The organism is uncultured Leifsonia sp., from assembly GCF_945957465.1.
Classification (GTDB): domain Bacteria; phylum Actinomycetota; class Actinomycetes; order Actinomycetales; family Microbacteriaceae; genus Leifsonia.
In genome coordinates, this window is record NZ_CAMFLC010000023.1 from 1 (window position 1) to 52,966 (window position 52,966).

60 protein-coding genes and 1 pseudogene (1 of these 61 cut by a window edge) are annotated in these 52,966 nt (G+C 70.4%); 32 read left to right on the forward strand and 29 right to left on the reverse strand.

Features of this window, described 5'->3' with window-relative positions:
* The first annotated feature begins 175 nt into the window (after nucleotides 1-175).
* Together Q0Q23_RS11475 and Q0Q23_RS11480 are read left to right on the forward strand one after the other, a co-directional pair.
* Nucleotides 176-760 carry a hypothetical protein gene (locus Q0Q23_RS11475; protein ID WP_295123519.1) on the forward strand — a complete coding sequence of 195 codons (585 nt, stop codon included), beginning with the start codon at nucleotides 176-178 and terminating at the stop codon, nucleotides 758-760.
* Nucleotides 761-881: 121 nt separating this feature from the next.
* The gene (locus tag Q0Q23_RS11480) at nucleotides 882-1,577 is read left to right on the forward strand and encodes a bifunctional 2-polyprenyl-6-hydroxyphenol methylase/3-demethylubiquinol 3-O-methyltransferase UbiG (protein WP_295123522.1); all 696 of its coding nucleotides are present in this window, start codon (nucleotides 882-884) and stop codon (nucleotides 1,575-1,577) included.
* Between the two features lie 56 nt (nucleotides 1,578-1,633).
* Here the strand turns inward: Q0Q23_RS11480 and Q0Q23_RS11485 are convergent, their stop codons facing one another.
* Nucleotides 1,634-2,809 (reverse strand): protein kinase family protein, encoded by a 1,176-nt coding sequence (locus Q0Q23_RS11485; RefSeq protein ID WP_295123525.1) that lies wholly within the window; start codon nucleotides 2,807-2,809, stop codon nucleotides 1,634-1,636.
* Between the two features lie 283 nt (nucleotides 2,810-3,092).
* Nucleotides 3,093-4,217, reverse strand: coding sequence for a hypothetical protein (locus Q0Q23_RS11490; protein WP_295123528.1), 1,125 nt, complete (start codon nucleotides 4,215-4,217; stop codon nucleotides 3,093-3,095).
* A 671-nt stretch (nucleotides 4,218-4,888) separates the two neighbouring features.
* Here Q0Q23_RS11490 and Q0Q23_RS11495 point away from each other — a divergent pair.
* Together Q0Q23_RS11495 and Q0Q23_RS11500 are read left to right on the forward strand one after the other, a co-directional pair.
* Nucleotides 4,889-5,038 (forward strand): hypothetical protein, encoded by a 150-nt coding sequence (locus tag Q0Q23_RS11495; RefSeq protein WP_295123531.1) that lies wholly within the window; start codon nucleotides 4,889-4,891, stop codon nucleotides 5,036-5,038.
* Entirely contained in the window at nucleotides 5,035-5,733 is a 699-nt protein-coding gene (locus tag Q0Q23_RS11500; protein ID WP_295123534.1) for a cytochrome b N-terminal domain-containing protein, read from the forward strand. Before Q0Q23_RS11495 ends, Q0Q23_RS11500 begins: the two co-directional genes overlap by 4 nt.
* Before the next feature lie 928 nt (nucleotides 5,734-6,661).
* Here the strand turns inward: Q0Q23_RS11500 and Q0Q23_RS11505 are convergent.
* The 3 genes from Q0Q23_RS11505 to Q0Q23_RS11515 are packed head-to-tail and all read right to left on the reverse strand — an operon-like array spanning nucleotide 6,662 to nucleotide 8,711.
* The gene (locus tag Q0Q23_RS11505) at nucleotides 6,662-7,000 is read right to left on the reverse strand and encodes a ferredoxin (RefSeq protein ID WP_363316252.1); all 339 of its coding nucleotides are present in this window, start codon (nucleotides 6,998-7,000) and stop codon (nucleotides 6,662-6,664) included.
* Complete coding sequence (locus Q0Q23_RS11510) at nucleotides 6,892-8,136, reverse strand: NADH-ubiquinone oxidoreductase-F iron-sulfur binding region domain-containing protein (RefSeq protein ID WP_295123541.1); 1,245 nt, start codon at nucleotides 8,134-8,136, stop codon at nucleotides 6,892-6,894. The genes Q0Q23_RS11505 and Q0Q23_RS11510 overlap by 109 nt, the downstream gene beginning before the upstream one ends.
* Complete coding sequence (locus Q0Q23_RS11515; RefSeq protein ID WP_295123544.1) at nucleotides 8,133-8,711, reverse strand: ferric reductase-like transmembrane domain-containing protein; 579 nt, start codon at nucleotides 8,709-8,711, stop codon at nucleotides 8,133-8,135. Before Q0Q23_RS11515 ends, Q0Q23_RS11510 begins: the two co-directional genes overlap by 4 nt.
* On the opposite strand from Q0Q23_RS11515, the gene Q0Q23_RS11520 reads away from it, so the two are divergent.
* Nucleotides 8,710-9,180, forward strand: a complete 471-nt coding sequence (locus Q0Q23_RS11520; RefSeq protein WP_295123547.1) for a hypothetical protein — start codon at nucleotides 8,710-8,712, stop codon at nucleotides 9,178-9,180. The two genes, Q0Q23_RS11515 and Q0Q23_RS11520, sit on opposite strands and share 2 nt — an antisense overlap.
* Nucleotides 9,181-9,255: 75 nt before the next feature.
* Here Q0Q23_RS11520 and Q0Q23_RS11525 read toward each other — a convergent pair whose 3' ends face one another.
* Nucleotides 9,256-10,428, reverse strand: coding sequence for a cation:proton antiporter (locus tag Q0Q23_RS11525; RefSeq protein WP_295123550.1), 1,173 nt, complete (start codon nucleotides 10,426-10,428; stop codon nucleotides 9,256-9,258).
* A 139-nt stretch (nucleotides 10,429-10,567) separates the two neighbouring features.
* On the opposite strand from Q0Q23_RS11525, the gene Q0Q23_RS11530 reads away from it, so the two are divergent.
* The 6 genes from Q0Q23_RS11530 (at nucleotide 10,568) to Q0Q23_RS11555 (ending at nucleotide 16,125) form a co-directional block, all read left to right on the forward strand.
* Nucleotides 10,568-11,947: a ferredoxin reductase family protein gene (locus Q0Q23_RS11530; RefSeq protein ID WP_295123555.1), complete on the forward strand. Its 1,380-nt coding sequence runs from the start codon at nucleotides 10,568-10,570 to the stop codon at nucleotides 11,945-11,947.
* Nucleotides 11,944-12,453, forward strand: a complete 510-nt coding sequence (locus Q0Q23_RS11535) for an FMN-binding protein (protein WP_295123558.1) — start codon at nucleotides 11,944-11,946, stop codon at nucleotides 12,451-12,453. Before Q0Q23_RS11530 ends, Q0Q23_RS11535 begins: the two co-directional genes overlap by 4 nt.
* On the forward strand, nucleotides 12,450-13,202 hold the full coding sequence (locus Q0Q23_RS11540) for an FAD:protein FMN transferase (RefSeq protein ID WP_295123561.1): 753 nt from the start codon (nucleotides 12,450-12,452) through the stop codon (nucleotides 13,200-13,202). The genes Q0Q23_RS11535 and Q0Q23_RS11540 overlap by 4 nt, the downstream gene beginning before the upstream one ends.
* A gap of 124 nt (nucleotides 13,203-13,326) precedes the next feature.
* On the forward strand, nucleotides 13,327-14,007 hold the full coding sequence (locus Q0Q23_RS11545; protein WP_295123564.1) for a response regulator transcription factor: 681 nt from the start codon (nucleotides 13,327-13,329) through the stop codon (nucleotides 14,005-14,007).
* A complete protein-coding gene (locus Q0Q23_RS11550) occupies nucleotides 14,004-15,218 on the forward strand; it encodes a HAMP domain-containing sensor histidine kinase (protein WP_295123567.1) in 1,215 nt (404 codons plus the stop codon). The genes Q0Q23_RS11545 and Q0Q23_RS11550 overlap by 4 nt, the downstream gene beginning before the upstream one ends.
* Nucleotides 15,219-15,222: 4 nt before the next feature.
* Nucleotides 15,223-16,125, forward strand: a complete 903-nt coding sequence (locus tag Q0Q23_RS11555) for a LysR family transcriptional regulator (RefSeq protein WP_295123570.1) — start codon at nucleotides 15,223-15,225, stop codon at nucleotides 16,123-16,125.
* Nucleotides 16,126-16,135: 10 nt separating this feature from the next.
* Here the strand turns inward: Q0Q23_RS11555 and Q0Q23_RS11560 are convergent, their stop codons facing one another.
* Complete coding sequence (locus Q0Q23_RS11560) at nucleotides 16,136-17,173, reverse strand: YeiH family protein (protein WP_295123574.1); 1,038 nt, start codon at nucleotides 17,171-17,173, stop codon at nucleotides 16,136-16,138.
* Nucleotides 17,174-17,274: 101 nt separating this feature from the next.
* Nucleotides 17,275-18,090, reverse strand: coding sequence for a metalloregulator ArsR/SmtB family transcription factor (locus Q0Q23_RS11565; RefSeq protein ID WP_295123577.1), 816 nt, complete (start codon nucleotides 18,088-18,090; stop codon nucleotides 17,275-17,277).
* A gap of 96 nt (nucleotides 18,091-18,186) precedes the next feature.
* Here Q0Q23_RS11565 and Q0Q23_RS11570 point away from each other — a divergent pair, with 96 nt between their 5' ends.
* Nucleotides 18,187-18,645, forward strand: coding sequence for an SRPBCC domain-containing protein (locus Q0Q23_RS11570; protein ID WP_295123582.1), 459 nt, complete (start codon nucleotides 18,187-18,189; stop codon nucleotides 18,643-18,645).
* 17 nt (nucleotides 18,646-18,662) lie between these two features.
* Here Q0Q23_RS11570 and Q0Q23_RS11575 read toward each other — a convergent pair whose 3' ends face one another.
* Nucleotides 18,663-19,586 carry a S1C family serine protease gene (locus tag Q0Q23_RS11575; RefSeq protein WP_295123586.1) on the reverse strand — a complete coding sequence of 308 codons (924 nt, stop codon included), beginning with the start codon at nucleotides 19,584-19,586 and terminating at the stop codon, nucleotides 18,663-18,665.
* A 126-nt stretch (nucleotides 19,587-19,712) separates the two neighbouring features.
* Nucleotides 19,713-20,366, reverse strand: coding sequence for an alpha/beta fold hydrolase (locus Q0Q23_RS11580; RefSeq protein ID WP_295123589.1), 654 nt, complete (start codon nucleotides 20,364-20,366; stop codon nucleotides 19,713-19,715).
* Between the two features lie 331 nt (nucleotides 20,367-20,697).
* Here Q0Q23_RS11580 and Q0Q23_RS11585 point away from each other — a divergent pair, with 331 nt between their 5' ends.
* Nucleotides 20,698-21,165: a MarR family winged helix-turn-helix transcriptional regulator gene (locus Q0Q23_RS11585; RefSeq protein ID WP_295123592.1), complete on the forward strand. Its 468-nt coding sequence runs from the start codon at nucleotides 20,698-20,700 to the stop codon at nucleotides 21,163-21,165.
* Between the two features lie 240 nt (nucleotides 21,166-21,405).
* Here Q0Q23_RS11585 and Q0Q23_RS11590 read toward each other — a convergent pair whose 3' ends face one another.
* The 5 genes from Q0Q23_RS11590 to Q0Q23_RS11610 form a co-directional block, all read right to left on the reverse strand.
* Entirely contained in the window at nucleotides 21,406-21,801 is a 396-nt protein-coding gene (locus tag Q0Q23_RS11590; protein ID WP_295123595.1) for a hypothetical protein, read from the reverse strand.
* 1,328 nt (nucleotides 21,802-23,129) lie between these two features.
* Nucleotides 23,130-24,134 (reverse strand): patatin-like phospholipase family protein, encoded by a 1,005-nt coding sequence (locus Q0Q23_RS11595; protein WP_295123598.1) that lies wholly within the window; start codon nucleotides 24,132-24,134, stop codon nucleotides 23,130-23,132.
* A gap of 242 nt (nucleotides 24,135-24,376) precedes the next feature.
* Nucleotides 24,377-24,970: an N-acetyltransferase gene (locus Q0Q23_RS11600; RefSeq protein ID WP_295123601.1), complete on the reverse strand. Its 594-nt coding sequence runs from the start codon at nucleotides 24,968-24,970 to the stop codon at nucleotides 24,377-24,379.
* A gap of 7 nt (nucleotides 24,971-24,977) precedes the next feature.
* Complete coding sequence (locus tag Q0Q23_RS11605; RefSeq protein WP_295123604.1) at nucleotides 24,978-25,790, reverse strand: MBL fold metallo-hydrolase; 813 nt, start codon at nucleotides 25,788-25,790, stop codon at nucleotides 24,978-24,980.
* Between the two features lie 129 nt (nucleotides 25,791-25,919).
* Nucleotides 25,920-26,594 carry a hypothetical protein gene (locus Q0Q23_RS11610; protein WP_295123607.1) on the reverse strand — a complete coding sequence of 225 codons (675 nt, stop codon included), beginning with the start codon at nucleotides 26,592-26,594 and terminating at the stop codon, nucleotides 25,920-25,922.
* Between the two features lie 95 nt (nucleotides 26,595-26,689).
* Here Q0Q23_RS11610 and Q0Q23_RS11615 point away from each other — a divergent pair, with 95 nt between their 5' ends.
* From Q0Q23_RS11615 to Q0Q23_RS11625, 3 genes are read left to right on the forward strand one after another with little or no spacing between them, the layout of a single operon-like run.
* Complete coding sequence (locus Q0Q23_RS11615; protein ID WP_295123610.1) at nucleotides 26,690-27,178, forward strand: hypothetical protein; 489 nt, start codon at nucleotides 26,690-26,692, stop codon at nucleotides 27,176-27,178.
* Nucleotides 27,175-27,537, forward strand: a complete 363-nt coding sequence (locus tag Q0Q23_RS11620) for a hypothetical protein (RefSeq protein ID WP_295123613.1) — start codon at nucleotides 27,175-27,177, stop codon at nucleotides 27,535-27,537. Before Q0Q23_RS11615 ends, Q0Q23_RS11620 begins: the two co-directional genes overlap by 4 nt.
* A gap of 14 nt (nucleotides 27,538-27,551) precedes the next feature.
* Nucleotides 27,552-27,989: a VOC family protein gene (locus Q0Q23_RS11625; protein ID WP_295123616.1), complete on the forward strand. Its 438-nt coding sequence runs from the start codon at nucleotides 27,552-27,554 to the stop codon at nucleotides 27,987-27,989.
* A 53-nt stretch (nucleotides 27,990-28,042) separates the two neighbouring features.
* Here the strand turns inward: Q0Q23_RS11625 and Q0Q23_RS11630 are convergent, their stop codons facing one another.
* A complete protein-coding gene (locus tag Q0Q23_RS11630; RefSeq protein WP_295123619.1) occupies nucleotides 28,043-28,459 on the reverse strand; it encodes a hypothetical protein in 417 nt (138 codons plus the stop codon).
* A 246-nt stretch (nucleotides 28,460-28,705) separates the two neighbouring features.
* On the opposite strand from Q0Q23_RS11630, the gene Q0Q23_RS11635 reads away from it, so the two are divergent.
* A complete protein-coding gene (locus Q0Q23_RS11635) occupies nucleotides 28,706-28,933 on the forward strand; it encodes a hypothetical protein (RefSeq protein ID WP_295123714.1) in 228 nt (75 codons plus the stop codon).
* Between the two features lie 83 nt (nucleotides 28,934-29,016).
* Here the strand turns inward: Q0Q23_RS11635 and Q0Q23_RS11640 are convergent, their stop codons facing one another.
* Together Q0Q23_RS11640 and Q0Q23_RS11645 are read right to left on the reverse strand one after the other, a co-directional pair.
* A complete protein-coding gene (locus tag Q0Q23_RS11640; protein WP_295123622.1) occupies nucleotides 29,017-30,561 on the reverse strand; it encodes a carboxylesterase/lipase family protein in 1,545 nt (514 codons plus the stop codon).
* A gap of 200 nt (nucleotides 30,562-30,761) precedes the next feature.
* Nucleotides 30,762-32,123 carry an APC family permease gene (locus Q0Q23_RS11645; RefSeq protein WP_295123625.1) on the reverse strand — a complete coding sequence of 454 codons (1,362 nt, stop codon included), beginning with the start codon at nucleotides 32,121-32,123 and terminating at the stop codon, nucleotides 30,762-30,764.
* 277 nt (nucleotides 32,124-32,400) lie between these two features.
* Here Q0Q23_RS11645 and Q0Q23_RS11650 point away from each other — a divergent pair, with 277 nt between their 5' ends.
* Complete coding sequence (locus Q0Q23_RS11650) at nucleotides 32,401-32,967, forward strand: TetR/AcrR family transcriptional regulator (protein ID WP_295123628.1); 567 nt, start codon at nucleotides 32,401-32,403, stop codon at nucleotides 32,965-32,967.
* Nucleotides 32,968-33,058: 91 nt separating this feature from the next.
* Here Q0Q23_RS11650 and Q0Q23_RS11655 read toward each other — a convergent pair whose 3' ends face one another.
* The 6 genes and pseudogenes from Q0Q23_RS11655 to Q0Q23_RS11680 form a co-directional block, all read right to left on the reverse strand.
* Nucleotides 33,059-34,372 carry an AMP-binding protein gene (locus tag Q0Q23_RS11655; RefSeq protein ID WP_295123632.1) on the reverse strand — a complete coding sequence of 438 codons (1,314 nt, stop codon included), beginning with the start codon at nucleotides 34,370-34,372 and terminating at the stop codon, nucleotides 33,059-33,061.
* A gap of 14 nt (nucleotides 34,373-34,386) precedes the next feature.
* A complete protein-coding gene (paaI, locus tag Q0Q23_RS11660) occupies nucleotides 34,387-34,785 on the reverse strand; it encodes a hydroxyphenylacetyl-CoA thioesterase PaaI (protein WP_295123635.1) in 399 nt (132 codons plus the stop codon).
* Between the two features lie 326 nt (nucleotides 34,786-35,111).
* Nucleotides 35,112-35,252, reverse strand: a pseudogene (locus tag Q0Q23_RS11665) (family 1 glycosylhydrolase); the annotation flags it as partial.
* Between the two features lie 232 nt (nucleotides 35,253-35,484).
* The gene (locus tag Q0Q23_RS11670; protein WP_295123638.1) at nucleotides 35,485-36,351 is read right to left on the reverse strand and encodes a DUF1206 domain-containing protein; all 867 of its coding nucleotides are present in this window, start codon (nucleotides 36,349-36,351) and stop codon (nucleotides 35,485-35,487) included.
* A gap of 6 nt (nucleotides 36,352-36,357) precedes the next feature.
* Complete coding sequence (locus tag Q0Q23_RS11675; RefSeq protein WP_295123641.1) at nucleotides 36,358-36,585, reverse strand: hypothetical protein; 228 nt, start codon at nucleotides 36,583-36,585, stop codon at nucleotides 36,358-36,360.
* The gene (locus tag Q0Q23_RS11680) at nucleotides 36,582-36,923 is read right to left on the reverse strand and encodes a hypothetical protein (protein WP_295123644.1); all 342 of its coding nucleotides are present in this window, start codon (nucleotides 36,921-36,923) and stop codon (nucleotides 36,582-36,584) included. The genes Q0Q23_RS11675 and Q0Q23_RS11680 overlap by 4 nt, the downstream gene beginning before the upstream one ends.
* Nucleotides 36,924-37,130: 207 nt before the next feature.
* On the opposite strand from Q0Q23_RS11680, the gene Q0Q23_RS11685 reads away from it, so the two are divergent.
* The 6 genes from Q0Q23_RS11685 (at nucleotide 37,131) to Q0Q23_RS11710 (ending at nucleotide 40,854) form a co-directional block, all read left to right on the forward strand.
* Entirely contained in the window at nucleotides 37,131-37,490 is a 360-nt protein-coding gene (locus Q0Q23_RS11685) for a hypothetical protein (RefSeq protein ID WP_295123647.1), read from the forward strand.
* A gap of 35 nt (nucleotides 37,491-37,525) precedes the next feature.
* Nucleotides 37,526-38,068 carry a MarR family winged helix-turn-helix transcriptional regulator gene (locus Q0Q23_RS11690; protein WP_295123652.1) on the forward strand — a complete coding sequence of 181 codons (543 nt, stop codon included), beginning with the start codon at nucleotides 37,526-37,528 and terminating at the stop codon, nucleotides 38,066-38,068.
* A gap of 27 nt (nucleotides 38,069-38,095) precedes the next feature.
* Nucleotides 38,096-38,563: a MarR family winged helix-turn-helix transcriptional regulator gene (locus Q0Q23_RS11695; protein WP_295123655.1), complete on the forward strand. Its 468-nt coding sequence runs from the start codon at nucleotides 38,096-38,098 to the stop codon at nucleotides 38,561-38,563.
* 65 nt (nucleotides 38,564-38,628) lie between these two features.
* Nucleotides 38,629-39,588 carry a diacylglycerol kinase family protein gene (locus tag Q0Q23_RS11700; protein ID WP_295123658.1) on the forward strand — a complete coding sequence of 320 codons (960 nt, stop codon included), beginning with the start codon at nucleotides 38,629-38,631 and terminating at the stop codon, nucleotides 39,586-39,588.
* Nucleotides 39,589-39,673: 85 nt separating this feature from the next.
* Nucleotides 39,674-40,186 carry an SRPBCC family protein gene (locus Q0Q23_RS11705; RefSeq protein ID WP_295123661.1) on the forward strand — a complete coding sequence of 171 codons (513 nt, stop codon included), beginning with the start codon at nucleotides 39,674-39,676 and terminating at the stop codon, nucleotides 40,184-40,186.
* Nucleotides 40,183-40,854, forward strand: a complete 672-nt coding sequence (locus tag Q0Q23_RS11710) for a class I SAM-dependent methyltransferase (protein ID WP_295123664.1) — start codon at nucleotides 40,183-40,185, stop codon at nucleotides 40,852-40,854. Before Q0Q23_RS11705 ends, Q0Q23_RS11710 begins: the two co-directional genes overlap by 4 nt.
* Nucleotides 40,855-40,899: 45 nt before the next feature.
* Here the strand turns inward: Q0Q23_RS11710 and Q0Q23_RS11715 are convergent, their stop codons facing one another.
* From Q0Q23_RS11715 to Q0Q23_RS11730, 4 genes are all read right to left on the reverse strand, one after another.
* On the reverse strand, nucleotides 40,900-41,541 hold the full coding sequence (locus Q0Q23_RS11715) for an NADPH-dependent F420 reductase (RefSeq protein WP_295123667.1): 642 nt from the start codon (nucleotides 41,539-41,541) through the stop codon (nucleotides 40,900-40,902).
* 60 nt (nucleotides 41,542-41,601) lie between these two features.
* Nucleotides 41,602-42,561 carry a nucleoside hydrolase gene (locus Q0Q23_RS11720; RefSeq protein WP_295123670.1) on the reverse strand — a complete coding sequence of 320 codons (960 nt, stop codon included), beginning with the start codon at nucleotides 42,559-42,561 and terminating at the stop codon, nucleotides 41,602-41,604.
* Nucleotides 42,558-43,382, reverse strand: coding sequence for a ribokinase (locus tag Q0Q23_RS11725; protein ID WP_295123673.1), 825 nt, complete (start codon nucleotides 43,380-43,382; stop codon nucleotides 42,558-42,560). Before Q0Q23_RS11725 ends, Q0Q23_RS11720 begins: the two co-directional genes overlap by 4 nt.
* A 91-nt stretch (nucleotides 43,383-43,473) precedes the next feature.
* On the reverse strand, nucleotides 43,474-44,217 hold the full coding sequence (locus Q0Q23_RS11730; RefSeq protein WP_295123676.1) for a DeoR/GlpR family DNA-binding transcription regulator: 744 nt from the start codon (nucleotides 44,215-44,217) through the stop codon (nucleotides 43,474-43,476).
* A gap of 208 nt (nucleotides 44,218-44,425) precedes the next feature.
* Here Q0Q23_RS11730 and Q0Q23_RS11735 point away from each other — a divergent pair, with 208 nt between their 5' ends.
* The 7 genes from Q0Q23_RS11735 (at nucleotide 44,426) to Q0Q23_RS11765 (ending at nucleotide 51,297) form a co-directional block, all read left to right on the forward strand.
* Nucleotides 44,426-45,577 (forward strand): extracellular solute-binding protein, encoded by a 1,152-nt coding sequence (locus Q0Q23_RS11735; RefSeq protein WP_295123679.1) that lies wholly within the window; start codon nucleotides 44,426-44,428, stop codon nucleotides 45,575-45,577.
* A complete protein-coding gene (locus Q0Q23_RS11740) occupies nucleotides 45,577-46,476 on the forward strand; it encodes an ABC transporter permease (protein ID WP_295123682.1) in 900 nt (299 codons plus the stop codon). Before Q0Q23_RS11735 ends, Q0Q23_RS11740 begins: the two co-directional genes overlap by 1 nt.
* On the forward strand, nucleotides 46,476-47,297 hold the full coding sequence (locus Q0Q23_RS11745) for an ABC transporter permease (protein WP_295123685.1): 822 nt from the start codon (nucleotides 46,476-46,478) through the stop codon (nucleotides 47,295-47,297). The genes Q0Q23_RS11740 and Q0Q23_RS11745 overlap by 1 nt, the downstream gene beginning before the upstream one ends.
* Before the next feature lie 11 nt (nucleotides 47,298-47,308).
* Entirely contained in the window at nucleotides 47,309-48,352 is a 1,044-nt protein-coding gene (locus tag Q0Q23_RS11750) for an ABC transporter ATP-binding protein (protein WP_295123688.1), read from the forward strand.
* Nucleotides 48,349-49,047, forward strand: coding sequence for a glycerophosphodiester phosphodiesterase (locus Q0Q23_RS11755; protein ID WP_295123690.1), 699 nt, complete (start codon nucleotides 48,349-48,351; stop codon nucleotides 49,045-49,047). The genes Q0Q23_RS11750 and Q0Q23_RS11755 overlap by 4 nt, the downstream gene beginning before the upstream one ends.
* Nucleotides 49,044-49,865, forward strand: a complete 822-nt coding sequence (locus Q0Q23_RS11760) for an inositol monophosphatase (protein ID WP_295123693.1) — start codon at nucleotides 49,044-49,046, stop codon at nucleotides 49,863-49,865. The genes Q0Q23_RS11755 and Q0Q23_RS11760 overlap by 4 nt, the downstream gene beginning before the upstream one ends.
* Nucleotides 49,866-49,980: 115 nt before the next feature.
* Nucleotides 49,981-51,297, forward strand: a complete 1,317-nt coding sequence (locus Q0Q23_RS11765) for a YibE/F family protein (RefSeq protein WP_295123696.1) — start codon at nucleotides 49,981-49,983, stop codon at nucleotides 51,295-51,297.
* A gap of 45 nt (nucleotides 51,298-51,342) precedes the next feature.
* Here the strand turns inward: Q0Q23_RS11765 and Q0Q23_RS11770 are convergent, their stop codons facing one another.
* A complete protein-coding gene (locus tag Q0Q23_RS11770) occupies nucleotides 51,343-52,044 on the reverse strand; it encodes a hypothetical protein (protein WP_295123699.1) in 702 nt (233 codons plus the stop codon).
* Between the two features lie 126 nt (nucleotides 52,045-52,170).
* On the opposite strand from Q0Q23_RS11770, the gene Q0Q23_RS11775 reads away from it, so the two are divergent.
* A protein-coding gene (locus tag Q0Q23_RS11775; protein WP_295123702.1) for a glycoside hydrolase family 6 protein crosses the window boundary here: on the forward strand, nucleotides 52,171-52,966 show its 5' portion. 185 nt of this gene lie beyond the right edge of the window; only the first 796 of its 981 coding nucleotides appear in the window; the start codon lies at nucleotides 52,171-52,173; its stop codon lies off the right edge, out of view.

Below are 52,966 nucleotides of genomic sequence, written 5' to 3' on the forward strand. Positions count from 1 at the left end.
AGGGGCGTTGCCTCAGCAACTAACAACCCCTGCCACTAAGTCTGACGCGCGACAGCCCGCTACCCGATCCTCACTCGGACACCCCGATAGGGGATCCCTCTGTGGACACGGAAGGTGCGGGAGCCGCCGAACCGTTGTCCTCGCTCATCGCGCTCGGCTGTGTAAGACTCCCCTCGTGAATGAACATCCCGGTTCTGCAAGCCTCGAAGGCGTGGGCGTACTGACCGCACGGGCGACGGTTCAGCACACCGGCGGGTGGACTTGGGAGAGTCGCTGGCTGCTAGTGACGAAGTACTTGGCCCGTCTCCAAGAGATCTATAGCGGCGCTCCAATCGAGTCGAACACCGACCTATGGGCGATTACAAATAGCTTCATGATCGACGGTTATCACCTCGGCGAAGCCTTCACCCACCAACTTTCATTGCGGGAGCAGGTTGCGATGACGGTGGCGAACAGCCCCGAACTCCAACTCTGCCGCGACTACGCCAACACTTGGAAGCATTTCAATCGGAATAGCAACGCGCGAGTCGCCTACATCTGGGCGGACGGTGATTCGGAAAGCGGTGGACACTTCGTGACGATTGCCTACCGCCTTCGTGACGATCCTCAGTCGAGCCAGACGGTTGTCGATGCTCTCGCAGTGGCTCGTGCCGCGTGGGAGGCTTGGCGTGCTTTTATGAGTTCCAACGGCTTAGCCGAACCGACTGGTCTAACCCAGCCATACTTAGACACGATCATGGGCAAGACCCCTCCTGGATGAACTAGACGGCTCAACCAACGGCTCGCTTTCGTCCAGATCGCCCCCGCGCGCACAAGCAAGTCGGCGGATTAGAGCGCCCGATAGCCGATCCGCTTGCGGACGCGGGACGGGAGCGAGCGTCGTGGATACGCTGGGCGATGTGGGCAGCGTGATACTGGGGGTTCTTTCGGCACTGGGGCGCTTCAGCGACCGGCATCCTTGGTCCCACAACGATGCGTACGCACCCTGGGTCCTGTGGCATGCGCACCGGATCCGTCGCCGCGGAGGCTCCGCCGCTCTCGATGTCGGTTGCGGAACGGGCAACCTTCTACGCATCCTCGCCGCGGTTCTAGACGAGGTTACGGGCATCGAACCAGACGGCGCGACGGCCGCAAAAGCGAGAGCCAACACCGCCAGAATTCGGAACGCCGAAATGCGCGAAGAGCTATACGATTTGGAGCCTCTCGGCCAGCCGCAGTACGACCTCGTGACGTTCGTCGCTGTGCTCCACCACTTGCCTCTTGAACAGGCGCTTCATGCGGCTCGGTCGGTGTTGCGACCGGGTGGCCGGCTCGTCATCGTTGGCCTGGCCAAAGAAACCGCCGCAGATCAGCCGTGGTCACTGACATCGGCATTCCTCAACGCCGTAGTCGGGGTATTTCGTCATCCGCGTCGCGTACGGGCAACCCCGGAGAACATGACTGCCCCCACCGCAGAGCCGCTCGAGACATTCGAGCAGATCCGCGAGGCCGCACAGGCGGTACTCCCGGGTGTGAAGATTCGACGTTCATTGTTCTGGCGCTACACGGCTGTCTGGGAAAGCCCGGCAGCACGTTGAGCGATCCCTTTGCGGCGACGCGCGCGAGGTCGCCGGTCGCCGGTGCGCAGATGCCGCTATGCAGGAGGCTGTGACGCAGTCGGCGTCGCTTCGAGGCGCTCAACGTCGGCAATCAGTTCCAGGACGTTCGGGTAGCGCGTCGACAAATCGTGGGCGGCGCACTTCTGGACGATCCGGCTCACTTCGTCGCCGACCGAGCTCAACGACTCCTTCCCGGTGAAGATGTAGGAGAGAACCCAGCCGATCGAGTACATCTCGTTGGCGACGTCGTAGTTCTTGAAATTGTCGAGGAGCGGGTCGCGGATGGTTCCTCGCATCTCGGTCTGAGTGCGGGTGAACTCTGACGTCTTGTCCTTCACGAGCCCGAAGTCGCTGAGCTTGACCAAAACGGCCCCGTCATCGAAAACCTTCAGCAGCACGTTCTGCAGGCTGATGTCGCGGTGCAAGTAGCCCTTCGTGTGGAGGTAGTTGAGCCCGTAGAGGAACTGCAATGCGATCCGCTTCCGAGACGCGAACAGCAGCTTGCCGTTGCGCTTCGAGATGAACGAGCGCAGCGTCTCGTCGCAGAACTCCATGCGATACTCGTTCTGCTCGTCGTCGTACTTGTATACCTGCACGACGTACGGGAAGCTCAGAGCTTTCATCACCTCGAACTCTTGCTTGAAGCGAATGAGGTCGCGCTCGTCGATTCCGCGCCTTGCGCGCTTGACTGCGAACTTGATTCCGTAGTCGGGATCGACATAGGAGTGCACGGTGGCGTAGGAGCCTTCGCCGATCATCTTCAATTCGACCGGTGTCTGTTGCTTCTTCAGCTTCGCAGAGGCGGCCGGCCGCGTGAACACCGGCTCGTACTTGATCACGTCGATTAGCTCGAAGTCGTTGGGCACCGCGCTACCGCCGCTCGGGGCAAGCCACGGTTCGCACCGCTCGATCGCCGCCTGGTAGGAATCAACTAGCTGCGCCTGGACCCCGGCTCGCCCTAGGTCGTGGAGGTCCTGGTTGATCTCTTCGATCAGTCCGAGCATCTCGCGGCTGTTCTCAGCCCAGTAGTGCTTCGTTGTCTTCGCACGGCCGTTGATCTCGTCGAAGTGCCGGTTCAGGCGCTGGTGGAGCACGGCGAACATGTGGCCGAACTCGGGATCGTCATAGATCCGAGCGAACGCTGGCGATGCCGCCTGGCTCGCATACTTCTCCTTTAGATCAGCCAGCGCGAACGCTGAGGGGCTTGCCACGCGCGAACCGCCTTCCGCAGGGGGTGGGATGTCCTCAGGCTACGACGAGCCGCCGGACACTCGACGCCCAAACACGCGCGGTGCGACGCGAATGCTGGGTCATGTATGGGCTTTCGTCGCCGGCGCCACGACGCCCATCGTCGTGATGCCGAGAGTGGGGTTCCGAGAAACAGGGGCCTGCGGCCGCGAATCCGAGGAATCCGCCGATGCTTCCGGCAATCCCGCTGCGCGTTGGTCCCTCCTCATTCGAACGCCAATCGGACGTTGTAGAGAACGCCGGGTTTCAACTCTCGTCAACAGGCTCCGCCAGCCCGTCCGAGGTCGACACGGGTGTTCCTGCTTCGACGGCGGTCAATTTCGCCGCCTCCTCCGCGCGCGACTCTGCGGAGAACATTTTGTGGACGCCCGGCTGGGCGATGTCAGTCCAGTCGATAACGTCCTTGTAATCGTCAACAGCGCGCTGCAGCGAGAACATAAGCGTGGACGTCGCGATTAGGTCCTGGTCGTAGACAACGAAGTGCACGTTCGAGTCCTTCTGGAAGTGGCGAAGGCGTTCGTGGTTTGACTTCCAGTCGTCAGACCACTTGCCTTCAAGTGCCGCCTCAAGCGAGCGCGAGAGGAAGTAGATATCCCCGAGTGATTTGCTCTTGGAGTACAAGAGCGATAGCCCGATGGACTTTGTGATGACGGCTCGCAGGGGAATCTTCTTGCTCTTGCCGACCGAGGTGACGGCATCGTCCGGGATGCGCCATCGCGACTTTCGGGGGGACAGCTTGAGTCGGTGCCGCCCGGCAACTCGCACGGCCGCGCGGAGTTCGATGCGCCCCTTTGGGTTCGGTCGCTGCGAGCGGACGAGGTCCCAGTAGTTCGCTAGAACAGATACAACATCGCTGGGCTCCAACCGAAACTGGTCGCCATCGGCGTAGAACGGTCCCTCTTGATTCGGTGGACGGATTGGGGTCGGGACGCTTGAATGGTGGACTCGCCGCCGCCACCATTGGCCCTTCCTCTTCTTGCCCAGCCACCGGAACCCAACCTCGTAGACGGTCGCCGGGTTTCGACCAGTATTTTCGATGAGGATTTCCGCGAGCTCGATCACCTCGCCCGGATCGGGCTTCTTCAGCGACCCTCCCTCGCTCGCGGTGGGAATCGGCCACTGTCCGCCGTGATAGGTGACCGTATGGCCGGGCCCGACATTGAACAGGACAGGTCGAACGCGCACCCGCACGCGTGGGCCATCGAGGTACCGGAGAACGACCGTCACCAAGATGCCGATAATCGACAGAATGAGCGCGATCCATGCGGTGGGATCGAAGTTGCTTCCCGGGCCACCGGAACTACCTGAAGCGCCGGCACCTTCATTGCCTGCTTGAACGACCGCGATCAGGGCCCGCGCCGTATTGCTCATGACATCCCCTCTGTTGGTCATTGGACAGAATGGCAGGGCCCTCGCACCGGTGCAGCCGAGGCGCGCGGAGCGGGCGTTCACGGAAACTGGTCAATCTCGTTCGACGTCCAGGATGTTTGAGTTTGCCGTGCCATGCCGCACTGGGTTGGTCGAGCGACCGATATTGTCCGCATGCCGGTCGATCAACGCAACGCCCCCGCAGCCCATCCCCACCTCGACGGATCGCGAATTCCCGCACACGGGCGATTCCCGTAAGACCCGTCCGTAAAAATGCCCGATGACGGTGCCCTCAACGCTACTGTCCAGAACACGCTCATCGCTTACGCGCGCGTCGCCATCAACGCGCACGATCTCACGGCGCAATGCAACGCACCTGGCCCGAGCGACCCCGATCGGCTGCTCTTGAACGTGCCCGGGATGGTCCGCCGAGTTCGAGTCCGACCTGATCCCGACGCGTACAGGTGACGGAATGGGCCGTCGCCACGGCGAAGGGCCGCCTCCGCGGGAAGGAGCCCCGGCATCGATAGGGGTGACGACGAACGACCGCGACGCCCACAGGACGTCGGCGCTCGAGCGCCGACCGCTCATGCCTGCCCGACCGTCCCCGCGGGACCTTCGGCCCGCTCGCCGCCCTGCGCCGGGCGCACGATGAAGCGCACGAGGAGGTCACCGTGGAAGTCGTCGCAAGCGCACCGGGCATCTATCTCGGCTGGGGAGCTTTCACCATCCAGCTGGGCAACCTGATCGTCATCGGGGTCATGCTCCTGCTGTTCGTGCTGGCCCTGCTGCTCCCGTTCCCGAAGGCGAGGCGCCGGCGATGAGCGCCCCGGAGCGGCAGGCGCAGCAGACCGCCGCGGAAACGCAGGAAGAGGTCTACACCTGGACGGGACGGGCCCGGCGCTGGCTCCTGCGACGGTTGCCGCCCGAGAAGCTGCTGCCGCAGGACCAGCCCAGTTACGTGTCGTCGTGGATCTACGTGTTCGGCATGGCCTCCCTCGCCGCACTGGGCGTCGTGATCCTGTCCGGGCTGGTGCTCAGCCTGAACGGACCGGCGTGGTACCACACCTCCGGCCTCGGACACTTCACGAACAGCGTGCACCTGTGGAGCGTCGAGCTGTTCTTCCTGCTGATGGTCGTGCACCTCTGGGGCAAATACTGGATGGCCGCCTGGCGCGGAGGTCGCGTGCTCACCTGGATCACCGGCGTGATCGCCTTCGCCGTCTCGATCGCGGCGGCGTTCACGGGGTACCTGCTGCAGACCAACTTCGACTCGCAGTGGATCGCCTTCGAAGGCAAGGACGCCCTCAACGCGGTCGGCATCGGCGCCTGGTTCGACGTCGCCGACCTCGGCCAGATGTTCGCCTGGCACATCGTGCTGCTCCCGATCGGGGTCGGCGCGGTCGTCGTGCTGCACGTGCTGCTGGTGCGCGTGCACGGCGTGGTGCCGCCGATCGACGCGACCGAGGAGGACGACCAGGTACTCCACGCAGGCAACGAGTCGGAGGGGTCGCGATGAGCCGCGCACCGAGCATGACGTGGAGACGCCGTGACGACGTCGCCGGCCGGCCGTGGCACGGGAGGGTGCGCGACTACGACCTGTTCAAAGAGGTCACGATCGGCTTCATCGTGGTCGCCGCGCTCACCCTCGGGCTCGCAGCGGTCTTCGGCTCGCCCGACGAGCCGCCGGTGACGTTCGCCTCCTGGTCGACGAGCGACCCGGTGGACTTCGCCTCCACGGCGACCGCCGAGCTCGCCGGCACGAGCGACACCGCCCAGTACGGGCCCCCGTACAACGACACCCCCGGAGCCACCCAGACGCTCGGCCCGATCGACCTGCAGAGCCTCTCGGGCGTCCGGCTCCCGATCGACACGGCGAAGGCCTTCGTGCTCGGGCCCCTCCAGACCTTGCCGACGGTGCCGCCGGCCGTCGCCCGGTGGAACGCAGCATCCGCGGCGCAGCAGGCGCGCTGGACCGACGCGTACGCCAAGGCGCTCGCGGCCGACACAGGCACGTCCCTCCCCCGCCCAGCGGTGGCCTACGGTCCCGTTCCCGCGATCGTCGCATCCCTCAGCGCGATGGCACGAAGCGGCGCCCTCGATGGCGCGCTCGCAAGCCAGAACGGCTTCTACCAGCTGAGCCGCACACCCGCCATCCTGTTCCTCGGCGACGGGCAGTACTTCCAGAACCTCGCGGCGCAGCAGCACCTCACCGGGGGCCAGTGGGGGATGATGAACGAGACGGGGAACACGCCGGGCCAGGCCTGGCTGTGGCTCTTCTCGTTCTTCTACCAGATCGAGCCGTTCGCCTCGCTGCCGAACGCCGACCTCGTCGTCGTGCTGATCATGGGCGTGCTGACACTGCTTCTCGCCCTGCTGCCGTTCATTCCGGGGCTGCGCACCATCCCGCGCTGGATCCCGTTGCACCGGGTCATCTGGCGCGACTACTACAAGGCGACCCGCTTGAGCGCCAGCACGGGACAGAGTGCGACGGCGTCGTCCGCCGCGGCCAGTTCTCCCGCGCCGAGCGGCACGTTCGAGCGCGACCCCTCCTCCCCGCGGAGCGAGACGGGGTAACCCCAGTCGTCGCGGGTGAGGGCGTGGTGCAGGATCTCGGCGCACAGCCCGCGGCCGTCGCAGCGCGTCCAGTCGATGTGGAGGGCGAACTCGGCCACGCTCAGCTCGCCCTCCGGACGCAGCGTCGCTGCGCGTGCGAGCGCACATCGCGCTCGAACACCGTGAGCGCGCTCCGCACCAGCCGAGCGGTGCCGTCGGGGTGGTGGCACGAGCCGCGCCCCACGACCAGGCCGGCGACGCGCAGGAGGTCCGCCGCGTTCTCGGTCACGGCCTCGCCGGACGCGATGGCGTCGAATCGCTCTGCCATCGTGGGCAGACCGAACATGCACGGGCCGCACTGTCCTGCGCTCTGCCCGGCGAGGTATTCGACGATGCGCGCCGTCGCCCACAGCCCGCAACGATGGGCGCCCAGCACGTGGATGATGCCGGCGCCCGGCGACGCGTCGAACGGGGCCAGGTCGAGCGCGGTCAGCGGCAGGTCGAAGGCACTCTCTGGCACCCAGGCGCCGTGATAGCCGCCGACCAGGGCCGCCGAGATGGCGCCGAAGTCGGGACGCAGCGCGCCCAGCGTCTCGCGCAGGGTGGCGTCGGTGCGGATCTCGTAGACACCTCCGCGCGGGACGTCGCCGGTGACCGTGACGAGCCGCGTGCCGGGATCGACCGGATCGCCGACCGCGCGGAACCAGGCCGCGCCGTGCCGGGCGACCAGCGCCAGGTGGGCGAGCGTCTCGACGTTCTGGACGACCGTCGGACGGCCGCGCAGCCCGGAAGCCGTCATCCTCCTCGTGCGGTCCACCGGGCGCGGGTCGTCGTTCTCGATCATGTTGACCAGGGCGCTCGCCTCCCCCGACACGAAGCCCTCGGCCCCCTCGACCACTTCGATCCCGCGCGCGTCGGTGCGCTCCGCGACCGCACGCTCGACGGCGCGGAGTGCGTCGCCCTCGGCGACGATGAGCACGTTGCGCGCGGCGATGCTCCGCGCGGCCGTCAGCAGGCCGTCGATGACCAGGTGCGGTGCGTTGCGCAGCAGCACGGCGTCTTTCGAGCTCAGCGGCTCGCCCTCCGTGCCGTTGGCGATCAGGATCGGCGCCCGGCCCCGGCGGGAGCCGGCCGCCTCTTTCGCGGCGGCGAGCTTGCGCCACACCGGGAAGGCGGCGCCACCGCGGCCGGCGAGCCCCGAGGCCTCCAGCTCGGCGAGCATCGCATCGGGGCTCCGGCGCGGAAGCTCGCCGTACGCGCGGAGGTGGGCGTCGAGGCCGGCGTGAGCGCCCGCGGCGAAGAGCCTACCCGCGTCGACGGCTCGCCCCGGAGTGCGCGAGCTCGGCGGTTCCGTCGTCATCGTCATGTGTCATCCCTGTCGGTGTATCCGGCGGCGATGCGCCGCGTGTGCGAGTGCTCCACGAAGCGCGCGGAGAGCCGCCAGATCACGGCGGCGGCCACGAGTACGGCGGAGGCTGCGGTGAGCAGGAGGAACCAGCGGCTGGTGCCGTTCGTGCCGTTGCCGATGGCGTGCACGACGGCGATCGGCCACATGGCGTAGGTGAACCAGTGCACGAAGCGGAAGGCGCGCTGACCGATCCGCCTGCGCAGCAGCCCGGTGACCACGATCGCGACGACCAGGTCGAACGCGACGGTGCCGAGACCTTGCCAGAACGGCTTGAACGAACCGGCGAACGGCACCACGATGTCGAGCAGCGAGAGCTTGGCGTACGTGTCGAACAGCAGCGTCCCCACGTGGAGCACGAGGAAGACGCTCGCCAGCAACGACACGTTGCGGTGGATGAGCGAGACCGAGAATCGCGGCATCCCGGGCAGCGGGCGTCCGGAGCGCGTGACGATCCCCAGCAGCAGGGCCACCGTGAAGAGCGCGAGCGCGATGAACCCGGAGGCCCGGCCGAACGCCCAGAGCAGCTCATTCATGGTCTCGTCTCCCGTCTCGTATCGGTCGGTCGGTGCTCATCAGGACCCTGACGAGGTTCCGCTGGACCCGCCGCCCTGGCTCGGCTGCACCGGCGCGGGGGCGGGAGCTGGAGCGGGTGCAGCCGGCACAGGTGCCGGGGCGGCGGGAGCTGGGGCGACGGTTGCGGGCGCGGCGGGTGCCGGAGCGGCGGGTGCCGGAGCGGCCGGAGCCGCCGGCGCCGTCGTCGGCGAGGAGGACGGTGCCGTGGTCGGCGATGAGGACGGGGCGGAGGGCGCGGGCGCCGCGGGCCGGCCCGTCTGCACGGCGGGCGCCGCGGCCGTGTGCTTGGTCGGCGTCGTCGCGAACAGGACGGCGGAGACCGCCCCCGCCGCTGTGACGCTCGCGACTCCGATCACTCCGGTCAGTACACCGACGATCCGCTTGCCTCGTGTCCAGCTCACCCGCCGTCCTCCCATCCGTTGTCGATAGGTCCACCCTCCCGGCGTTTTCTTGGCGGATTCTTACGCGAGGTGGGTAGCGGCTGACGATCTCCTATCCGTTGGCTCAGGGGCGGGCGGGCTCCGCAGCGCTGTCGCCGCCTCCGGCGCGCGGTCGCTCATGCCGCGCGACGGCGGCGACCGAGACGGCGGAGGTCGCGACGCTGACCAGCGCCCCGAGCAGGATCGCGCCGCCCTCGCCCGGCGCGAGAGTGTGCGTCTGGAGGCCGAGGGTGACGGCCGCCACCGGCACGCCGAGCTGCCCCGCCGAGGCCACCGCCTGCGCCCACGGCAGCCCGGAGACGCGCGAGACCAGGTGCGCCAGCACGGCGCCGACACCCAGGGCGAGACCCACCAGGATCATCGCCGGATGCGCGACGAGCTCGCGCAGGTCGAGCGACGCGCCGAGCCAGACGAAGAAGAGCGGCCCGAAGAAGCCCTCCGTCATCCCGAACAGCTGTCTCGCCAGCCGGTGCGGCTCCCCCACCGCCGACAGCAGCAGCCCGAGCGCGAAGCCGGCGATCAGGATCGAGAGGTGCGCGAACTGCGCGATGGCCGCGAACGAGAACAGCACCAGGAGGCTGACCCGCAGTTCCAGCGCGAACCTGCGCCGCTCCGAGTAGACGTGCAGCTCGCGACGCCGGTCCGAGCGGACGAAACGGATCAGGATGACGCCGAGCGCCACCGTGATCGCCGCGATGACCAGAAGACCGATCCCGGCCGTGAGCGCCCGCGACGGCTCCACGACGAGCGGCAGGAGGACGACGCACACGACGTCGGCCACCGCGATCTGCGCGACGAGCTGCGCCGCCGAGCGCCGGACGACACCGACCGACTGCAACATCGGCAGCACGAGCGCCGCTGACGACGATGCCAGCAGGACGCCGTACAGCAGGCCGTGGCCGGAGTGCGACACCAGCGCCAGCAGGGCGGCCAGCACCGCCGACGCCGCGCCCACCGCAGCAGCGCCGAGGGTGCCGCGTGCGAACGCCGCGCGTACGTCCGGGTCGCGCAGCGGCACGTGGGAGCCGACCACGACCATCGTCAGCCCGAAGCCGATCTGGGCGAGCAGCGTGAAGTCGTCGTTGCCCGGGTCGACGATCCGGAACCCCGAGGTGCCGATGAGGAGCCCTGCGACCAGCTCGCCCACCACGACGGGCACGCGCCATCGCGCCCGCGCCGACGCCAGCGGGCCGAGCAGGCCGACGGCGACCACCAGAGCGAGCGTGGCGAAACTCATGAGGGAACCGTAGCCGTCGGCCCCGCCGTCTCGCGCGGGCGACACTCTCCCGAATGCTCCACCGAGTCCATAGGCCTTCCTTAGGCGACTCTCAGCCTGCGTAAGAAAGCACAAAGATTCGCCCGCCATCGTTGGTGTCATGACAGAGACCTGGGCCGCGACGACGGCACCGGCGCGTCGTCCGCGCCGCGGCACCGCCGTGCGGCACCGGCGCGGTGCGCGAACGGTGCGCTTCGTGCTCGTCGCCAGCGTGCTCGTGGTGCTCGCGATGTGGTGGTTCAGCGTGCCGCCGAGCTTCGCCTCCACGCCGGCGAACGCGCTCACCTCCATCGGCGAGCTGAGCGGGATGGTCGGAGCGCTGCTGGTCTGCTATCAGGTGCTGCTGATCGCCCGGGTGCCGTGGTTCGAGAACGCGGTCGGGCTGGACAAGCTCGTCTCCTGGCACCGCTCGCTCGGCGCGTCGGTGATCCTCCTCGTCGTCACCCACGTCGTGTTCATCGTGCTGGGCACGGAGGTGATCGACAAGTCGACTCCGTGGGACGAGTTCTGGAACGTCTACCACTCCTATCCCGACATGCTCCCCGCGCTCGTCGGCACCATCGCGTTCCTCGCGGTCGGCCTGAGCAGCGCCCGCCTGATCCGCACGAAGCTGTCGTACGAGGTCTGGTACTGGCTGCACCTCACCACCTACGTGGCCATCTTCCTCACGTTCCTGCACCAGCTGAGCGCGGGCCTGCACTTCGTGTCGTACCCGGTCAACCGGGTGATCTGGATCGCGCTCTACCTCGGCACCGCGTCGGCGGTGCTGACCTGGCGGTTCATCCTGCCGACGGTCGACGCCTGGCAACGCCGGATGCGCGTGGCCGCGGTCGTGCCCGAGGGCCACGGCCTGAACAGCGTCTGGCTCACCGGCCCGCACATCGACCGGCTCGGCGTCCGCGCAGGCAACTTCCTGCTGTTCCGGTTCCTCGCCTGGGGGCACCTCGGCACCGCGCACCCCTACTCCGTGTCCGCCGTGCCGTCCGGCGACCGCCTGCGGATCACCGTGGGAACGCTCGGAGACCACTCGAGCCGGCTCGCCGCGCTCCGGCCGGGCACGCTGGTCTTCGCCGAGGGGCCGTTCGGTCACTTCACCGCCGATCGCGCGAGCCGCGGCAAGATCCTCCTGATCGCCGGCGGCGCCGGGATCGGACCGATCCGTGCCCTCGCAGAAGACCTGGTGGCCCGCGGGGCGAAGCCCGTCGTGCTGTACCGGGTGAGCCGGCCCGAACAGCTGGCGCTGCTGGACGAGCTGACCTCCATGCCCGGCGTCACGGTCTACCCCCTGGTCGGCCGCCGCGCCGAGCTGGGCTACGACCCGCTCGGGCCAGGCTACCTCAAGCGGATCATCCCGGACGCCCACAATTGGGAGGCCTTCATCTGCGGCCCGGAGGGCATGGCCGCGCACGTCGAGTCGTCGCTGAAGGAGCTGCGGATGCCCAAGCGCTTCATCCACCGAGAAGAATTGAGCATGTCGTGAACAACAAGTCGTGGCGAGGGACGATCCTGTTCACCGTGATCCTCGTGACCATGGGCGCGACCGTCGGTCTCAAGCTGTACGGCGCGGGCGGCCAGCCGAGCAGTGCTCAGACGTCCGTGCACGTCTCCACCTCCGGGTCGGGCACGACGACCTCCACCGCCCCGGCGACGGCCGCCCCGCCCGCCGCAGGGCCGTCGCCGAGTGCGACGGCGTCCGCCCCCGCCGCGGCGTCGGGGACCAAGACCGTCACCGGCGCGGCCGTCGACACCCGCTACGGGCCGGTGCAGGTCAAGGTGACGTTCTCGGGCACGACGATCACCTCCGTCGACACCGTGCAGTACCCCACAGAGAGCGGCCGCGACGTCGAGATCAACTCGCAGGCCCTGCCGATCCTGCAGCAGGAGACGCTGTCGAAGCAGTCCGCCCAGATCGACACGGTTTCGGGAGCGACCTACACCTCGGAGGGCTACATCCAGTCGCTGCAGTCGGCGATCGACCAGCGATGAGGTTCCTCGAGACCGTCATGGGCATCCCCATGTCGATCGACGTGCGCGACCCCGGCGACCACACCGCTGCAGCGGGACGGGCGTTCGCCGCGCTGCGGGAGGCCGACGAGCGCTTCAGCGCGTACCGGCCGGGCAGCGAGCTCAGCCGGGTGAACGCGCGCGGCGGCGACCTGGCCGGCGTGAGCGACGACTTCCGGGAGGTCGTCGCGCTCGGCTCGGCGATGGCCGACGCGTCGGGCGGTGCGTTCCGCGTCCGCCGGCCCGACGGCACCTGGGACCTCGACGGCGTCGTGAAGGGCTGGGCGGCCGACCGCGCCGCGCGTGCGCTCACGGCGGCGGGCCTGCGCGACTTCTGCCTGAACGCCGGCGGCGACGTGGCGGTCGCCGGGAGCCCGGACAGCCGACGGCCTTGGAACGTCGCCGTGCGCTCGCCCGAGAGCCGCGATGAGCTGCTCGCCGTCCTGGAGGCGACCGACGCGGGCGTGGCGACCTCCGGTGCCTACGAGCGCGGCGCCCACATCGTGGACGGCCGCACGGACGCCCCCGCGACCGGCCTGCGCAGCGCGACGGTCGTCGCCGACGACCTGACGACGGCCGACCTGCTGGCGACCGCGGTGTTCGCACTGGGCCCGCAGGGCGTTCGCTGGGCGCTCGGCCACGGCGCCAGGGCGGTGCTGGCGGTGGCGGCCGACGGCACACCGCTGGGCGTCGGCGCGCTGACCTTCGCCCGCGCGGACGACGAACGGTGAGTGCGGCGAAGCGGCCAGCGGCCGCCGCCTATGCTGTGGGCATGAGGGGCTGCGGGCATCAGGGGCTGCGGGCACGAGCGTACTGCGAACACGTGCGGGCCGGGCGGATGAACGGAACGGTCGCGTGAGCGACTCGGGTGACGAGCGGCGCCGGGTGCTGGTGGCCGAAGACGACGGTCGGCTGGCGGGCATGCTCGAGACGCTGCTGCGCTCCGACGGCTACGACGTGGAGGTCGCCCGCGACGGGCAGCGCGCCCTGCACCTGGGCCTCACCGAGCCGTTCGATGCCGCCGTCCTCGACCGCGGCCTCCCCGCCGTCGACGGGCTCGGCGTGCTGGCCGGGCTGCGCAACAACGGGGTGACCACGCCCGTGCTGATCCTGTCGGCGCTCGGCACCGCGCCCGACCGGGTCGACGGGCTCAACGCCGGCGCCGAAGACTATCTGGCCAAGCCGTTCGACATCGAGGAGCTGCTCGCGCGGGTGCGCGCGCTGATCCGGAGAGCGTCGTCGAACGTGCCGATCGTGCGGTTCCCCGGCGGCAGGCTGGACGTCGGCAGCCGCACGGTGACCCTCGCCGACGGCAGGCGCACCGTGCTCTCCGACCGGGAGGCCGGCCTGCTGGAGCTGCTCGCCCGCCGGCCCGAACAGGTCTTCTCGCGCGGCGTCCTGCTCGACTCGGTGTTCGCCGATGCGGACGACCCCGGCGTGGTCGACACCTACGTGCATCACCTGCGCAAGAAATTCGGGCGCGCGCTGATCGAGACCGTGCGCGGCGTGGGCTACCGCTTGGGCGGCCTGCCGTGAGGAGCGACCAGCGCGAACTGCGTGCGGCCTCCACCCGGCTGGCCGTGCAGTTCGCGGCGATCATCGTCGCCCTGTTCGTGATCCTGGGCGCAGTCGTCTACTTCGTGGTCTCCGCGGGACAGAACGAGTCGGCCCATCGTGCGCTCGGGGACGCCTCGATGGTCGACTCGGTGCACGACGCGCCGCGCGATCTGCTGGTCACCGTCGTGACGCCCGAGGGCCGGGACAGCTCGCCGAACCTCCCGGCCGGGCTGCCCGACGAGGCGGCTCTCCAGGATGTCGTCCAGAACGGCGGCTCGCGGCTGGAGACCGTCGTCGCGGGAGGCCAGACGTATCTGACCCAGACGGACGTGCGGCGCGGCAAGGTCGTGCAGATCTCGTACGGGCTCGGGGAGCAGCAGGAGGAGCTGGCCCGGCTGCTCGTCGCCCTCGTCGTCTCCGGCCTGATCGCGACGGTGGCCGCGGCGGGCATCGGCCTGCTGCTCGCACGCCGGTCGATGCGGCCGATGTCGGAGGCGCTCGCCCTCCAGCGCCGGTTCGTCGCCGACGCCGGGCACGAACTGCGCACGCCGCTCACGTTGCTGAGCACCCGAGCCCAGCTGCTGCGCCGGCGGCTGGTCTCCGGCGACGCCACGGTGTCGGACGCAGACGTGCGCGACGGACTCGACGAGATCGTCGACGACAGCAGGGCGCTCACCGAGATCGTGGAGGACCTCCTCACCGCGGCGGACCCGCGTCAGAGCGCGCAGGCCGAAGGCGTCGACATCGGTTCCCTCGCCGCGGTGGTCGCCCGTTCGGCCGAGGGCCGGGCGCACGACCGCGGCATCACGATCTCGACCCGCGCGGTGGACGACGCGGTCGTCACCGGCGCTCCCGTCTCGCTGCGGCGCCTGATCGTCGCCCTCGTCGACAACGCGCTCGATCACGCGGGCGCCCGCGTCGGCATCGACGTGACGGCCTCCCGCGACGAGGTGGTGCTGACGGTGTCGGACGACGGGCCCGGCTTCGCCGACGAGGAGCGCGCCTTCGATCGGTTCGCCTCCAGCCGCACGACGGGCGGCACAGACGGCCACGAACGGCACTACGGGCTCGGGCTCGCACTGGTCGCGGAGGTCGTGGACCGGCACGGCGGGACGGTGTCGGCCGCGGGCGCTGCGGGCGGCGGGGCGGAGGTCATGGTTCGGTTGCCGCGCGCGAAGGCAGCAGAATGAGTGCGTGGGTACGACGCCGAGCATCCTGAGCCTCCGGCTCCTGGTGCAGGCGGTCGAGCAGGGCAGCGTCTCCCAGGCCGCGCGCGCCGTGGGTCTCACCCAGCAGGCGGCATCAGCGCGGCTCGCGGCCCTGGAGCGCGAACTCGGGGTGCCCCTCCTGGTGCGGAGCACGCACGGCGCCCGGCCCACCGAGGCCGGTGCGCTCGTCGCCGAGTGGGCGGCGGAGGTGCTCGACGCGGCCGACCGATTCGATGCGAGCGTTCTGGCGCTGCGTGCGTCGTCGCAGGACAGCCTCCGCATCGCCGCCAGCATGACGATCGCCGAGAACCTCGCGCCGCGCTGGCTCACCGCGATGCACGCCGAGTCACCCGACCTGCGCATCGAGCTGACGGCCGCCAACAGCGAGACGGTCTCGGCCGCGGTGCGCGGCGGCGCTGCCGCCATCGGGTTCATCGAGACGCCGGAACCCCCCGCCGACCTGGCGCACGCCGCCATCGGGTCGGACGAGCTGGTGGTCGTCGTCGGGCGCGGGCACCCGTGGGCGCGTCGCGCACGCGGCGTCTCCATCGAGGAGCTCGCCGGCACCCCTGTGGTGTCGCGGGAGAGCGGTTCGGGCACCCGGCTCGCCTACGAGCGCGCGGTGTCCGCCGCCGGGCACCCTCCGGTGCGGCCGGCCCTGGAGCTGTCGTCGACCAGCGCGATCCGTGCGACCGCGGCGGCCGGCGACCATCCCGCCGTGCTGAGCATCCTCGCCGTGCGCGAACAGCTCGCCGCAGAGACCCTGGTGAAGGTGCCGGTGCGGCAGCTCCGGATCATCCGCCCGCTCACGGCGGTGTGGCGGCGCAGCACCGTGGAGCTGCCCGACGCGGTTCGGCAGCTGCTCGAGGTCGTCGGGGCCGCGAGCTAGCGGCCGGGCGTCAGAGCTGTCCGGTGAGCGCCAGCACGATCAGGCTCGTGACGGCGACCAGGGTCGAGAGCACCCCGCCCAGCAGCAGCGGCCTCCACCCGGCGCGCCGGATGGCCGCGATGTCGGTCGAGAGGCCGATGCCCGCGAGTGCGACGGACACCAGGAAGACGCTCACGGTCACGAGCGCGTCGTGCAGCCCGGTGGGTATCGGGACGACCGAGTTGACCGCCGCGACGACCAGGAAGCCGACCAGGAACCACGGCACCAGCCCCGCCAGCCGCCGCGCGGTGAGCGGGGCTCCGGCGTTGCGGCGCCGCTGCTCGGCGACCGCGAGCGTGATGCTGATCGGGATGATCATCAGCGTCCGCACCAGCTTGACCACGACGGCGAACCCGAGGGCGGAGGTGGCGAACAGGCTCGCCGCCGCCACCACGGAGCTCGTGTCGTTGACGGCGGTGCCGGCGAACAGCCCGAACGCGTGCGGCGTCATCCCGAGCGCGTGACCGATGAGCGGGAAGACGAGCACCGCCACCGCGTTGAAGAGGAAGATCGTCGACACCGCGTACGCGATCTCGGAGCTGGCGGCCCCGATGATGGGCGACACCGCGGCGATCGCGGAGGCCCCGCAGATCCCGGTGCCCACGCCGATCAGGGTGCGTTCCCGGCGCGGGATGCGCAGCGCCCTGCCGACCAGCCACGCCGCGAGCAGGCAGACGGCGAGGGTCGACAGCATCACCGGGAGCGACTGCACGCCCACGACGAGGATGCTCGACAGCGAGAGCTGGACTCCGAGGAGCACAACAGCCAGCTGCAGCACGAACTTGCCCGAGTAGGCGACCCCGGCCGTGAACCGGCCGCCCGGCCGCCGGACGACACCGACGATGACGCCGATGAGGAGCGCCGGCAGCGCGCTGCCGAGCGCCGGAACGAACCGCGAGACGACGGTGGCGACCGCCGCGATGGCGACCGTGACGGCGACGCCGGGGGCGACTTCGGCGCCGCGGAGTGCGAGACGGGACGGGAGGGACCGGGCGGGTGCGAACTGCATGGTTCGATCCTGGTGGACGGCCGCGGCGCGGTCTACGGGCGGTTGGTTGTGGGCATACAACCGATGATTGTGACCGTCGCGGTGCGGGTGAGAACCGTGATTCAGTCGTGCGGCGGCGTGAGCAGGTCGGCCAATCGCTCCAGCTGCTGCGACCACCCCGGCTCGAGCCCGGCCAGCATGGGCGCCGCCGCAGGGTCGGTGGTACTCGCCCGCACAGAGACGCTCAGGATGGTCGCGGTCGCAGTGGCGGTCGGCGCTGCTGCCTCCGGCTCCAGCCGCACCTCCACCCGCACGGGGAACACGACGGCCCCGTCCGCGTCCAGCGGCGAGAGCTCGAACAGCAGGCGCGACGGCTGGTCGACCTCGCGAACCGTTCCCGCCGACGCGTACTCGGCGCCGTCGCCCTCGCGCAGCACCAGTTCCACGGGCGCTCCCACCGTCGGGGCGATCGCCGCACGCACGACCTCGAAGTGCCGCGGCGCCCACCACCGGGCGGCGAGGTCCGGGTCGGTCCAGACGCGCCAGACCGCGTCACCGGATGCCGGGAGGGAGCGTTCGAGCGTGAAGGCGACCGCCGCCGCGCCATCGGCGCCCGCGCGACGTTCGGCGGTGGCGATGTCCGCGGCATAGCTCTCGAGGGCCCTGTCGTCCTCGGTCCGCTCGGCCAGCCCGGTGAACCAGGCGCCGAGCTGTCTCAGCGATTCGCGATCCAGGCTCGCGAGCCGGCGTCGACCCAGGCGCTGCACGCGGATGACTCCCGCGGCCTCCAGCGCCTGCACGTGCTTCGTCGTCTGGGGCTGCAGGGCGCCGAGCGCCGAGGTCAACTCGCCGACGGTGCGGGGGCCATCGGCCAGGAGGGCGACGATGCGGAACCGAGTCGGCTCCCCGATCGTCGCCAAGACCTGCTGCGCGTCCACTTCGCCTCCTCTACGCACAATAATGGGTGTTGCCGCATTCGTCTAGACGAATATATGGTGACTCCCGAATGCACCGACCATCGACAGGAGAACGCCATGAAGACCATCGAACGCACCGTCGCCGCGCAGCCTCAGACCGTGTGGGACCTCTGGACCACCGCCGACGGCATCTCGCAGTGGTGGGCGCCCGACGGCTTCCGCACCGACGTGGACGCCCTCGACCTGCGGCCCGGCGGCGAACTCGTCTACACGATGACCGCCGAGGCCCCGGAGCAGGTGGCGTTCCTCGAGCAGAACGGGCTGCCGCTCAGCACCGAGTCGCGCAAGGTCTTCACCGAGCTCGAGCAGCCCACCCGGATCGCCTACCGATCGGTCATCGACTTCGTCCCGGACCACGAGCCGTACGAGCACCTCACCGTCGTCGACCTCCACCCGACCACCGAGGGCACCCGCGTCGTCATGCAGGTCGAGGAGCTGCACGACAACGTCTGGACCGAGCGCCTCCTGGCGGGCCGGGCGAATGAGCTGGAGAACCTGGCCCGGCTGGTGGGGTGAGGGGCCGGCCCGCGGCCCTACGCGTCCGCCAGCTCGGTCGGCTCGACGACGGCATCCACGAGCGCGCCGTTGCGCCACACCGTGAGCTCGAGGCGACGACCGATCGTGCTCGCGATCATCAGCCGCTGGAGGTCGGCCACGGCGTGGGCCCGCATGCGGTCGAGGGAGATCAGGACGTCGCCGGGCCGCACACCCGCGAGGTCGGCCGGGCTGTCGGGCACGACCGACATCACCTGGATGCCGGTGCGGGCGCCCGCCTTGCGCGCGACCTCCGCCTGCAGCGTGATCTCCGCTCCGGCGATGCCGAGCCAGCCGCGACGCACCCTGCCTTCGCGCATCAGCGTGTCCACGATCTGCCTGCTGGTGGCGTTGACCGGAACGGCGAGGCCGAGGCCGGTTCCGGCGACGGCCGTGTTGACGCCGATCATGCGCGCCGAGCTGTCGGCAAGCGCGCCTCCGCTGTTGCCGGGGTTGAGGGCGGCGTCGGTCTGGATGACCTCGTCGACCACCCGGCCCGACCGGGTGGGCAGCGAACGCCCGAGCGCCGAGACGATGCCGGCGGTCACGCTTCCCGCGAGGCCCAGCGGGTTGCCGACCGCCACGACGAGCTGACCGACCCGGAGGGCGCCCGCGTCGCCGAGCTCGACGGGCGCGGGGACCGGCTCGTCCGCCTGCAGCACGGCCAGGTCCGAGAGCGGGTCGCGCCCGGCCACGTGCGCGGTGACCCGCGTGCCGTCGCCGAACGCCAGCTCGACTCGGCTCGCGCCCTCCACCACGTGCGCGCTGGTGAGCAGGTGCCCCTGCTGCGACACCACCGTCGCGCTGCCGAGACCGACCCCGCGGGAGGTCCGCGCGGTCACCGACGCGACCGCCGGTCCGACCGCGGCCGCGACCTTCACCACCACAGCCGAGTAGGCGTCGAGGGCTTCCGCATCCGTCATGAGACGAGTGTGCGCCGCCGGCGCGGCGAGCGCGCGCGGGTTCGCCGACGGCGGACCCGCAACGGCCTCTACCGCCGCAGGATTCGTCACGAATCCGCACATTCGTGGCACGAATCGCGACATTCGTCACGAATGTGCGGCGGCGCGCGGCGGCGTCAGCGCGGCGCGGAGCGCGGCGGCGACCTGCTGCGGCTTGCCGCCGTCGGCGGCGTTCTGGGTCGCCGAGTGGCCGGCGCCGTCGATGGTGGCGGTCGCGGCGTCGGGCAGCAGCCGGTGGAGGCGATCGACGGCGTGCCGCAGGTATCCGGGCGACTTCGCAGCACCGAGGAGGACGACGGTGCCGCGGAGCGCACGGTAGTCGTCGATGCGGTCGGCGCGCTCGGCGACGATGCGCATGTCGTACGGCACCGCCCGCGCGAGCTCGCTCATGGCGGCGCCGCCGACGGGGATGGCGCCCTCCTTCGCGATCATCTTCCGCGTGGTCGACTCGAGCATCCGGCGCGGGAAGAAGCGCAGGAAGCCCGGGCCCATCTGCGTGCCGAGCAGCGCGGTGACCAAGTAGGCGGGGACGTCGCCGCGCGCGACCTCCGGCTCGAACCGGCGCAGGAAGGCGTCGAGGTCGAGCGAGCCGTCGGCCACCAGGGCGGGCTCGAAGAGTACGATCGCGAGCCCGGGATCGCGGAGGCCGACCTCCGCGGCGAGGATTCCGCCCGAGCTGATGCCGAGCACCGTCGTCGCGCCCGTAGCCGCCACCACGGTCCGGATGTCGGAGACCTCCATGCTCGGGTCGTAGTCGGCGAGCGCCGGTAGTCGCCGCTGCGGCCACGTCCGCGGCGGTTCATCAGGTGCACGGTGAACGTGCCGGAGAGCGCCTCGGCCAGCTCGCGCTGGCTGGCCGCGGACTGCATCGTTCCGTGCACGACGACGAGGCCCGGTCCCGAGCCTGTGCTGAAGTACTCGATCGGCGTGCCATCCTCGGAGGATGCGAGGTGCGCGGTGAGCGTGCCGGTGGGTGCTGCGGTGCTGGCTGTGCGGGGCATCGGAGTTCCTTTCGTGAGAGTGCCAATTGTCTTAGTGCCTAAGATAATGAGTGAGTGAGAGGTTTGCAAGAGTGGATGTGACGGATCGCGATGCCCTCATCGCACGGCTGACCGACCTCGGCGCGCAGTCGGCCAGCCTGACCGCGCTCTTCCAGCAGCGCGCGGCGGCGAGCTACGGCCTCGGCGTCAGCGACATGAAGGCCCTCGACCTCCTCGTGCGCGACGGCCCGCAGACCGCGGGCAGCCTCGGCGCGGCACTCGGCCTGACCTCCGGGGCGATCACCGGCATCGCCGACCGGCTGATCGCGCGCGGACTCGCCCGCCGCGAGGTCGACCCGGCCGACCGTCGCCGGGTGCTCCTCTCGGCCGACTTCGCGGTGCTGTCATCGGGCCCGAACGTGTACCAGTGGATCGGAGAGGCGTTCCGGGCCCTGCACGACTCGCTGACCACCGAGCAGCTCGCCTTCCTCGTCCGGTATCAGGAGCAGTCCATCGCACTGACCCAGGAGGCGGTCGAGCGGCTGGCGGAGGGCGAGTAGGCCGCGCGGCTCAGGCTCCCATCCCGCCGTCCGCCGTCGCCATGGCGTTCCCTGAAAGCGCACCAAGAGTGCGTCAACAGTTGCACCCCGAAATGCACCTCCAAACGCCGCTGCCGAATCCGCCCTTCACCACTCGCAGCGTGGTGAAGGGCGGATTCTGCACCTTTCGAACGCACGGACACGCACGAGAAAGGCCCCCGCTTCATCGCGAAGCGGGGGCCTTTCCGAGGGTCGCACAAGTTACGAGCGGGAGCGGCCCCGGATGGTGGCGATCGCAACGGTGAGCAATGCCATGACTTGCGTCAGCACCCCGATCCCTATCAGCCAGGCCCAGCCTCGGTACGCCACCGCTGGATAGACCAGGGCAAGCGGAACCAGAATCGTCACGGTGAGCGCGACACGCGCGAGGGTTGCATGCCTTGGATTCGCGGTCCGCGTGCGTCGGTTGAGCCGCGGGATGGCTAGAACGGCAACCAGCAAGACCGTGAACGACGCCGTCAACACCCACGACGGCGTGGCCTGCCCTCGAAGGATGAATGCAGCTGGCGCCGCCGTGATGAGCACGATCACCGCGAGCATCGTCACCATCGGCGCCCCGGCGGCCGGAACGTAGGGCCGCTTGATGGTGTCAGACATGACGCTTCCTCCCATTCTTGCCGATTATCTCAGCAGGGCTCTATGACGAGGTGCGTTGTCGACATCGGCACGTAGATCAGGGCTCGCATCCCGATGCACTTGCCCGCGTTCAGTGCGGTCGTCGCCTGCTGTCCGACGTAGGCGGAAGCGAACCCGCAGGCCAACGCACCGATTGGTCCGTGGAGGTCATCAGCTGTTGGTACTGCGTTGTACACGTTGGTACTCCGCAGAACGCAGTTCCTCTGGTCTCGGAGTAATAGGCGTTCGTCGTAGTGACGCTGGCCGGCAACGATCGTTACGACGGGCATCGATCCTGCCCTTCGGCTCGCGCCCTCAACCGGTTGATCGTTTGCTGGCCGACTTGAGCATGCGTCGAGTACGAAAGTAGACCCAGACGTATCCGAGGAGTACCAATAGGCCTGCGACCCCGAAGATCACGCCGACACCACTGGGGGCGAAGATTGCTGCAACGAACAGGCCTACGGCACCCAGGAGAAGGGCCAACCGGGCGCCCAGGATCACCCCCAGCAGTCCGGCTGACATTCCCGAGCTGCCTTCGCCTTGCTTGCCAGTCCCCAAAGGATCATCCTCTCCAAGCTCTTTCGACAAGCGCGATGACGAGCATCAGGGACGCCCCACCGAGCCAGTAGGGCCGGCTGCGCCTCCAGAGTGAAGCAAACCATCGCATCAGCTGTATGCCCGTACGTTCTGCCCTATGTCACCCGTTCCCGAAGTTTCTCCGATTGAGCCACTCATCGAACGAGGTGGCCCAGGTGCAACATGTCGCCTCGCACCGAGCACACCGGGAGGTCGGCCAGAGGAGCTTCCAAGCTCGGAGCTGCACATGCAACAGAGCAGCGAGAAAGCCCGTCATGGAAACAACCATCATTGCGATTCCGACGGACAATACCGCCGTTCTCGAAGGCGCCGACCACCTTCCCACTCGCATCCAGCGCGGCAAGTCCTGTTGGAGTTCCTGGTCTTCAGAGGCCTTCTTGACGTTCTCGACGAATCTCCCGCGGAAGACAACGATCGCCAACCCAGCGAGAAACCCGATAGGACAGACCACCAAGGCTCCCACCCATCGGATCAGTTCACTCGTGGCCATGGGCCCGCTCCGCTCCTGAGTTGCCGCCGGAAGAGAAACACCAGGATTCCGACGACCGAGACAATCGGGCCGACGATCAGATTGGGGAGCACGATACTCATCGGATTCTCCTTACCGCGCCCAGCCGCCTCCGCGTGAACATTGTGCCCCAAGGCCGACGCCGCGGCACGCCTTTCCGTAGGCCCGATTCACTCGGTTTGCGCACCCGCCTGCCACCACGTCAAACGCCGCTCACCGCCACCACTCGCACCGCCTCCCGCCGCCCCTGCGCGAACCCCGCTCGCGCCGACGGCGGCCGGGTGGCCGGGTCCATCTGGTTCGCGCCCATCGCCTCCAGGGACGCGGGGTCGGGCGTGATCACCACGACGCGACTCCCGTGCGCGCGCAGCGCCTCCACCTGGTCGTCCAGCCCGTAGCCGGGGAAGCGCCGGATGCCCTCGAACTGTCCGGGTCGCTGCCAGTCGGGGCCGCCGAACGGCGAGAGCACGATCACGGTCGCGTAACCTGCGGCCAGGTCGGCGTTCTCGGCCGAGCGCACGCCCCCGTTGATGTAGTGCTCACCGTCGATGACGTGGGTGGCTGTGCCGCCGGGCAGCGCCGTGCTCGCCGTGACCGCGTCGGCCAGGTCGACACCCGAGGTTCGGTCGAACGTGACCAGTTCGCCGGTGCGCGCGTTGAGCGCCACCACGAGCAGCGGCCGCTCCGGCCAGTCCTGGCGGGGTAGGCGGGAGGCGACGAGTGCTCGCCGCTGCTCTGCTCCGGGACGGAGGACGGCGTCACTCTCCAGGGCGAAGGCGCCCAGTGCCCGGTGCAGCTCCTCGGCGGTCCCGGCCGCTGCGCCGATCGCACGCAACCGTTCGAACAGCTCCTGCTGCGGGATGCCCTGCGGGCGGCCCTGCGGGCGGCCGCCGGAGCCTTCCGGTGCCGCCGTTGCAGTGCCGGACGCCGACTCAGCACCGGAGGCCGCAGCAGCGCCGCCCGGCCGAGGCGGCGCCAGCAGGGCCGCCTCATACAGCTCGGCTGCCGGGATGCCGCTGCGCACGGCGGCGCCCGCGGTCGACCCCGCCGAGGTGCCGATGACCAGGTCGGCGAGTTCGGTGAGGTCGTAGCCCGCGTCGGCGAGGCCGGCGATGACGCCCAGCTGCCAGGCGTTGCCGGCGGAGCCTCCACCGCCGAAGACGAGGGCGATGCCGTGCGAAGACGGCGATTCAGGGTTGTGGTTCATGTCGTGATCCTTCGAAAACGGGGCGCGGCACCCGGATCGACGACCGAACGGCCGGCGGCTGAAGCGCGCTAGAGGATCCGACGCGAAGGGGTGGGCACCCGACTGCTGATGGAAATCGGACTCACCTCCTCGATCGGCGCGCTGCGAGAGCGCGAGCGAATGAACGCTTGAACGATAGCCGCAGCGGCGCCCGCACCGCAAACGCCCGCCTCACGCCGCCCGACGGGAGCGGTGGAGGTCGCTCAGCCGAAGACCAGGTACGTCCCGGGCTTGCCCGGCTCGCGCAGCTCGAAGCGGAGGCCGAGGTCGGTGCCGGCGAGAAGGCCCGCCTGCTGCTCGAGCTGCTCGTTCGTGACGAAGACGATCCGCTCGAAGCCCCAGGCGTCGCGGAGCCAGCTGCGGAGCGCGTCGAGCAGCGGCGCGTCGAGGCCGGCCTCCAGCTGAGACGAGCGCACCCAGAAGTAGGCGAAGACGTCGACGTCCTGCCAGGCGTCATCCGCCAGCGGTGTGACCGCCGACTTCGCCAGGAACGTCGCGGTCGTCGGGAACAGGTAGACGCAGCCGAGGCAGACCGTGTCCTCCGGGTCGCGCACGGTGAACGTGAAGGCGCGGTGCTCGGCGTGCCGCTGCTGCAGGCCGACGAGGTCGGCACGGTTCGCCTCCACGGTGAAGTCGTCGGCCGGCCAGGCCGACTGCTCCCACAGGCGGAGCGCAGCCCGGCTCTCCATCACCGCGGCGTAGTCGTCTTCGGCGTCGTCGGCGACGATCGGCCGCAGCACGAAGCGCTCGGTGGTGAGCCCGTCGGGGACCGGCCCGGCCGGATCATGGAACGACATTGCGGGGTCAGGCTCCCTCGGCGGACGAACCCGCGATCGACAGCTGGTCGAGCTGACGCTCGTGCACGGTGCGCACGAACTCCCAGCCCTCGCGTGGCGACTCGACGCGCTCGTCCTGCGGCTCGCGGCCGTCGCGCAGCGTCTCGACGTACGCCCGGTCGCGGGCGAGCCGATCGCGCAGCGCGGTGGCGTCGCCCACCGAGCCGTGACCGGGGATCACGACGGCGGCCTCCCCCGCCCGCGACTGCAGCAGGACCAACGCAGCGAGGTAGTCGTCGAGCGGATCGGCCGCGCCGGCCAGGTCGAGCAGGGGGACGAACACGTCGGAGAGCATGTCGCCTGCGACCAGCACCCCGGCCTCCTCGACCAGCAGCGCCGCATGCCCCGGCGCGTGCGCGCTGTGCTCGAGGATGCGGACCACGGGGCCGTCCCAGGGCACGCGATCGGCGCCCTCCGGCAGCCCGGCGATGTCGTCGCCGAGGCCGTCGAGACGCACGTCCTCCGGAATCCCGAAGCGGCGGGCGTCGATCCCGTTCGCGAGGCGCCGGCGTGCGGTCTCGGCGGCCACACCGCTGGCCCAGTGCGCCGACTTCCCGAGGGCCGGATGCCACAGCAGGTGGTCCCAGTGCGGGTGCGTCGCGAAACCCGCGACGACCGGGTGCCCTGCCCGCTGGAGATCGTCGGCGAGGCAGAGGATCTCGCTCTCGTGGATGCCCGGGTCGACGACCAGCGCCCCCGACGCTCCCACGACGACCACCGCGTTGGTCTGGCACCACGCGCTGGTATGGACGAACACTCCGGCAGCCACTTCGTTGAGCACGAGAGCCAACCTACCCCGCGGCACCGACGAACGAGACGCGGCGCTGGGCGCGCACTCCGGTCGTCGGGAACCGCTCACGGCATCGCCCCGATCATCCCGCGTTCCATCCGCCCGCGCTCGCGCAGTCGCTCATGCGGAAGCGGGGCGCAATCCGCCTGCGTGCCGCGATCGCCGACCTTCCGCTACATAGAGGACGCCTGTGGCGAGCTGGAGCACCTCCGACGCCAGCAGCGCGACGATCCAGATCGGGATGGCGGCGAGGCTCGGGATCCGGCCGGCAAGGAGTGCGATGACGGTCGCCGAGACGACAGCGGGAAGCGCCCAGCGGGCGGCGCCACGGACCACGCCCGCGCGGAAGACAACCGTGGCGGCGACGATCAGGGCGGCGAGCGACAGGAGAACGCTGCCCCAGATCAGCGTGCTCCAGAGCGCGAGGACGGCCGGATCCGCCTCCGCACTCGGAGCGGGCAGCCTGAAGTACCCGATGGAGGTGCTGTGCGCCACTGCGAAGACCACGAGAGCCGCCTTGCCGACGGTGGAAGTGCCCGCGATTCCCGTCTCTCCCTGCACTCCGAGAGCGAGGGCGACGAATGAGGCGATCAGCACGACCGCCGAAACCCCTCCGACCGCGGCACTGCTCGTGAACACCCACGACATGTCCATGGCGGGGAAGACCAACCCCGCGTTCGACAGCAACGGGAACAGCGATGCCAGCGCGACCCCTGCACCACCCCAGGTCAGCGTCCGTCGCGATGTCGACGTCTGTCGTGGTGTGCCGTCAGTCGCGCTCGTGGTCTCCCCCATGGCACCAGACTGGCCGGAGGGGCGGTCGATCGGCAAGCGCTCGACGTCGGATCCGTGCCAGGATCGGAGTCGACGCCGACACGAGGGGGAACGTGATGCGGACGATGGGGACGCCGACGGTCGACACCGGGGAGCTGTCGCGGCTGCCGGCCGGGCCGATCCTGGTGCGGCTGCGGCGGGTGCTGATCACCACGGCGGGCGCAGCCGCGGTGTACACCCTGCTGGGCACGGGGAGCATCGGGACGTGCGCGGACACGCCCGGTTCCGCCGCCGGCGGGTCCGGCACCACCCAGGTGACCTGCGCGAACCTCGTGATGCACCCGAGCTGGATCGTCTACGCGGCGCTCGCGGCCATCCTGTTCGTCGCGATCGGACGGATCGCCCGTCGGGCGTCGAGTGTGCCTGAGGCGCTGCGGATGCTCGATCGCGCCGCGATCGTCGCCGTGGCGGTCGCAGTGGTCTCGGGGCTCATCGGGATGGCGTGGCTGTTTCTCGTCCCGGTCCACTCGCTGACCGAGGGCGGCACGATCGTCTTCCCGTTCCCGTTCAGCGCGCCCGAGCTGACGATCACGCACAACCCATGACCGCCCCCGCCCGCGAGCTCGCCCCGCGCCGGCCCCGGCTGGTCGCCTTCGCGCTCGTGGCCGCCCACGTCGCCCTGGCCGTCCTCCTGGTGATGGTCGCGCTCTCGGTGTCGCTCGCGATCGGCGGTCCCGGGATCGGGCGGGACGAGCTGAACCGCCTGGGCCCCGCCCTGCCGCTCGCCGTCGCGGGCGCGGCCGTCCCGGTACCCGTGGCCGCGACCGCCGCGCTTGCCCTCGCGCTGAGCGCGCGGCCGCAGCGCGCCTGGAGGGCTCCCGTCATCGGCGCGGTCGCGAGCGTGGCGCTGTGCGGTGTCGCGGTGGCCTTCGTCCACGTGCCCGCTCCGCTGATCGGCGGCTGAGTAGCATGCTCGACATGGCCATCAGACTCGACAACGTCGGAATCGCGGTGCGCGACCTCGAAGCGACGATCTCCTTCTTCACCGACCTCGGCCTGGAGGTCGTCGGCCGCGACACGGTCAGCGGCGAGTGGACGGACACGGCGGTCGGCCTGGACGGCAACCACGCGAAGATCGCGCTCCTGCAGACCCCCGACGGCACCGGCCGGGTCGAGCTGTTCGAATACCTCCGCCCGGACGCCATCGAGACCGAGCCCACGCAGCCCAACGAGATCGGGATGCATCGGATCGCGTTCGCGGTCGACGACATCGACGCCGCCCTGGAGGCCGCGGCGGCGCACGGCTGCTACCCGCTGCGCGGCGTCGCGACCTACCAGGACAGCTACAGGCTCACCTACCTCCGCGGGCCCAGCGGCATCCTCGTCATGCTCGCGGAGGAATTGCAAAAAGGCTGACTACGGGCGGCAAGCGATCGCGATCGGCCCGGCCGCGGGCCGGCCGGTCGCGGTCAGCGCCCGACCGCGGTCCGCAGGATCGCGGCGATCCGCTCCTGGTCGGCCGCCGTCATGCTGGTGACCGCATAGCCCACCGGCCAGAGGCCGCCGTCGTCGAGCTGGGCCGCCTGCTGGAACTCGATCGTCGCGTACCGGATCTTGAACTTCGATCCCGGTTTGAAGGCGACGACGACCTTGCCGTCCGCATCGGCGTACGCCGGCATCCCGTACCAGGTCTTCGCCGCCAGGGAGGTGTTCTCGGCGACCAGCCGGTGGAATGCCTCGGCGAACTCCTTGTCGGTGCCCGTCATCGCGGCGATCGCCTCGTCGCAGGCCGCGGCGGCGTCTGCGCCTGCCTGCGCCGCCTTCTTCTCGGCGACGGCCGCCTTGATCGCGGCCTTCTCCTCTTTGCTGAACGTGGTGTCGGTCATGGTTCGGTTCCCCTCTTGTCGGTGTGGATTCACTGTACGAGCGCGGACGCGCCGGCCGCTTCTCCGATCCTGCTCGGTTCGGGATCGAGTGGTCGACTTCGGGAGGTCGACGGCGGGTGGTCGGCGGCGGGAGGTCGGCGGCGGGAGGTCTAGCCAAATCCCGTCACAGCGATCACACTGTCCGCACGCGGCACTTCCGTCGCACCGGGCGAAGGGTGCCGAGCACAAGGGAGGTATGCCGTGACCATGCACCCGTCCATCCACCACGTCCCGCACCTCGACGAGATCTCGCCGGTGCCCTACCTGCGGCACGGTCAGCTCATCTCGCTCATCCGCTGGAACCGCGTCGCCGGCGACTGGAAGTACACGACCCTCCTGGCCGAGTACGCCGGGCGCGACGACAAGCACTGGCGGGTGGTCGCGCACGGCCAGCCGATGGCCCTCGACCGCGCCGAGTGGGCGATCTTCAACTGAGCTGCACCGCAGCGCGCCGCCACATTCGTCACGAATGCCGCTTTTCGTGGCACGAATGTCGACATTCGTGACGAATGTCGTGGCTACGGCGTCGGGAGGAGCGGGCGCACGGAGGCGTAGGGGTCGGCGGCGTCGCGCGTCGGCGTGTCGTAGACGCGCCCGATCCGGGCCGGCTCCGCGTAGCGCGCCCAGCCGGGGTCGCCTCCGGCCACGAACGCGACGGCCGCACCGTGCACCTCGTCCGCGAGCGCCTGCGGCGGGTTCGGCCCGGCCAGGGGCTCCATCGCGGGCCCGTCGAGGCAGTCGAAGAAGAACGGGACGTCGAGGCAGTGCTCGGCGAACCCGAAATGACCCGACGGCCACGCGAACCGGTAGAGCCAGGTGGGCGCGGAGCCGCGGGCGGCGACGACGTCCAAGACCGGGACGCGGAACATCCGGTCGGTCAGCACCCGGCCCGCCAGCCGGGCCTTGCCGGCGGCGACGACGTCGGCGTTCGCCTCCAGGTAGGCCGTGTGCGCGGACTTCGGCACTCCGAGCTTGCCGAGGAGCACGCGCTTCGGCACGAGTGCGAGCTTCGACCCGGCGTCGGCCATCGCCATCGTGAACTCGTCGTCGGTGGCGCCGAGCACGAGCGGCTTGTCGGCTCCGACCCCGCTGCGGAGCGACTCCGGGGTGGAGCGCACGAGCAGGTCGCCGTCGATCGCCGGGCCGAGCGGCAGGCCGCGGTCGACGACCTCGTTCAGTGCGCCCGGGCCGAGCTCCGTCGCCTTCTTCTGCAGCTCGACGATCCGCTCCTCCGCGAGCGTCGACCAGCCGGCTCGGGTGGGCTCGACACCGGCGGTCGCGGCGAGCGCGCGGCCGAAGGCCTCCGACCGCTCCGGCGCCACGTCGGCCAGGGCGCCCGAGATCGCGTACGCGGCGCGGAACAGGTGCTGCGCCCGCTCCATACCGAGCAGTGTCAGCACGGCCCCGCCGCCCGCGGACTGGCCGGCGATGGTCACCCGTGCGGGATCGCCGCCGAACGCCGCGATGTTCTGCTGCACCCACTCCAGTGCGAGCAGCCAGTCGCGCACGCCGCGATTGGAGGGGGCGTCCTCGATCCAGCCGAAGCCGTCGAAGCCCAGCCGGTACGAGATGGTCACGGTCACGACGCCGTCGCGGTTGAAGTTGCGCCCGTCGTACCAGGGACTCGCGGGCGAGCCGGCGAAGTACCCGCCGCCGTGGATGTACACGAGCACCGGAAGCCCCTCTCCGTCCGGCGCCCGCTCGGGGCTCGGAGTGTGCACGTTGACGTTGAGGGTGGACTCGCCTGGGATGCTCGGCTCGGGGATGAGGGTCACGCCGGGGTCGCCGCGCTGGGCCGTGGCCCCGAACCCGTCCGCGTCGAGCACGCCCTCCCACGGGGCCTTGGGCACGGGCGCGGCGAACCGCAGCTCGCCGACCGGCGCCTCGGCGAACGGGATGCCGAGGAACGCGGCCGAGCGCAGGGCTCCGCGCGGGCCGGAGCCGGGAGCGGTGGTGTCCTTCCAGCGGCCGCGTACCACGCCGGCGACTGTCCGCACCTCGGGGTGCGGGAGCCAGGCGGCGGCGGCCTCCTCGCCGGTGGATGAGGTCTGGGTGTTCTCCATCGATGCTGCCTTCCGTTCGCGCCGCGCTGTGCCGTCTCGTGCCCTCAGGTTACGGTAGTCGGCTGAATACCAAATGGTGTTCTATTTTCAGATCGACACGATTGTGGGCTCTTCACGAAGCAAGGTGTGGTTGGGGTGAAGACGCCGGTCCACTCCCCCGCGCGAGAAACCCTGCGCGGGACGGACACCACGCGGCGCGGTCAGGGGACGGATCTCCCGGTGGCGGTCTTTCCGCCCTTGTGACTGCCTCGGGTGTCGATGGGGTGCGGCCTGTGCCGCTTGAGGTAGCCGTGTTCGATGATGAGTGCGACGGCCAATAGTCCCGCGAGCACGATCATCGAGGTCGGGTCATCGCCGACGGAGTGGACGACCACAATGACGAGGGATGCGACGCACCCGATCGCGCCTGCGGCACCGATCAGCCGGATCCAGAGCACCTGTCGGGCTTCCTTGCATGCTGCGGCGTTCACGACGGCGAAGATGGCAAGAAAGATTGCGGACGCGACAGCGGAGATGCTCTCCACCGGCAGGGCCACGGCGAGGACGAGACCCGCCAGGGCGGTGATGTGGAGGCCTATGGGCTGGTTCCAGGTGCGGGCCTCGAGCCGGCGGGGCAACTCGCCCTCCGTGGCGATCGTGAAGCTGAGACGTGCGGTGCCGTACAGCGTGGCGTTGATCGCCGAGAGCGTCGCGAGCACGGCCGCGACGGCGACCAGGACGAACCCGAAACCGCCCAGAGACGACTGGGCTGCGCGAGCGAGGGCGAAGTCGGCCGAGGCGCTGATCTGCGCCGGCGAGAGCGAGCCGATGACGACGACCGCGATCACGACGTAGAGCACGATCACGAGGCCGACCGAGAGCGCGAAAGCCCACGGCAGCGTGACGCGCAGACGTCGGGCATCGGCACCGGCGTTGGCGATCAGTTCGAAGCCTTCGTAGGCGACGAAGATCAGCATGCCAGCACCGAGGGTCGAAAACGTCGACGGCGAGGTCGCCGAGTGGAAGTGGGCGGGCGATACGGCCGGGATGCCCGCGACGATGACGACGACGAGGATGCTGAGTTTGATGCCGACGATGATGCTCTCCGAGCGGGCGATCAGTCCGGCGTTCGCGAGGTTGATGATCCACGGCACGGCGATGCCGAGGCCGATCAGCGCCCGCAGGAGGAGCGGATCGGGATGTGTTCCCCCGGGCAGCAGCGTGGCCGAGTAGCTGCCGAAGGCTGAGGCGTACAGGGCGGTGGTGACGATGTAACCGAGCCACAGCACGATGTTGAGGCTGCCGGTCACGGTTCCGATGCCGAAGACGCGGTCGATGAAAGTGACCGTTCCGCCCGCACTACGGAACCGGACAGACAGGCGCGCGTACGACACGGCTGTGACCGCCGCGACCAGACCCGCGACGGCGAAGGCAACGGGCGTGCTGGGGCCCGCCTGCACAGAGGCGACGCCCAGCACGGCGAAGATCCCGCCGCCGACCATCCCGCCAATGCCGATCGCGGTGGCACCCAGCAGACCGATTCCGCGGCCGTAACCGCTTCGATTTCGATTCGACGACGTCAACTGAGGAGGAAGCCTTTGCACTTGAGAAGGCACGATTGTTCGCTTGGAGCGGCCGGAATGTCGTTCCTACCTGCTCTTGTGTTCGGAGCGATTGGACTCGACCGGTCTGTCGCCAGCGTAGTGGGCATCGGTGAGGACGGCATCGTTCGCGGTCGACCAGGACACGGCCGGGCCGGCCGACACGGCGCTCACCCGGCCGGACCCTCGATCGTGAAGGGCCGGACTGAGTCAGCCAAACCCGAACGGTGCAAGGCTTTGGGCGCCTATCCTGGATGGCATGGTCAAGCGAGGCGCGTACGCGAAGGGGGTCGTGAAGCGCGAGGGGATCCTCGAGGCCGCACTCGAGATCATCGGTCGGCGCGGGTACCGCAGCGCGTCGGTCCGCGAGATCGCGGACGCGGTGGGCCTGAGCCCGGCCGGACTGCTGCACTATTTCGGCTCCAAGGAACAGCTGTTCGTCGACATCCTCCGCGCCCGGGACGCGGCCGACTCGCGGCAGGTCCCCGACGCCGGAGTCGAAGAGTCGCTGGTCGCGATCATCCGGCACAACGAGCAGGTGCCCGGGCTCGTCGAGCTCTACACACGCCTCGCGGCGGAGGCCGGGGACCCCGCTCACCCGGCCCGTGCCTTCTTCCTCGACCGCACGGCGATCGTGCACGCGGCGGCGCGCGAGGCGGTCGTCGCCGAACAGCGCGCCGGGCGCATCCGGGCCGAGCTCGACCCGGAGTGGATCATCCGCGCCGGCCACGCACTCGCCGACGGCCTCCAGAACGCCTGGATCCTCGACCCGACGATCGACATGGCCGCAGACGTCGAGCAGTTCTTCGCCCTCCTGAAGCCCTGATCCGCGGCGACATTCGTCACGAATGTCGCGATTCGTGCCACGAATGTCGCGATTCGTCACGAATGTCGGCGGAGTCGTGGTGGCGCAGTGCTCAGCGGTAGTCGTAGACGCGCTTGTACTTGCCCTCGCTGCGGGGGAGGTCGCCCGGCTCGGCGAGGACAACCTCGACGGTGGTTCCGATGTGCGTCTTGATGCGCTGGCGGAGCACCTCCGCGGCGGCCTCGCACACGTCGCGCTCGAGGGCCGGATGGCGTTCGATGCGCACGGCGAGCGTGTCGAGCCTGCCCTGCTTGCGCAGTTCGAGCACGAAATGCGGAGTGAGCGTCTCGATGCCCAGCACGAGTTCCTCGATCTGCGTCGGGAAGAGGTTCACACCGCGCAGGATGATCATGTCGTCGTCGCGTCCGGTGATCTTCTCGATGCGACGAAATGCCGGGTACGTGCTGCCGGGCAGCAGGCGGGTCAGGTCGCGGGTGCGGTAACGGATGACCGGGAACGCCTCCTTGGTCAGCGAGGTGAACACGAGTTCGCCGTGTTCGCCGTCCGCGACCGTCTCGCCGGTCTCGCCGTCGATCGTCTCGGGGAGGAAGTGGTCCTCCCAGACGTGCGGGCCGTCCTTCGTCACCACCGACTCGCTGGCGACGCCGGGCCCCATGACCTCGCTGAGCCCGTAGATGTCCACGGCATCCAGGCCCAGCCGGCGCTCGATCTCCACGCGCAGCTCGTTCGTCCAGGGCTCCGCGCCGAGGATCGCGACCTTGAGCGACGTGCCGCGCGGGTCGAGCCCCGCCGCCTCGATGGCGTCCGCGATCGTCAGCAGGTAGCTGGGCGTGCACATGATCGCTTCCGGCTGGAAGTCGTGGATGAGCTGCACCTGCCGGGCGGTCTGCCCTCCGGACATCGGGATGACGGTCGCGCCGATCCGCTCGATCCCGGCGTGCGCGCCGAGGCCTCCCGTGAACAGGCCGTACCCGTAGGCGTTGTGCACCTTCCAGCCGGGCTCCACGCCCGCGGCCCGCAGCGATCGCCCGACCAGGTCGGCCCAGCGGTCGAGGTCGCCCTGCGTGTAGCCGACCACAGTCGGGCGCCCGGTCGTGCCGGACGACGCGTGGATGCGGCGCACCTCCCCCATCGGGACGGCGAACATCCCGAACGGATACGTCGACCGCAGGTCCTCTTTGGTGGTGAACGGCAGCCGCCGGATGTCGTCGAGCGAGCGGATGTCGTCGGGGGCGACTCCGGCCGCGTCGAACTTCGCACGGTAGAGCGGGACGTCGGCGTAGGCGTGGCGCACCGTCCACTGCACGCGCCTGAGTTGCAGGTCGCGGAGCTCGTCGCGCGTGATCGCCACGGGATCCACCTCTGCGAGGTCGAGCCCGGCGGCAGCGGTGGTCGTCTTCGGCACGGGTGCCTCCCGGTTCAGTCGATGGTGCGGGCGTCGTCGGCCGCCCGGTTGGTGGTGAGCGAGCGCCCGCGGAACTCCGCGACCACGTCGCCGGTCTCGTCGGTGACGGTAACGTCGTAGACGCCGGTGCGCCCGACCAGGCTGCGGCGCACGGCGTGCGCGGTGAGCGTCTGGCCGGCGCGGGTGGACTTGAGGAAGCTGATGTCGGCGCCCGCGGCGACGGTCACCCGCTCGTCCTCGTTGCAGGCGATCGCGAAGGCCGTGTCGGCGAGGGCGAAGACGAGGCCGCCGTGGGTGATGGCGAAGCCGTTGGTCATGTCGTCGCGGACGGGCATCCGCACGACGGACTCGCCCGGTTCGTCCTTCTCGACCACCATGCCCAGGGCGGCGGAGGCGCGGTCTCGCTGCATCATTGGGCGCACCTCGGGCCCGGTCCGGGACGTCGGGAAAGCGTCGGACATCGTCATCCTCACCCGCCGGTGGACGGACGTGTCACCGGCGACACGCCCATTTCCTTACCGATCGTTCGGTAATCCTCGCATCCGGCGGCCGCCCACGCAACACCTCCCCCGCCATCACCTCCCCGCCGAAGCGTGCCTCAACGGCGCTCGCGCACCCATCACCTCCCCGCCGAGGGGCGTCTTAACGCCCCTAAAGCACTCTCGAAAGGGCGTTTGGGCGCCCCTCGGCGACGCGAAAGGGCGTTTGGGCGCCCCTCGGCGCCCGGAGAGGCGCGCGGTCAGAGGGCGTTGCGGCGGGCGACAGCCCCGAGCCAGCCGAGCGACGGCTTCGGTGTGCGCTCGAAGGTCTGCAGGTCCACGCCGATCAGCCCGAAGGTCGGCCGGTAGCCGCTGGCCCACTCGTAGTTGTCGAGCGCGCTCCCGAGGGGCCGCCGAAGGGCGCCCAAACGCCCCTAAACGAGCGCTTTAGGGGCGTCAAGACGCCCCTCGGCCGCCCTTCGCCCGCGCCTCGGGCGCCCCTCGGGCGCGCCCGCGCGCGCGTTCGGGCCCCTCGCAAGGTTCCGGAGCCCCAAGGGGCGCCGAAGGGCGCCCAAAAGGCTCTCAAGAGTGCGCTTTAGCGGCGTCAAGACGCCCCTCGCCCGCGCCTCGCCGTCAGAAGCGCGCGAGCCACGCCCGTGCGATGTTGTAGACGCCGGAGGCGATGAGCCCCAGTCCGAGGACGACGATGATGACGCCGCCGAACGGGACCTGTTCCAGCGTCGTGAGGCCGCCGGCCAGCCCGGTCGCGTTCGCCGCCTGAGCACGCACGGCCGCGACGATGAACGCCGCGCCGGCCAGGCCGACCACGATGCCCTTCGCGACGTAGCCGATCGCACCGAGCACGGTGAGCCCGCGACCCGGCAGCCCGGCCGGCAGCCGGATGTCGCGCCGGAACCGCAGACGGACGCCCTTCACGACGAAGTAGGCGCCGACGGCCCCGGCGACGAGACCGAGGGCCCCCAGCAGCAGCTGGCCTCCCGGCGTCGACAGGATGCCCCCGCTCACGCGGCTCGTCGTGGTGCTCGCGCTGGTCGGATGGCCCTGCGCGAACGCGAGAGCGGTCAGCCCGAGCACGGTGTAGGCCACCGCTTTGCTGAGATGCTCGACGCGACGCACCCAGCGGTCTGTCACCGCTCCGCCCCTGACCAGGATGGCCTCGGTGAGCAGCCAGAGCGCGAGAGCGAAGAGACCGATCGCGGCGATCCAGAGCACCAGGAAGCCGCCCGGGATCTTCGCGACCTCCTCCAGCGCCCCGGTCTGATCGGGCTCACCGGTGTGGGACGCGCCGAGTTGGATGGCCAGACCGCCGAGCAGCACCTGGATCAGCCCGCTCGCGGCGAACCCGACCCGGGCCGGGACTTCGAGGAACCTGCTGTCGCCCGCCGTCCGCACAGCCTCGCGCAGCTCGGCCGCACCGTTCGCCCCTGCACGGTTCGCCCCCGCATCGTTCGCCCCCGCTCCGCCCGCGTCGGCGCTCATGGTCGCCTACGCATCCTCCGCGACGCTGCTGAGCACCGACCAGCCGTCGCCCGGGCGGATCGTGAGCCCTCCGTCGCCTCCGGGAGCATGTGCGAAGAAGACAGCCGAATCGGCGGCCTCACCCGGGCCGCCGTAGGTCGACAGCAGTTCGTCGCCCTGCGGCGAGCGCAGGACGTATGCGCGCTTGGGCACGAGCTCCGCCCAGTCGCACACGGCGTGCTCGGTGCCGGTCATGCGGCGAAGACCTTGCGGAGGACGCCCTGCGCCCGTTCGACGAAGCCGCCGTGTTCGCGGCGCCGGAACCAGCCGGCGTAGACCGCGATCCTGGCGTCGGCGGCGGAGGTGAAGCGACCGAGGTCGCGACCGTCGGCGGCCGAGGCGACGAAGCCGTCGTCGACGCGCTCGATCATGCCCAGGTAGGCGGAGGGCGTCTCGGCGACCCACAGGCCGTCGACCGGCTGACGCCAGGCGAGGTGCTCGCTGGGCCCGGCGGACGGGACACGCCGGCGTGCGCGGCGGGGAGCGGCGGGAAGGCGGAGGACCGGGCGGACATCCTTGAGCGCGATGGTCATGGGAACCCCTTCGAGACGTGCATTTCGTGAAGTAACTAGAGCTTCTAGCTAATTGGTCGCCAGAGCAACTTGTGGTCGGGGGGTTGATTCTGCGAGCAACAGATGCTAGTTGCTTGCGGCTATTGAGCATCTAGAGATTCATGTAGCTAGATTCTCTAGCGATCGGCTAGGCTCATCGCGACACCATCACGACGAGGGGGGACCACGATGGGGACGCTGACCTACGACGGGGAGAGGTTCACCTTCGACGATCGGACGCTGGCCCACCTGCAGGCCGCGCTCACGCTCAAGCTGCGGCGACGCGAGCCGTTCCTGCTCAGCTGGGTTCCGCAGGAGCCGATCGACTCCGCACGAACGTCGCTCTGGATCGACAACGCCATCCCGATCCGCTACGACTTCGACCAGACCGAGCCGGGGCGCCTCAACGAGGCGTGGCTCAACAGCATGGTCGAGATGGCCGGTCGCGCAAGCGGACTGCTCGTCACGGAGGAGCCGGCGAATCTGGGCACCTACCGCGATCGCCGCGAGCGGCCCGGCGCCGGCAGGCTGGCCTCCGCCGGTCGCTAGAATCTCTAGCTTGTAGTTGGTCTATCATCTTGGGCATGACGACGGACGACAAGCGTCCAGCGCCCCACTACTGGTTCAGCGCCGAGACGGATCGCGAACGGGCGATCAACGTGCTGGAGCACATCCGCGCCTACGGAGCAGCGGACAGCGCCATGCAACGCCGTTCCGAGAAGACCATGCGCATGAACGAGAACGACATCTCGGCCCTCCGCTACCTGCTGCGCGCGCACGAACGCGGCGTCACGGTGGGCCCGCGCGAGCTGGCCGAGTACCTCGGCATCCAGAGCTCGTCGATCACCGTGCTGCTCGACCGGCTCGAGAGGGCCGGCCACATCCGCAGGGAACCGAGCCCGTTCGACCGCCGTGCCCTGATCATCATCCCCACGGCGCCGACGAGCGACCTCCACCGGGCGATCCTGGGCGACGTGCGCGAAGAGCTGGTGGAGGTCGCGTCGAGTCTCACGCCGGAGGACGCGGAGACCGTGGTCGAGTTCATGGATCGCCTCCGTGACGCGGTCGACCACATCGACAAGCCTGCGGCGGGCCAGGAGCGGGCGAGAACACGCTCAGCCGAGTGAGCTGCGCGTGCGAATAGTATCGACCCGATGAGCGACAAGCCCTGGTTCGAGGTGGCACCCGCCCACGCGGTGAGCGTCATCGCCTCCCTGCGGGAGTACCGCACGGCCGAGCAGGCGATGCGCCGGCGCACCCGCGATTCGATGCGGATGGGCGAAGCCGATCTCAAGGCGCTGAAGTTCCTGCTCAAGGCACAGGAGGAGCACCGGCTCACGACGCCGGCGCAGCTCGGCGCGCACCTCGGGATGAAGTCGTCCTCGGTCACGGCGATGCTCGACCGGCTGACCGCCTCCGGCCACGTGTCGCGGCACCCGCACCCCACCGACCGGCGGAGCCTGACCATCCTGGCGACGCCGGGGGCGGACCAGGAGGTGCGCCACACGCTCGGCGACATGCACCGGAGACTGCTCGCCGTCGCCGCCGAACTCGGCCCGCAGAAGTCGCAGACGGTCGTCGACTTCCTCGCCCGGCTGACCGCACTCGCCGAGCGCGACTGACGGCCGAGGCCTCCGGAATCGCCCGCGACGGGCGTACTGTCTCAGGCAATGTCGAGGGGAGTCGGATGAGCAGGGCCGCGATCGTGGTCAACCCGGTCAAGACGGAGGAGGCCGCGTTGCGCGCCGCGCTCCAGGCTGCCGAGAAGAGGCACGGCTGGGAGGACACCCTCTGGCTGGAGACCACCGAGGACGACCCGGGATCGGGGCAGGCCAGGGAGGCTCTGGAGAGCGGCGTCGACGTCGTCATCGCCGCAGGCGGCGACGGGACCGTGCGGACCGTGGCGGAGGAGCTCCGCGGCACCGATACGCCCCTCGCGCTGCTGCCGTCCGGAACGGGCAACCTGCTCGCCCGCAACCTCGACCTGACCCTGGACGACGTCGAGCACGCCCTGGACACCGCCTTCGGCGGCCAGGACCGCGCCATCGACGTCGGCGTCGCCGAACTGCGCGACGGCGGCCGGACGGAGCGGCGCGCCTTCCTCGTGATGGCGGGGGTCGGCATCGACGCGCAGATGATCGCCGCCACCGACGACGAGCTCAAGGCGAAGGCGGGCTGGCTCGCCTATGCCAAGGCGATCGGCACGGTGCTGCGCGACAAGAACGAGCTGCGGCTGCGCTATCAGCTCGACGGCGGCACGGTGCACTCGATGCACGCCCACACCGTCCTGATCGGCAACTGCGGCTCGCTGCCGGCCAACATCCTGCTGCTGCCGGACGCTGCGGTCGACGACGGCATCCTCGACATCGTGGTCCTGCGGCCCGAGGGGTTCGCCGGCTGGGTGCGGATCGTCGTGAAGATCTTCTGGGAGAACGGCGTGCTGCGCCGCACCGGTGCGGGTCGCCGGCTGATGGGTGCCGACAAGGAGGTGCGCGCGATGAACTACCTGAAGGGCCGGGAGCTCGTCATCTCGCTGAACCGGCCGCAGGATGTCGAGCTGGACGGCGACCTCTTCGGGCGCGTCTCCGCGCTGCGGGTCCGGGTCGACCCCGGCGCGCTGCGGGTGCGGGTTCCGCGGTCGTCGTGAACCGCGGCCCTCGCCGTTTCGTGTAACCCTCTGAGGAGGTCGGAGGCCGAACGCCCGGGCACCGGACGCCGCCGCCCGTGTGCAGATGACCAGGCAGGACAGCATCGACCGGCACCGCGCCGGTCGTGACAGCACCATCAGGACCGAGAGCCGCATCCTCGTCGCGGCGGGCATCGAGACGCTCTGGGCCTACCTCTGCGATGTCGCCCGTTGGGCGGAGTGGGCGCCGACCGTGCTGGAATGCCGGATCCGCGGCGGCGGACCGCTGGAGCCCGGCGCGTGGGTGGACCAGCGTGCCCGCGACCTGGGCTGGAACCACCGCAGGAGTGAACGGGTGACCGCCGTCGACGAGCCACACGCGATGGCCTTTTCCGGCACGATGGGCACGTCGGCGGCCCGCTGGGGCATGGAGTTGGTGCCGGTGGGCGGCGCGGGCACGGCTGCCATGATGTGGGTGGAGGTCGACATCGCGAACGTGATGCACGCTTACCCGGCGCACTCCCTCCAGGCCCGGATCCAGCGGGTCAGCGACCTCGAGATGGCCGGCATCCGGGCGGCGGTCGAGGCCGACGCGCGCGCGGGAACGGGGTCTGAATGACCGACGCCGACCGTATCAGGGAGCACCTGATCGCGACCTACCGGAGGAGGGCCGCCCACTACGACGTGACCTCCCGGCTCTCGCCCGTGCCGCTGTACCCTCAGCGCGCGCAACGTGTGCTCGCGGTGCGCACGCTCGGCCTCCGCCCCGGCGCGACCGTCGTGGAGGTCGCCTGCGGCACCGGCCTGAACTTCGCACTGCTGGAGCGCGCCGTCGGCCCCGGCGGACGCATCGTGGGCGTCGACCTGACCGACGCGATGCTGGAGAGGGCGCGGCACCGGGCGGATGCCGCCGGCTGGGCAAACGTGCGGCTCGTGCAGACGGATGCCGCGGAGTTCGACTTCCCCGCCGGAGTCGACGGCATCCTGTCGACCTATGCGCTGACCCAGGTGCCTGCGTGCGGCCGGGTCGTGGCGCACGCGGCGGCGGCGCTCGCCCCCGGCGGCCGCCTGGCCGTGCTCGACCTCCGGCTGCCCGACCGCACACCGCGCTGGCTCTCCCGGCTCGGTGTCGCCGTGGTCGGCGGATCGACCTCGCTCGACGAGTGGATCGCGCGCCGGCCGTGGGAGGAGATCCGCAGCGCCGTTCGTGCGGGTCTGGCCGAGCCGTCGTGGCGGGACCTGTGCTTCGGGACGGCGTTCCTCGCGAGCGGGGCCGGGCGCGGCTGAGGGCCGGCGCCGCTGCGGCGCCGGCCCTCAGCCGTTCTGCTGACCTCAGACGGTGCGCGGCGCCTTCGCCAGATTGGCCTCGAGCTCCTCGCGGTTCTGTCGCACCACGTAGGCGGGACGGTCGCGCTCGACGCGCCAGCTCTCGGAGAGCGGGCCGATGTTCACCGTGTCGAAGCCGAACTCCTCGTAGATCGACGTCACGAGCGCTGCGGCGTCGTCGAAGTCGCTCGCGGTCGCGAGCGCACGGCGGTTCGGGGTGCCCGCCGGCGAGCCGGTGGTCTGGATGTCGCCGGCCATGATGTGGTTGAAGCCCTTGGCGACCCTCGACTCGGGCAGGTGCGCCTGCAGCAGGCCGCTGACCGTCGCCGTCCCCTCGTCGAGCTCCGGGATGTGCCCGTCGCGCTCGAAGTAATAGTTGTTCGTGTCGATCACGACCTTGCCGGCCAGGGGCGCGACGGGGATGTCGCGGTAGTTCTTCAGCGGCACCGTCACGACGACGAAGTCTCCCGCCGCGGCCGCCTCTTCCGCGGTCGCAGCGGTCGCCGACGGGCCGAGTTCCGCGATGAGGTCCGCGAGGGTCTCCGGCCCGCGCGAGTTGGCGATGGTCACGGTGTAGCCGTGCGCGATGAAGGTGTGTGCGAGTGCCGAGCCGATGTGGCCGGCTCCGATGATTCCTACGTTGGTCATTCCGTATTGAACGGGAAGGGGCGCCGGGAATTCCGCGCGGGGGACGAACTGCACGGATTCTCAGGAGCCGGATCGTCCGAAGTCGCGCACCTCGGGCACGAGCGCTGCCAGGATGGCCGGTGCCGCGGGCTCCGTCGCCACCACGATCGTGTGCGCGGGGCGGCCCGCTGCGGCGCTCCGCTCGTCCGTGCGGGTGGTCCGCCCGCGCTCCGCGCCGAGAGCGGTGTCGACCGTGATCGGCCCGCTCAGGGTGCGGGTGACGGAAAGCGCGTCCAGCGCCACCAGTGCGGCGAGCGGATCGTGGAGGGCGGCGCTTCGGCTCTCGAAGACACCCGCGTAGAAGTCGAGGTACACCTCGAACGCCAGCGCGACCGCGTGGAGGAGCGGGTCGCCGCTGTGCGCGAGCCGCTCGACCTCCTCCGCCGTGATGGTGTGGTCCATCGTGACGTCCAGCGGCACCAGCGTGATCTGCCACGGCGCGGCGAAGACGACCTCGGCCGCTTCGGGGTCGTTGAAGATGTTGGCCTCTGCGGCCGGGGTGATGTTCCCCGGCACCTCGACCGCGCCACCCATGATCGTCACCCGGCGCACGCGCTCCGGCAGGCTCGGGTCGGCCGCCAGGGCCTCCGCGACGTTGGTCAGCGGTCCGATCGCCAGGATGTCGAGTTCGCCGGCGTGGCGGTGCGACAGCTCGAGGAGGAGCTCGACCGCGGTGGACGTCACCGGCTGGGCCAGAGGCTCCGGCACCAGGAGGCCGCCCAATCCCTCCGCGCCGTGCACATCCCGGGCGCCGCCCCCGAACGCCCCGCCGAGCGGATGGTGGCGGCCGACCGCGACAGGGATGTCCGTGCGGCCGGCCAACTCGAGCAGATGCAGGGTGTTGCGGGCGGCGACCGCCGCGGAGACATTGCCGCTGACCGTGCCGATGCCGGCGGGCTCCGCGCCGGAGCGCAGCAGCACGGCGATCGCGAGGGCGTCGTCGATTCCGGTGTCGCAGTCGAGGTAGAGCGGAGCGGTCATGTCATCGCCTCATAGTCGTGGAGCAGGTGGAGGACCGGCTGGGAGGCCGGGTCGGCGACCGCGGCCGCACCGACGGCCGATGCGGTCAGGAGGGCGGAGCGGGGCTCGGCGCCGGCCGCCAGGCCGAGCGCGACCGCGGCGCAGTAGGCGTCGCCCGCGCCCACCGAGTTGACGACGGTGGCCGCCACGGCGGGCACTGCGACCACGCGCTCCCCGTTCTCGAAGAGCGCGGAGCCCCCACTGCCGTAGGTGACGACGACGCGGCGAGCGCTGCGGAGCGCGTCGATCGCCGCGTACTCGTGCTCGTTGACCACGATGAGGTCGGCGCGGCGCACCAGGGCGTCGGGGAGGTCGCGCGCCGGCGAGGCGTTCAGCACGGTGAAGGCGTCGGTCGCCCGGAAGGCGGCCTCCACCACCTCCACCGGGATCTCGAGCTGCGCGATCAGCACGTCGAACGCGCGGTCGGCCGGCGCTTCGACCCCGGCGTTCGCTCCCGCGCACACGACGATCTGGTTCTCGCCCGCGTCGTCGGTCACGATCAACGCGACGCCTGTCGGCTCGGAGACGCGCCGGACGTGGGCGACGTCGACGCCGACCGCGCGGAGCGTGTCGAGGGCGAGGTCGCCGTCCGCGTCCTCGCCGACGGCCCCGAACATCGTGACCTCGGCGCCCAGCTGGGCGGCGGCCGACGCCTGGTTCGCGCCCTTGCCGCCGGCCTCGCGTCGAAAGCCGTGCCCCGAGAGCGTCTCCCCGGGATTCGGAAGGCGCGGCGCCGACGCCACCAGGTCGATGTTGATGCTGCCCAGCACCGCTGCCCTCATCGCGTCATCCCTCCCGCACCGGCGCGTTCGCCGCGGCGACCACGATAGCGGTCGCGTCGGGAGAACAGGAATCGGTGGCCGGGGTCTGACGCTACCGCGCGATCACGACCCGCGTGTCCGTTCCCTCCAGCGTCGCCGTGCCGGCTCCGGGCGTCGTGACGACGATGTCGAAGTCGTGGAGGGAGGCGATCTGGAACGCCCCGTCGCCGGGGAACTTGAGCGAGGTCGCGACCAGGATCGTCGTGTCGGCAGCGCGGCACATCCGGTGCTTGATCGTGGCCTCCTGGTTCAGGTCGGTCACCACCGATCCGTCCGGGCGCACGCCGCCGCTGCTGATCACGGCGACGTCCGCGTGGATGAGGGCGAGCATCTGCTCGGTGAGCGGACCGGACAGCGTTCCCGGCTTCGACCCGACGGTGCCGCCCAGGAGGATGAGCGTGCAGACCGGGTCGTCGCCCAGCACGCGCAGGATCCAGAGGTTGTTGGTCACGATCGTCACCGGCCGGTCGCGGAGGTGGCGCGCGAGGGCGAGTGTGGTGTGGCCGATGTCGAGGAGGACGACGTCGCCGTCCTGGATGAACCCGGCGGTGGCGACGGCGATCGCGCGTTTCTCACCGGCGTCGGGGTCGTGATCCTCGAACCCGTCGTCGGCGGCTTCGGGAACCGTTGCGCCGCCGTGCACGCGGCGCAGGGCGCCGGCCAGTTCGAGTCGCTCCAGATCGCGGCGGACGGTCGTGCCGCTGACCGCCAGGAGTCCGGACAGCTCCTCGACCGTCGCGCTCCCGGTGGCGTGGACGCGTTCGACGATGGCCGCCTCGCGCTGGTGCGTCAGCATGCGCTCTCCTCTCCGATGTGAGCAACATCAGCATCCTGGTGCTCATTTTCGCTCATATGAACGCCGAATGAACAGTAATTGGCGCTCATTTGAAACCTGGCGCTCGCGTATCGCCAAGAATGCGCAGCCCGAATAGCGTGAAGATCGCTCGCCCCCGACCGGGAGCAGCGACACCCCACTCACTCACTCCCCCCTCAGGAGCGCCCTCGTGAAAACCTCCCGCTTGCTCGCCTCCCTCGCGGTCGTCACGGCCGCGGGCCTCGCCCTGGCCGGTTGCGCCCAGGGCAGCTCGGCCGCGTCGTCCACCGACGGCTCGGACAAGAAGCTCACCGTCTTCCTCAGCGCGGACACCAACATCCAAGACCTCTGGCAGAAGACGCTCATCCCGGCGTTCGAGAAGGCCAACCCGGGCTACTCGGTGTCGGTCGACTTCGACCTGCACGGTCTGCACGACCAGCAGACGGTGGCGAAGCTCACCGCCGCCACCCTGCAGAAGAAGGACCCGGGCTACGACCTCGTCGACGCCGGGTTCGTGGCCCAGGTCGCCGCCTCCGGCCTGCTCACGAAGGTCACCCCCGCCGAGGTGCCCGGCCTGGCCGACGTGCCCAAGGACCTGGTGACGGCCGGCGGCAACGGCGGGATCCCCTACCGCGGCTCGAGCGTCGTGCTCGCCTACGACACGAAGACGGTGCCGACCCCGCCGAAGACCCTCGACGACCTGCTCGCCTGGATCAAGGCGCACCCCGGCAGGTTCGCCTACAACTCGCCGGACACCGGAGGCAGTGGAGCGGCGTTCGTCACGACCGTCCTCGACCAGAACCTCTCCGCCGCCGACCGCAGCAAGCTGGTCACCGGAACCGACCCGAGCGCCGAGAGCGGCTGGGACAAGGGCTTCGCCACGCTGGCCTCCCTCAACCCGTACGTGTACCAGAAGGGCGTCTACCCGAACGGGAACAACCAGGTGCTCGACCTGCTCTCCAGCGGTCAGATCTCGCTCGCCCCGGTCTGGAGCGACCAGTTCATCACGGGCCGCAAGAACGGTCAGATCCCGGCGAACATCGCCTACACGCAGATCTCGGACCCGTCGCTGACCGGCGGAGCCAGCTACCTCGGCATCCCGTCCGCCACGCCGCGGAAGGCGGGTGCGGAGAAGCTGGTGTCGTGGCTGCTCACCCCGGCCGCGCAGGGCCTGGTGTCCGACAGCATCTCCGGCTACCCGGTGATCGCTCTCGACAAGCTGCCCGCCGCGTCGCAGAAGCTGTTCAAGGACGCCGACATCGCCCACCTGCGACCGACGTACTTCGCGACGGTCTCGGCGGACATGAACAAGGCTTGGGCCCAGAAGGTCCCCGGCAAATAATGGTCACCACCACCGCCACCTCGGCGGCGGGCTTCCTGCTCGCCCTGCCCCCGGTCGTCGTCATCGCGCTCTTCGTCGGCGTCCCCGTCGTGCTCGCGCTCGCCTTCAGCGTCGGGTTCACCGGCGGCCTCAACTCGGTGGTCGCGGCCGTGGGCCAGAACGTGCACCGCGCCGACGGCGTCGTGCCGACCTTCGGCGCCTACGGCGACGTGTTCACCACGCCGGCCTTCTGGCAGGACCTCGCGCTGACGCTCGGCGTCACAGTGGCCAGCACGGCCATCGTCGTCGTGCTCGCCGGCGGCATCGGCCTGTACCTGCGCCTGCACGGCGGCCGGCTCGCGAGGCTCCTGTCGGCGGTCGCCATCGTCCCCCTCTTCATCCCCGTGGTCATCGCCTCCTGGGCGATCCTGACGTTCTACTCCGCCGACGGATTCCTGCGCAGCCTGTTCGCCCAGGTCGGGCTGGAGGCCCCGGTGTGGTCGTACACGGCGGTCGCCATCGTGATCGGCTCGGCCTGGACGTCGCTGCCGTTCGCCGTGCTGATGATCGCCTCCGGCCTGCAATCGGTGCCCGACGCGCTGATCGAGGCGGCCAGGGACGCCGGCGCCGGCACCGCGCGCATCGTGCGCACCATCCTGCTGCCGATGAGCGCCGTGCCGATCGTCATCGCCGTGACGTTCACGGCGATCGGCGTGATCGGCTCCTACACCGTGCCCTACTTCACCGGCCCGAACGCGCCCACCATGCTCGGCGTCTCGCTCGCCAGCTACTTCACCGCGTACAACCAGCCGCAGCAGTCCCTCGTGATGGCGTTCGTCGTCTTCCTCGCCGCGGCGGGCATCGGCGCGCTGTACGTCTGGGCGAACTTCCGCAGCGCCCGGCGCGAAGGGAGGATCTGATGCCGCGTGCCCTCTCCGTCGCCCTGCGCACCGCGGGAGCCGCTGCCTTCGCGACCGTGCTGCTCGTGTTCGTGCTCGGACCCCTGGTCTGGCTGGGCGCGCACGCCTTCGCCGACCGGTGGACGTACCCGAACCTGCTCCCCGACTCCTGGACCCTGCGCTGGTGGCAGACCGTGTTCGGCGACCAGGCGCTCGGCTCGTCCATCCAGAACTCGCTGCTGATCACTCCCGTGGTCGTGCTGGTCTCCGCGGCGGTCTGCCTGCCCGCCGCGTACGCCTTCGCCCGCTTCGAGTTCCCCGGCCGCCGGCTGTTCCTGATCGGGCTGTTCGCCACCAACGCCTTCCCGCGGATGGGGCTCTTCGCCACGCTCGCATCGCTCTACTACGCACTCGGCCTGATGAACACGTTCGCCGGCATCGTGGTCGTGCAGCTGCTCGGCACCATCGTCTTCATGACCTGGATCCCCGCCGCGGCGTTCGCGGCGGTACCGCGCTCGCTCGAGGAGGCCGCGCGCGACGCCGGCGCGTCCCGGACGCGCGTGTTCTTCACCGTCACTCTGCGGCTGGCGCTCCCCGGCATCCTCGTCGGCGCCGTGATGGCCTTCCTCGCCGCGTTCGACGAAGCCCAGGGGACCTACCTGGTCGGCGCCCCCGACATCCTCACGATGCCGACCGAGATGTACAGCCTGGTCCTCAACTTCCCCAAGCAGGTCGCCGCGGTGTTCTCGATCCTGCTCGCCATCCCTTCGGTGGTGCTGCTGCTCGCCGTGCGCAAGCACGTCATGGGCGGCCAGCTGGCCGAAGGCTTCCAACTCAAATGAAGGAGCAACCGATGTCCACCAGCACCGAAGCTGCCGGCGACGGCGGCCTGCGCCTGACCGGCCTGCGCAAGACGCTCGGCGGCCGCACCATCATCGACGACCTCGACCTCGTCGTGCGCCGCGGCGAGCTGGTCTCGCTGCTCGGGCCGTCCGGCTGCGGCAAGACCACCACGCTGCGGATGATCGCCGGCTTCCTCGCACCCGACGGCGGCCGCATCACGATGGCCGACCGCGACGTCACGCGACTCGGCCCGGACAAGCGGCCCAGCGCGATGGTGTTCCAGAACTATGCGCTGTGGCCGCATCTGACCGTCGCCAAGAACGTGGCGTATCCGCTGCGCCTGCGCCGGCTGTCGCGGGCGGAGATCGCCGAGCGTGTCGAACGGATGCTCGGCCTGGTGAACCTGCTGCACCACCGCGACTCGCGGCCCCCGCAGATCTCGGGCGGCGAGCAGCAGCGCGTGGCGCTCGCCCGCGCGCTCGTGCAGGAGCCCGATGTGCTGCTGCTCGACGAGCCGCTCAGCAACCTCGACGCCAAGCTGCGGGTCAAGGTGCGCGAAGACATCCGCGACCTCCAGCAGCGGCTGGGCATCACGACCGTCATCGTCACCCACGACCAGGAGGAGGCGCTCTCGATCTCCGACCGCGTGGCCGTCATGAACGCGGGCCACATCGAACAGTTCACGACGCCCGCCGAGTTGTACGCGCGTCCCGAGACCGAGTTCGTCGCCACCTTCATCGGTTCGCTGAACCGCTTCGACGGCGACTTCGACGGTGTCCGGATCGTCGACGGACCCGGCGTGGTCGGCGTGCGGCCGGAGAGCGTCGCGTTCACGGCGACGCCGCGTCCCGGCGCTCTGCGGGCGACGGTCGAGCGTGTGGTGCCGCACGGCCATTTCCACGAGCTCCGCCTGCGCCGCGACGATGTGACCCTGTCGGCGTTCGAGTCGGGGCCGCCGCCGCAGGTGGGCGCCGTCGGCTTCGCCGCCATCGAGGCGGCGCTGGTCTACCGGGACGGCCGGCTCGTGCGCCAGCCCGAGGCGGTGGTCGCATGAGCGCGAGAGCTTCCGCCCATCGCGGCGACTCCTCGGCGCACCGCGAGAACACCCTCCCCGCCGTCCGCTCCGCCATCGCCAAGGGCGCCGAGATCGTGGAGGTCGACGTGCGGCTGACGGCCGACGGCGAGGTGGTGGTCCTGCACGACCCCACGCTCGAACGGCTCTGGGGAGACCCTCGGCCCATCGACGAGGTGACCGCGGCCGAGCTCGACGCGTTCGGCGCGCCGGACGAGCGACCCCCGCTGCTCGCCGACCTGCTGCCGCTCTTCGACGGCGCCGCGAGCCGGCTGGTCATCGACATGGACGACGCCCGGTTCGCGGCTCCGGCGCACGCGGTGGCGTCGGCGTTCGCCGCCGCCACCGGCACGACGGTCGACTGGTGCGGCGACCTCGACGGGATGCGTGTGCTGCGCGACCTCGACGTCTCCGCGCGGGTCTGGCTGCCGTGGCGGCAGCTGCGCGTCCCCACCTCCGCCGAGCTCGCAGAGCTCGACCCGGTGACCGTCAACGTGCCGTTCCCGATCGCCGACGAGACGTTCGTCCGTGGCGTGCACGACCTCGGCCTGACCGTGACCGCCTGGACCCTGGACGAACCCGACGATCTCGCCCGCGCGATCGACCTCGGCGTCGACACGATCACGACCAACCGGCTCGACCGGCTGCTGGCGATGCGGACGGAGGTCGTCCGGTGAACCGCGGTGAGGCGATCAGCGCCGCCGAACTCGCCGCCGCCCACACCCTGGCGGTGGAGCTGGGCGCCTGGGCGATCGAGCGGACCAGGACCCATCCGGTCACCGCCGTCACGACCAAGGCGGACCCGGCCGACCTGGTCACCGACCTCGACCGGTCGATCGAGCAGTACGTCCGGGAGCAGGTGCGCCGCGCCTTTCCGGAGCACGCGTTCGTGGGCGAGGAGTTCGGCGGCGAGGCGGTCGCCGGGCGTCCGACCTGGTACCTCGACCCGGTCGACGGGACCACGAACCTGGCCAACGGCATCCCGTGGACGGCGTTCTCGCTCGCACTCGCCGTCGACGACCGCCCGCTGGTCGGCGTCGTGGCGGACCCGTGGCACGACGCCCTGTTCGACGCCGTCGCGGGGCGGGGTGCCCGTCGCGACGGCGAGCCGCTCGTGATCGGCCCCGGCGGCTCGCTGACCGGCGGCGTGGTGGGCAGCGAGCTCGCGGGCCACCGCGCCTGGACCGGCCTGCGGGAGCTCGCTCAGTCGCTGTCCACCGCGTTCTGCACGCTGCGGGTGATGGGCTCGGGCACCCTCACCCTGCTCGCCCCGGCCGCCGGCCGCGGCATCGGCGGGATCGTCCACCGCTTCAGCCCGGTCGACCATCTGGCCGCGGTGCTCGTCGCCCGCGAGGCCGGCGCCGCGGTGCTCGGTCACGACGGCCGGCCGACGCTCTTCCCCGCTACCGGCGGGATCCTCGTGGCCGCGCCGGAGGTCGCCGACGAGCTGTTCGGGCTGTGGAAGGACGCCAGGGATCGGGGGGTGACGGCGTAGCGCGAGGTCGTTCGTGAGAGAAACGGGAGACGCACCGCACGCCCCCGACTCTGTCTCCCAGGAGTCCGCACTAGAGTCACGTGCCGCACCCTTCCACGCCCCGATCGGAGCTCCGATGGCCCACGCCCACTCGCACGTCCCGACCGGTCGCACTCCGCGGGCCGGGCGGTCGCTCCGCACGCTGATCGCGGTCGTGCTGATAGCGGCCGCGCTGGCGACGGCGGCCGGCCTGGCACTGCTCTGGCCCGATCAGAGCAAGGTCGCGGGGGTGTCGTCGAAGCTGGAGTTCGCACCGAAGGGCACGACCTTCCCCACCGGGCGGATCGTGGCCCTGCAGGACGGTTGCCCCGGCTACTTCTCGTCGGGTTCTGCCGCCTCCTCGGCCCCCGGGGACACCCGCTCGTGCCAGCTCGCGAAGGTAATCCTGCTCCAGGGCCGGAGCGAGGGCCGCACGCTCGCCGTCCCGTTGCTCTGGCCGTACGCGACGGCCGGGCTGCATGCGGGAGACGAGCTGGAGCTGGTCGTACCGCCGCAGGCCTCGGGATCGGACGGGACCCAGGGGATCACGGTGAACGGGGTGATCCGCGACCAGCCGCTGTGGGCCTGGGTGATCGTCTTCGCGATCGTGGTCGTCGCCGTGGGGCTGCTCCGCGGCTTCATGGCGCTGATCTCGCTGGCCTTCGCCGGGTTCATGCTGGTCGAGTTCATCCTGCCCGCCCTGATCAGCGGCCGGCCCGGCCTCGCGGTGGGAGTGGTCGGCGGCTCCGCGATCATGTTCGTGGTGCTCTACCTCGCGCACGGCCCCTCCGTGCGCACCAGCGTCGCCCTGCTCGGCACGCTGTTCGGGATCGGGCTCACGGCCGGGATTGCCCAGCTGGCGGTCACGACGACCCACCTCACCGGCGTGACGGGAGACGTCGGAGGCATGCTCGCCGGTGCGTCGCAGATCGACTTCCGCGGGGTGCTCACCTGCGCGATCGTCATCGCCGGGCTCGGCGTGCTCAACGACGTGACGGTGACGCAGGCGTCCGCCGTGTGGGAGCTCCGGGCGGCCTCCCCCGCCCTGTCGCGGCGGCAGCTGTTCGCCCGCGCGATGCGGATCGGCCGCGACCACATCGCGTCCACGATCTACACGATCGCCTTCGCCTACGCGGGAGCCGCGATGGTGGTGCTCATCGTCCTGTACCTGTACGACCGTTCGGCCCTCAGCCTGCTGTCGCAGGAGGACCTCGCCGCGGAGGTCGTGCGCACCCTGTGCAGCGGGATCGGGCTGGTGCTCGCCGTGCCCGTCACCACTGCGATCGCTGCCGCCCTCGTGCCGGCGGAGGTCGTCGGCGCGGAGGAGAACCGCCTCCTCGACGCAATCAAGCTGCGCTGGTATTCCTTCATCCCGCGCCCGGCGCGCGTGGAGGAGCCGGTGCGGCCGTACTGACGCGGCAGCGGGGGCGGAGGCCGCGGAGGCCGGGGACGCGACGCCTCAGTAGCCAGCCGGCCAGCTGAAAGCCTTCGGCGCGGAGACGGCTGTGCCCGCCTTCGCGACGATGATGTCGATGTCCTCGTGCGAGGTGAGTTCGATGGCTCGTGGGTCGCCCGCGTGCGCCGTGCCGTCGACGAAGACGGTGACGGTCTGGCCGTCGACGCCATCGCGATACGGGCCGACGCGTCCCGGTCCCAGCTTCTGCTGCCACTCGTCGAACACCTGGCCGAGCGTGAAGGTCTGCACGGTCGGGGACTCGACGTGGATGATCCCGGACTCGTCGTGGGTGTGGATGGGCGAGATCCGTTGTTGCGCCTCGTCGATCCCCAGGCCTGCCGGAACGACGACGTGCGCGCCGTCGACGGTGACAGTCAGGTGCTGGTGGATGTGCAGCGCTGTGCCCTCCGCTGTCAGCATCTGGAGTCCCGCGGCTTTCACGCCGGCTTCCACGTCGGCGGGAGCCGACCAGGTGCCGGTCGGCGGCGAGCTGGTGGCCGTGGCCGGGCCGGAGGCCGCGGTGGCCGACGGCTTGCCGTTGACGACGACGGCGGTGATGATCCCGGCGACGACCAGCACGGCGACCACGACACCGCCGGCGAGGGCGAACTGCCGCCGACGCGCCCGACGCGCCTCCTGTCGCCGCCGTTCGGCCGCCTGCTGTTGCGCCGCGAGCCGCCGGTCGCGCTGCGAAGAGTCGTTCACCTGCCCAGTCAACCAAGGAACGGCTGTGGTCCCGCCGCGCGCCCGATACGAAACGTCTGTGGATCTTCAGGAAACGATTCGCCGCGAAGTGCTGACCTTCGCGCCGAAATCGCCGATAGTGCCGGTATGCGTACAGTCATCGCCTCGCTGATCGGCGCAGTGCTGGCTGCCGCGCTGCTGTGGGCACCGGCCGCTCCGACCGGCCAGTACACCGCCGACCGGGCGGGCGACCCCGTTTTCGCCGGCCGCCTCTACGTGGACCCGAACAGCGACGCCCGTCGGGTGGCCGACCGGCTGGCCGCCACCGGCGACACGCACAGGGCCGCGCTGATCGACCGGATCGCGAGCCAGCCCACCGCCGTCTGGCTGGGCGACTGGTACTCCCCGGCGCTGCTCGACAGCGTGATCCGGCGGCACCTGCGCGCCGCGGCCGCGCAGGGCGCGACGCCGGTGTTCGTCACCTACGCGATCCCGGACCGCGACTGCGGAGACTACTCCGCCGGCGGCTTCGCGCCGAGCCGGTACCTCGATTGGAACCGGCACCTCGCCGCCGCCCTGGCCGGGAGCCGTGCGGTGGTGCTGATCGAGCCGGACTCCCTCTCCATGCTGCCGAGCCCGAAGTGCGCCGGCGTAGCGAACACCCGACTCCCCCTGATCCGCTCCGCCGTGAGCATGCTGGGCGCCGCCGGGCTGAGCACCTACCTCGACGGCGGCAACGCGCGCTGGCTGAGCCCGGACGTGCAGGCGGGCTACTTGAAGGCGGCGGGCATCGCCGACGCCCGCGGCTTCTTCACGAACGTCTCGAACTTCGACACCACGCAAGCCGAGCGCGACTATGCCGGCAAACTGTCCTCCCGCGTCGGGTGGAAGCATTTCGTGATCGACGTCTCCCGCAACGGCGCAGGCTGGACGGGCACCTGGT

What these genes read in the sequence shown, in the direction of transcription:
- Q0Q23_RS11520 (WP_295123547.1), top strand. Translation starts at nt 8,710, where the DNA reads ATGGTCTCGTCTCCCGTCTCGTATCGGTCGGTCGGTGCTCATCAGGAC.
- Q0Q23_RS11615 (WP_295123610.1), top strand. Translation starts at nt 26,690, where the DNA reads ATGCGGACGATGGGGACGCCGACGGTCGACACCGGGGAGCTGTCGCGG.
- Q0Q23_RS11700 (WP_295123658.1), top strand. Translation starts at nt 38,629, where the DNA reads ATGAGCAGGGCCGCGATCGTGGTCAACCCGGTCAAGACGGAGGAGGCC.
- Q0Q23_RS11690 (WP_295123652.1), top strand. Translation starts at nt 37,526, where the DNA reads ATGACGACGGACGACAAGCGTCCAGCGCCCCACTACTGGTTCAGCGCC.
- Q0Q23_RS11715 (WP_295123667.1), bottom strand. Translation starts at nt 41,541, where the DNA reads ATGACCAACGTAGGAATCATCGGAGCCGGCCACATCGGCTCGGCACTC.
- Q0Q23_RS11540 (WP_295123561.1), top strand. Translation starts at nt 12,450, where the DNA reads ATGAGGTTCCTCGAGACCGTCATGGGCATCCCCATGTCGATCGACGTG.
- Q0Q23_RS11705 (WP_295123661.1), top strand. Translation starts at nt 39,674, where the DNA reads ATGACCAGGCAGGACAGCATCGACCGGCACCGCGCCGGTCGTGACAGC.
- Q0Q23_RS11595 (WP_295123598.1), bottom strand. Translation starts at nt 24,134, where the DNA reads ATGAACCACAACCCTGAATCGCCGTCTTCGCACGGCATCGCCCTCGTC.
- Q0Q23_RS11685 (WP_295123647.1), top strand. Translation starts at nt 37,131, where the DNA reads ATGGGGACGCTGACCTACGACGGGGAGAGGTTCACCTTCGACGATCGG.
- Q0Q23_RS11740 (WP_295123682.1), top strand. Translation starts at nt 45,577, where the DNA reads ATGGTCACCACCACCGCCACCTCGGCGGCGGGCTTCCTGCTCGCCCTG.
- Q0Q23_RS11720 (WP_295123670.1), bottom strand. Translation starts at nt 42,561, where the DNA reads ATGACCGCTCCGCTCTACCTCGACTGCGACACCGGAATCGACGACGCC.
- Q0Q23_RS11510 (WP_295123541.1), bottom strand. Translation starts at nt 8,136, where the DNA reads ATGACGATGACGACGGAACCGCCGAGCTCGCGCACTCCGGGGCGAGCC.
- Q0Q23_RS11525 (WP_295123550.1), bottom strand. Translation starts at nt 10,428, where the DNA reads ATGAGTTTCGCCACGCTCGCTCTGGTGGTCGCCGTCGGCCTGCTCGGC.
- Q0Q23_RS11530 (WP_295123555.1), top strand. Translation starts at nt 10,568, where the DNA reads ATGACAGAGACCTGGGCCGCGACGACGGCACCGGCGCGTCGTCCGCGC.
- Q0Q23_RS11745 (WP_295123685.1), top strand. Translation starts at nt 46,476, where the DNA reads ATGCCGCGTGCCCTCTCCGTCGCCCTGCGCACCGCGGGAGCCGCTGCC.
- Q0Q23_RS11600 (WP_295123601.1), bottom strand. Translation starts at nt 24,970, where the DNA reads ATGTCGTTCCATGATCCGGCCGGGCCGGTCCCCGACGGGCTCACCACC.
- Q0Q23_RS11650 (WP_295123628.1), top strand. Translation starts at nt 32,401, where the DNA reads ATGGTCAAGCGAGGCGCGTACGCGAAGGGGGTCGTGAAGCGCGAGGGG.
- paaI (WP_295123635.1), bottom strand. Translation starts at nt 34,785, where the DNA reads ATGATGCAGCGAGACCGCGCCTCCGCCGCCCTGGGCATGGTGGTCGAG.
- Q0Q23_RS11490 (WP_295123528.1), bottom strand. Translation starts at nt 4,217, where the DNA reads ATGAGCAATACGGCGCGGGCCCTGATCGCGGTCGTTCAAGCAGGCAAT.
- Q0Q23_RS11710 (WP_295123664.1), top strand. Translation starts at nt 40,183, where the DNA reads ATGACCGACGCCGACCGTATCAGGGAGCACCTGATCGCGACCTACCGG.
- Q0Q23_RS11640 (WP_295123622.1), bottom strand. Translation starts at nt 30,561, where the DNA reads ATGGAGAACACCCAGACCTCATCCACCGGCGAGGAGGCCGCCGCCGCC.
- Q0Q23_RS11725 (WP_295123673.1), bottom strand. Translation starts at nt 43,382, where the DNA reads ATGAGGGCAGCGGTGCTGGGCAGCATCAACATCGACCTGGTGGCGTCG.
- Q0Q23_RS11635 (WP_295123714.1), top strand. Translation starts at nt 28,706, where the DNA reads ATGCACCCGTCCATCCACCACGTCCCGCACCTCGACGAGATCTCGCCG.
- Q0Q23_RS11515 (WP_295123544.1), bottom strand. Translation starts at nt 8,711, where the DNA reads ATGAATGAGCTGCTCTGGGCGTTCGGCCGGGCCTCCGGGTTCATCGCG.
- Q0Q23_RS11765 (WP_295123696.1), top strand. Translation starts at nt 49,981, where the DNA reads ATGGCCCACGCCCACTCGCACGTCCCGACCGGTCGCACTCCGCGGGCC.
- Q0Q23_RS11610 (WP_295123607.1), bottom strand. Translation starts at nt 26,594, where the DNA reads ATGGGGGAGACCACGAGCGCGACTGACGGCACACCACGACAGACGTCG.
- Q0Q23_RS11670 (WP_295123638.1), bottom strand. Translation starts at nt 36,351, where the DNA reads ATGAGCGCCGACGCGGGCGGAGCGGGGGCGAACGATGCGGGGGCGAAC.
- Q0Q23_RS11630 (WP_295123619.1), bottom strand. Translation starts at nt 28,459, where the DNA reads ATGACCGACACCACGTTCAGCAAAGAGGAGAAGGCCGCGATCAAGGCG.
- Q0Q23_RS11750 (WP_295123688.1), top strand. Translation starts at nt 47,309, where the DNA reads ATGTCCACCAGCACCGAAGCTGCCGGCGACGGCGGCCTGCGCCTGACC.
- Q0Q23_RS11755 (WP_295123690.1), top strand. Translation starts at nt 48,349, where the DNA reads ATGAGCGCGAGAGCTTCCGCCCATCGCGGCGACTCCTCGGCGCACCGC.
- Q0Q23_RS11500 (WP_295123534.1), top strand. Translation starts at nt 5,035, where the DNA reads ATGAGCGCCCCGGAGCGGCAGGCGCAGCAGACCGCCGCGGAAACGCAG.
- Q0Q23_RS11580 (WP_295123589.1), bottom strand. Translation starts at nt 20,366, where the DNA reads ATGGAGGTCTCCGACATCCGGACCGTGGTGGCGGCTACGGGCGCGACG.
- Q0Q23_RS11560 (WP_295123574.1), bottom strand. Translation starts at nt 17,173, where the DNA reads ATGCAGTTCGCACCCGCCCGGTCCCTCCCGTCCCGTCTCGCACTCCGC.
- Q0Q23_RS11570 (WP_295123582.1), top strand. Translation starts at nt 18,187, where the DNA reads ATGAAGACCATCGAACGCACCGTCGCCGCGCAGCCTCAGACCGTGTGG.
- Q0Q23_RS11695 (WP_295123655.1), top strand. Translation starts at nt 38,096, where the DNA reads ATGAGCGACAAGCCCTGGTTCGAGGTGGCACCCGCCCACGCGGTGAGC.
- Q0Q23_RS11620 (WP_295123613.1), top strand. Translation starts at nt 27,175, where the DNA reads ATGACCGCCCCCGCCCGCGAGCTCGCCCCGCGCCGGCCCCGGCTGGTC.
- Q0Q23_RS11730 (WP_295123676.1), bottom strand. Translation starts at nt 44,217, where the DNA reads ATGCTGACGCACCAGCGCGAGGCGGCCATCGTCGAACGCGTCCACGCC.
- Q0Q23_RS11590 (WP_295123595.1), bottom strand. Translation starts at nt 21,801, where the DNA reads ATGTCTGACACCATCAAGCGGCCCTACGTTCCGGCCGCCGGGGCGCCG.
- Q0Q23_RS11675 (WP_295123641.1), bottom strand. Translation starts at nt 36,585, where the DNA reads ATGACCGGCACCGAGCACGCCGTGTGCGACTGGGCGGAGCTCGTGCCC.
- Q0Q23_RS11625 (WP_295123616.1), top strand. Translation starts at nt 27,552, where the DNA reads ATGGCCATCAGACTCGACAACGTCGGAATCGCGGTGCGCGACCTCGAA.
- Q0Q23_RS11575 (WP_295123586.1), bottom strand. Translation starts at nt 19,586, where the DNA reads ATGACGGATGCGGAAGCCCTCGACGCCTACTCGGCTGTGGTGGTGAAG.
- Q0Q23_RS11680 (WP_295123644.1), bottom strand. Translation starts at nt 36,923, where the DNA reads ATGACCATCGCGCTCAAGGATGTCCGCCCGGTCCTCCGCCTTCCCGCC.